44 protein-coding genes (1 of these 44 running past the window's edge) are annotated in these 57,671 nt (G+C 45.3%); 35 read left to right on the top strand and 9 right to left on the bottom strand.

Annotation, left to right across the window (positions count from 1 at the left end):
• The 3 genes from fadI to L5L97_RS07445 form a co-directional block, all read left to right on the top strand.
• Window positions 1-601, top strand: the 3' end of a protein-coding gene (gene fadI / locus L5L97_RS07455) for an acetyl-CoA C-acyltransferase FadI (protein ID WP_263181561.1). The gene continues 710 nt to the left of window position 1, outside the view; only the last 601 of its 1,311 coding nucleotides appear in the window; its start codon lies beyond the left edge, outside the window; its stop codon occupies window positions 599-601.
• Window positions 602-606: 5 nt separating this feature from the next.
• Window positions 607-2,733 (top strand): fatty acid oxidation complex subunit alpha FadJ, encoded by a 2,127-nt coding sequence (gene fadJ, locus L5L97_RS07450; RefSeq protein WP_263181560.1) that lies wholly within the window; start codon window positions 607-609, stop codon window positions 2,731-2,733.
• 379 nt (window positions 2,734-3,112) lie between these two features.
• Entirely contained in the window at window positions 3,113-3,313 is a 201-nt protein-coding gene (locus L5L97_RS07445) for a hypothetical protein (protein ID WP_263181559.1), read from the top strand.
• A gap of 328 nt (window positions 3,314-3,641) precedes the next feature.
• Here the strand turns inward: L5L97_RS07445 and L5L97_RS07440 are convergent, their stop codons facing one another.
• The 3 genes from L5L97_RS07440 to L5L97_RS07430 form a co-directional block, all read right to left on the bottom strand.
• Window positions 3,642-4,049, bottom strand: coding sequence for a hypothetical protein (locus L5L97_RS07440; protein WP_263181558.1), 408 nt, complete (start codon window positions 4,047-4,049; stop codon window positions 3,642-3,644).
• Window positions 4,050-4,165: 116 nt separating this feature from the next.
• On the bottom strand, window positions 4,166-8,392 hold the full coding sequence (locus L5L97_RS07435; RefSeq protein WP_263181557.1) for an EAL domain-containing protein: 4,227 nt from the start codon (window positions 8,390-8,392) through the stop codon (window positions 4,166-4,168).
• 284 nt (window positions 8,393-8,676) lie between these two features.
• Window positions 8,677-11,466, bottom strand: coding sequence for an insulinase family protein (locus L5L97_RS07430; RefSeq protein WP_263181556.1), 2,790 nt, complete (start codon window positions 11,464-11,466; stop codon window positions 8,677-8,679).
• A gap of 169 nt (window positions 11,467-11,635) precedes the next feature.
• Here L5L97_RS07430 and sixA point away from each other — a divergent pair, with 169 nt between their 5' ends.
• Window positions 11,636-12,106 (top strand): phosphohistidine phosphatase SixA, encoded by a 471-nt coding sequence (gene sixA / locus L5L97_RS07425; protein ID WP_028761045.1) that lies wholly within the window; start codon window positions 11,636-11,638, stop codon window positions 12,104-12,106.
• A 99-nt stretch (window positions 12,107-12,205) separates the two neighbouring features.
• On the opposite strand, the gene smrB is transcribed toward sixA, so the two are convergent.
• Window positions 12,206-12,736 (bottom strand): endonuclease SmrB, encoded by a 531-nt coding sequence (smrB, locus tag L5L97_RS07420; protein ID WP_105252090.1) that lies wholly within the window; start codon window positions 12,734-12,736, stop codon window positions 12,206-12,208.
• An 80-nt stretch (window positions 12,737-12,816) separates the two neighbouring features.
• Between smrB and prmB the strand changes: the two genes are divergently transcribed.
• From prmB to L5L97_RS07390, 6 genes are all read left to right on the top strand, one after another.
• On the top strand, window positions 12,817-13,761 hold the full coding sequence (gene prmB / locus L5L97_RS07415; RefSeq protein ID WP_263163412.1) for a 50S ribosomal protein L3 N(5)-glutamine methyltransferase: 945 nt from the start codon (window positions 12,817-12,819) through the stop codon (window positions 13,759-13,761).
• 124 nt (window positions 13,762-13,885) lie between these two features.
• Window positions 13,886-14,980 carry a chorismate synthase gene (aroC, locus tag L5L97_RS07410; protein WP_263181555.1) on the top strand — a complete coding sequence of 365 codons (1,095 nt, stop codon included), beginning with the start codon at window positions 13,886-13,888 and terminating at the stop codon, window positions 14,978-14,980.
• Between the two features lie 78 nt (window positions 14,981-15,058).
• Window positions 15,059-16,234 (top strand): MFS transporter, encoded by a 1,176-nt coding sequence (locus tag L5L97_RS07405; protein WP_263181554.1) that lies wholly within the window; start codon window positions 15,059-15,061, stop codon window positions 16,232-16,234.
• 60 nt (window positions 16,235-16,294) lie between these two features.
• Window positions 16,295-17,473 (top strand): ATP-NAD kinase family protein, encoded by a 1,179-nt coding sequence (locus L5L97_RS07400; protein WP_263181553.1) that lies wholly within the window; start codon window positions 16,295-16,297, stop codon window positions 17,471-17,473.
• A 4-nt stretch (window positions 17,474-17,477) separates the two neighbouring features.
• Window positions 17,478-17,762 (top strand): YfcL family protein, encoded by a 285-nt coding sequence (locus tag L5L97_RS07395; RefSeq protein WP_263181552.1) that lies wholly within the window; start codon window positions 17,478-17,480, stop codon window positions 17,760-17,762.
• The gene (locus tag L5L97_RS07390; protein WP_263181551.1) at window positions 17,752-18,525 is read left to right on the top strand and encodes an RNA methyltransferase; all 774 of its coding nucleotides are present in this window, start codon (window positions 17,752-17,754) and stop codon (window positions 18,523-18,525) included. The genes L5L97_RS07395 and L5L97_RS07390 overlap by 11 nt, the downstream gene beginning before the upstream one ends.
• Before the next feature lie 77 nt (window positions 18,526-18,602).
• Here the strand turns inward: L5L97_RS07390 and mnmC are convergent, their stop codons facing one another.
• Window positions 18,603-20,645 (bottom strand): FAD-dependent 5-carboxymethylaminomethyl-2-thiouridine(34) oxidoreductase MnmC, encoded by a 2,043-nt coding sequence (gene mnmC / locus L5L97_RS07385; protein ID WP_263181550.1) that lies wholly within the window; start codon window positions 20,643-20,645, stop codon window positions 18,603-18,605.
• A gap of 138 nt (window positions 20,646-20,783) precedes the next feature.
• Between mnmC and fabB the strand changes: the two genes are divergently transcribed.
• The 9 genes from fabB (at window position 20,784) to purF (ending at window position 33,066) form a co-directional block, all read left to right on the top strand.
• Window positions 20,784-21,995, top strand: a complete 1,212-nt coding sequence (gene fabB, locus L5L97_RS07380) for a beta-ketoacyl-ACP synthase I (protein ID WP_168824238.1) — start codon at window positions 20,784-20,786, stop codon at window positions 21,993-21,995.
• Window positions 21,996-22,155: 160 nt separating this feature from the next.
• Complete coding sequence (locus L5L97_RS07375; RefSeq protein WP_263181549.1) at window positions 22,156-23,286, top strand: 4-phosphoerythronate dehydrogenase; 1,131 nt, start codon at window positions 22,156-22,158, stop codon at window positions 23,284-23,286.
• A 2-nt stretch (window positions 23,287-23,288) separates the two neighbouring features.
• On the top strand, window positions 23,289-24,305 hold the full coding sequence (locus tag L5L97_RS07370) for an aspartate-semialdehyde dehydrogenase (protein WP_131523510.1): 1,017 nt from the start codon (window positions 23,289-23,291) through the stop codon (window positions 24,303-24,305).
• A 177-nt stretch (window positions 24,306-24,482) separates the two neighbouring features.
• Entirely contained in the window at window positions 24,483-27,920 is a 3,438-nt protein-coding gene (locus L5L97_RS07365) for a FimV/HubP family polar landmark protein (protein WP_263181548.1), read from the top strand.
• Between the two features lie 102 nt (window positions 27,921-28,022).
• Window positions 28,023-28,808: a tRNA pseudouridine(38-40) synthase TruA gene (truA, locus tag L5L97_RS07360; protein ID WP_263181547.1), complete on the top strand. Its 786-nt coding sequence runs from the start codon at window positions 28,023-28,025 to the stop codon at window positions 28,806-28,808.
• Window positions 28,809-28,852: 44 nt separating this feature from the next.
• A complete protein-coding gene (gene folC / locus L5L97_RS07355) occupies window positions 28,853-30,124 on the top strand; it encodes a bifunctional tetrahydrofolate synthase/dihydrofolate synthase (RefSeq protein WP_263181545.1) in 1,272 nt (423 codons plus the stop codon).
• A complete protein-coding gene (locus L5L97_RS07350) occupies window positions 30,117-30,890 on the top strand; it encodes an SPOR domain-containing protein (protein WP_028761031.1) in 774 nt (257 codons plus the stop codon). Before folC ends, L5L97_RS07350 begins: the two co-directional genes overlap by 8 nt.
• A gap of 115 nt (window positions 30,891-31,005) precedes the next feature.
• Window positions 31,006-31,494, top strand: a complete 489-nt coding sequence (locus tag L5L97_RS07345) for a CvpA family protein (RefSeq protein WP_028761030.1) — start codon at window positions 31,006-31,008, stop codon at window positions 31,492-31,494.
• Between the two features lie 57 nt (window positions 31,495-31,551).
• Window positions 31,552-33,066 carry an amidophosphoribosyltransferase gene (gene purF, locus L5L97_RS07340; RefSeq protein WP_028761029.1) on the top strand — a complete coding sequence of 505 codons (1,515 nt, stop codon included), beginning with the start codon at window positions 31,552-31,554 and terminating at the stop codon, window positions 33,064-33,066.
• 126 nt (window positions 33,067-33,192) lie between these two features.
• Here the strand turns inward: purF and L5L97_RS07335 are convergent, their stop codons facing one another.
• Together L5L97_RS07335 and L5L97_RS07330 are read right to left on the bottom strand one after the other, a co-directional pair.
• Window positions 33,193-34,671: an alanine/glycine:cation symporter family protein gene (locus tag L5L97_RS07335; protein ID WP_105252099.1), complete on the bottom strand. Its 1,479-nt coding sequence runs from the start codon at window positions 34,669-34,671 to the stop codon at window positions 33,193-33,195.
• Between the two features lie 267 nt (window positions 34,672-34,938).
• Entirely contained in the window at window positions 34,939-35,226 is a 288-nt protein-coding gene (locus tag L5L97_RS07330; protein WP_263181544.1) for a hypothetical protein, read from the bottom strand.
• A 166-nt stretch (window positions 35,227-35,392) separates the two neighbouring features.
• On the opposite strand from L5L97_RS07330, the gene L5L97_RS07325 reads away from it, so the two are divergent.
• A complete protein-coding gene (locus tag L5L97_RS07325; protein WP_263181542.1) occupies window positions 35,393-37,462 on the top strand; it encodes a DNA topoisomerase III in 2,070 nt (689 codons plus the stop codon).
• A gap of 304 nt (window positions 37,463-37,766) precedes the next feature.
• A complete protein-coding gene (locus L5L97_RS07320) occupies window positions 37,767-38,936 on the top strand; it encodes a porin (protein ID WP_263181541.1) in 1,170 nt (389 codons plus the stop codon).
• 115 nt (window positions 38,937-39,051) lie between these two features.
• Here the strand turns inward: L5L97_RS07320 and L5L97_RS07315 are convergent, their stop codons facing one another.
• A complete protein-coding gene (locus tag L5L97_RS07315; RefSeq protein WP_263181539.1) occupies window positions 39,052-40,578 on the bottom strand; it encodes a sigma-54 interaction domain-containing protein in 1,527 nt (508 codons plus the stop codon).
• A gap of 165 nt (window positions 40,579-40,743) precedes the next feature.
• On the opposite strand from L5L97_RS07315, the gene L5L97_RS07310 reads away from it, so the two are divergent.
• From L5L97_RS07310 to L5L97_RS07300, 3 genes are read left to right on the top strand one after another with little or no spacing between them, the layout of a single operon-like run.
• Window positions 40,744-42,297, top strand: a complete 1,554-nt coding sequence (locus L5L97_RS07310) for a flavocytochrome c (protein ID WP_263181538.1) — start codon at window positions 40,744-40,746, stop codon at window positions 42,295-42,297.
• 41 nt (window positions 42,298-42,338) lie between these two features.
• A complete protein-coding gene (gene hutH, locus L5L97_RS07305; RefSeq protein ID WP_263175612.1) occupies window positions 42,339-43,976 on the top strand; it encodes a histidine ammonia-lyase in 1,638 nt (545 codons plus the stop codon).
• A gap of 42 nt (window positions 43,977-44,018) precedes the next feature.
• Entirely contained in the window at window positions 44,019-44,402 is a 384-nt protein-coding gene (locus L5L97_RS07300; protein ID WP_173244080.1) for a cytochrome c3 family protein, read from the top strand.
• A gap of 207 nt (window positions 44,403-44,609) precedes the next feature.
• On the opposite strand, the gene L5L97_RS07295 is transcribed toward L5L97_RS07300, so the two are convergent.
• Window positions 44,610-45,899 (bottom strand): alpha/beta fold hydrolase, encoded by a 1,290-nt coding sequence (locus tag L5L97_RS07295; protein WP_219253828.1) that lies wholly within the window; start codon window positions 45,897-45,899, stop codon window positions 44,610-44,612.
• 255 nt (window positions 45,900-46,154) lie between these two features.
• Here L5L97_RS07295 and L5L97_RS07290 point away from each other — a divergent pair, with 255 nt between their 5' ends.
• From L5L97_RS07290 to L5L97_RS07240, 11 genes are all read left to right on the top strand, one after another.
• Window positions 46,155-46,799: an MBL fold metallo-hydrolase gene (locus L5L97_RS07290; protein WP_263146279.1), complete on the top strand. Its 645-nt coding sequence runs from the start codon at window positions 46,155-46,157 to the stop codon at window positions 46,797-46,799.
• A gap of 145 nt (window positions 46,800-46,944) precedes the next feature.
• Window positions 46,945-48,684: a methyl-accepting chemotaxis protein gene (locus L5L97_RS07285; RefSeq protein ID WP_263181536.1), complete on the top strand. Its 1,740-nt coding sequence runs from the start codon at window positions 46,945-46,947 to the stop codon at window positions 48,682-48,684.
• A 325-nt stretch (window positions 48,685-49,009) separates the two neighbouring features.
• Complete coding sequence (locus tag L5L97_RS07280) at window positions 49,010-50,026, top strand: XdhC family protein (protein ID WP_263181535.1); 1,017 nt, start codon at window positions 49,010-49,012, stop codon at window positions 50,024-50,026.
• Window positions 50,026-50,793, top strand: a complete 768-nt coding sequence (locus tag L5L97_RS07275; protein WP_263187165.1) for a nucleotidyltransferase family protein — start codon at window positions 50,026-50,028, stop codon at window positions 50,791-50,793. The genes L5L97_RS07280 and L5L97_RS07275 overlap by 1 nt, the downstream gene beginning before the upstream one ends.
• A gap of 3 nt (window positions 50,794-50,796) precedes the next feature.
• Entirely contained in the window at window positions 50,797-51,300 is a 504-nt protein-coding gene (locus L5L97_RS07270; protein ID WP_198572793.1) for a (2Fe-2S)-binding protein, read from the top strand.
• Window position 51,301: 1 nt separating this feature from the next.
• Window positions 51,302-53,548: a xanthine dehydrogenase family protein molybdopterin-binding subunit gene (locus L5L97_RS07265; RefSeq protein ID WP_263181533.1), complete on the top strand. Its 2,247-nt coding sequence runs from the start codon at window positions 51,302-51,304 to the stop codon at window positions 53,546-53,548.
• A gap of 259 nt (window positions 53,549-53,807) precedes the next feature.
• The gene (locus tag L5L97_RS07260; protein ID WP_028761013.1) at window positions 53,808-54,299 is read left to right on the top strand and encodes a DUF1097 domain-containing protein; all 492 of its coding nucleotides are present in this window, start codon (window positions 53,808-53,810) and stop codon (window positions 54,297-54,299) included.
• Window positions 54,300-54,403: 104 nt separating this feature from the next.
• Window positions 54,404-55,855, top strand: coding sequence for a methyl-accepting chemotaxis protein (locus L5L97_RS07255; RefSeq protein WP_263139063.1), 1,452 nt, complete (start codon window positions 54,404-54,406; stop codon window positions 55,853-55,855).
• 226 nt (window positions 55,856-56,081) lie between these two features.
• The gene (locus L5L97_RS07250) at window positions 56,082-56,300 is read left to right on the top strand and encodes a hypothetical protein (protein ID WP_263181532.1); all 219 of its coding nucleotides are present in this window, start codon (window positions 56,082-56,084) and stop codon (window positions 56,298-56,300) included.
• 41 nt (window positions 56,301-56,341) lie between these two features.
• The gene (locus tag L5L97_RS07245) at window positions 56,342-56,710 is read left to right on the top strand and encodes an SMI1/KNR4 family protein (RefSeq protein WP_028761011.1); all 369 of its coding nucleotides are present in this window, start codon (window positions 56,342-56,344) and stop codon (window positions 56,708-56,710) included.
• Window positions 56,711-56,897: 187 nt separating this feature from the next.
• Window positions 56,898-57,323 carry an SMI1/KNR4 family protein gene (locus L5L97_RS07240; protein ID WP_263181531.1) on the top strand — a complete coding sequence of 142 codons (426 nt, stop codon included), beginning with the start codon at window positions 56,898-56,900 and terminating at the stop codon, window positions 57,321-57,323.
• The last annotated feature ends 348 nt before the right edge of the window (window positions 57,324-57,671 follow it).

Raw genomic sequence — 57,671 nt, 5'->3', positions numbered from 1 at the left:
TATCGATCGCGATAACAATATCCGCGAAAACTCGGTACTGGAGTCATACGCTAAGTTGCGCCCTGCTTTCGACAAACAGCATGGAACTGTGACGGCGGCCAACAGTACGCCACTGACTGACGGTGCCTCAGCGATTATCCTGATGAGTGAAGGTCGAGCTAAAGCCTTAGGTTATCAACCGATTGGCTACATTAAGAGCTATGCCTTTAGCGCCATTGATGTGTGGCAAGATATGCTGATGGGGCCATCCTACGCGACGCCACTGGCGTTAAAACGTGCCGGAATGGAATTAGAAGATCTTACCCTGATTGAAATGCACGAAGCCTTTGCGGCGCAGACATTAGCGAACATGCAGATGTTTGCTTCGAAAAAATTTGCCGAAGAAAAACTCGGCCGCAACCGCGCGATTGGCGAAATCGACATGAGCAAGTTTAACGTGCTCGGTGGCTCGCTCGCTTATGGTCATCCTTTTGCGGCAACGGGAACCCGTTTAATCACCCAAGTGTGTCGTGAGCTTAAGCGCCGTGGTGGTGGAACTGGCTTAACGACGGCCTGTGCGGCCGGTGGTTTGGGTGTGGCTATGATAGTGGAAGTGGAGTAATCGGCATGGAAAAGACCTTTAATTTAACCCGCCGCGACGACGGCATTGCCATTTTGACTATGGATGTTCCTGGCGAAACCATGAACACCCTAAAAGCACAGTTTGGCCCTGAAATCAGTGAGATTCTTGCTGAGATCAAAAGTGATTCGAGCATTCGCGGTTTAGTGCTGATCTCAGGCAAAAAAGATTCTTTTGTTGCGGGTGCAGATATTTCTATGCTCGATGCCTGTAAAACGACGGGCGATGCCAAAGCCTTATCCCTGCAAGGCCATGTGGTTTTTAATGAGTTAGAAGCCTTAAAAATTCCTGTGGTTGCCGCAATCCATGGTGCCTGTTTAGGCGGTGGTTTAGAGTTAGCCTTAGCTTGTCATCAAAGGGTATGTAGCGACGATGGCAAGACTATGCTCGGCGTTCCGGAAGTCCAGCTTGGCTTATTGCCAGGCGGCGGCGGGACTCAACGTTTGCCTCGTTTAGTCGGCATTACCACCGCCTTAGATATGATGCTAACCGGTAAACAAATTCGTCCTAAACAAGCCTTGAAAATGGGCTTAGTGAATGATGTTGTGCCGCAGACGATTCTGTTACAAACCGCAGTTGAGATGGCGCTTGCGGGTAAACGAGTTCCGAAGCCTGTTAAAAAGTCACTCGTTAATCAAGTGCTTGAAGGCACGAGTTTCGGCCGTAACATTATTTTCGATCAAGCGACTAAGCAGGTCGAAAAGAAAACCCAAGGTAATTATCCTGCGCCAGCCAAGATCATTGACTGTGTGCGTCAAGGGATTGCTAAGGGCATGCAAAAAGGGCTCGAAGTCGAAGCCAGTCATTTTGCCGAATTAGTGGTATCGAAAGAATCTGAAGCGCTGCGCAGTATTTTCTTCGCGACCACAGAAATGAAGAAAGAAACTGGCGCAGAAGGCGCGAGTCCGCGTAAAGTGAAAAAAGCGGTGATCTTAGGTGGCGGTTTAATGGGTGGCGGTATCGCATCTGTGACGACGACCAAGGCCAAAATCCCCGTTCGCGTCAAAGACATAAGCGAAAAAGGTTTAAGCAATGCATTAGCTTATGCCTACAAGCTGTTGGATAAAGGGGTTAAGCGCCGTCATATGACGCCTGCTGCCCGTGACAACCTAATGGCACTGATGACCACAACGACTGAATATAAAGGCGTTAAAGATGCCGACATCGTTGTGGAAGCGGTATTTGAAGACCTAGCGCTTAAGCATCAAATGGTGAAAGACATTGAGCGTGAGTGTGGTGAGCACACTATTTTTGCGTCAAACACCTCATCTTTGCCTATTAGCCAAATCGCCGAAGCGGCAACGCGTCCTGAAAATGTGATTGGTCTGCATTATTTCTCGCCAGTGGAAAAAATGCCGCTGGTGGAAGTGATTGCCCATGCTAAAACGTCGCCAGAAACCATTGCGACTACTGTCGCATTTGCCCGTAAGCAAGGTAAAACACCGATAGTGGTGCAGGATGGTGCGGGTTTCTACGTGAACCGTATTCTGGCTCTGTATATGAATGAGGCCGCGCAATTACTACTCGAAGGCCAAAGTGTTGAGCATTTGGATAAAGCTTTAGTGAAATTTGGCTTCCCTGTGGGACCGATTACTTTGCTCGACGAAGTGGGTATTGACGTGGGCGCAAAAATTTCACCGATCCTTGAGAAAGAATTGGGTGAACGTTTTAAAGCGCCAGCCGCATTCGACAAGCTTTTAGGTGACGATCGTAAAGGCCGCAAAAATGGCAAAGGCTTTTATCAATACGGCCAAAAAGACTCTAGCAAGAAAGCGAAAGTCGTCGATGAGAGTGTTTATGGCGTGTTAGGTATTAAGCCTGGCACCAATAAAGATGTAAAAGCGGTTGCTGAGCGTTGTGTCGTACAAATGCTCAATGAAGCGGTGCGTTGTTTAGATGATGGTATTATCGCATCGCCAAGAGATGGCGATATTGGTGCCATTTTCGGTATTGGCTTCCCGCCATTCCTCGGTGGCCCATTCCATTATATTGACACTTTAGGCGCCGCGAACTTAGTGAAGATCCTTGAAGGTTATCAAAGTCAATTCGGTAACAGATTCGAACCTTGTGAGCGCTTAAAAACCATGGCGCAAGAAAACGCGCACTTTTTCTAAGTCTCAGTGAATCTAAGTCATAGTTAATCTAGGTCTTAGTTAATCAGAATTGGACAAAAAAGCGGCAGGTTATTGCCGCTTTTTTTATTGCCACAAGGCATGCTTTTGCCTAAAAAATGTTCACATTGGGGATGTGGATCTTGTATAATCCGAGCCCTTTATCGAGAGTTCGGTGTTACGTGTTCTGTACTGAGAGCGTAGCGATGAATGAGTGTTGCTCGTTTATGCATAGTGCGGAAAACTTTTTATCCTGCCGTTAAAATGACGTATTTAACATGTGCATCAATCACCAAGACTACGCGAGTAGCATTCGCATTTTGATGAGGAATTAATTTCTCTACCTTTATGATTTATTTAGTTGTTTTTAAAGAGGTGGTTTGTGATTTTGCTGGTTATCTTTATCGCATTAATCTCGGCTTGGTACTTCGGCTTAGCTGCATTTACCGCAGGTCTTACTGTTAAGCATTGGGTGCTGCTTGGTTTTGTCCTCGGGCCTCTGGCTTATCCGCTCTTTACGACACACCGCCATTTAGCTTTGAGGAAAATCCGTTGTAGTGAGGAAGGGATATTAAATAGCTAATTTATCAATCTGTTATGTAATTTACATGGCTATATGGCTATATGGCTATATGGCTATATGGCTATTAGTACTTTTTATATTCACTTAAAACTAAAGGGAGCCAATGCTCCCTTTATTGTTTCTAAGCCGCGCTAGCTTAATTAACTATCACTGTACATGAGTTAGACTCATGGCTACAGAACTTAAATTAGTTCCACCAACCTTTTGCAGAAATCACTTCAAGGTGATTCAAGCCTTCAGGCAACTTAACTTTTTTACGCGCTGGCTTGGATAAACCGAGTGCTTTTTTGATTGAATTTAGCATGTTAGCTCCTTAATAAAATTTTTATTAAGCAAAAGTTGTTTCGGTAAAACGAACATTTGGCGCTGCAGCCACTTCTAAAGATTTAAAGCGGACATTTGGTGCTGCAGCTACATCCAAAGATTTAAAGCGGACGTTAGGCGCTGCAGCTAGCTCAAGAGGTTTAAAGCGGACATTAGGCGCTGCAGCTAGCTCAAGAGGTTTAAAGCGGACATTAGGCGCTGCAGCCAGCTCAAGAGGTTTAAAGCGGACATTAGGCGCTGCAGCTAGTTCAACAGATTTAAAGCGGACATTAGGTGCTGCTGCTAGTTCAACAGATTTAAAGCGGACATTAGGTGCTGCTGAAAATGTATCGATGTTGTTTGGTGTCGTAAAAGTGCTTACAGCAACAAATGACGATGTTAATGCAATAACAGTGAATATTCCTTTAATCATTCTAAATTCTCTCTCAGGGTAAGTTAATATAATAATTTTTTGACACTGAACAAATTATTGCAGTTGTTGTGCCAATGTTTAAAATTACACCTGTGACAGTTGTTGAAATGATGTCTTTATGTTTTTCTTTCCTTCTGCTTGGTCATATCTTCTTGCAATAATAAGGTAAAATCAGATTCCTTTATCGCTTTACTGAAGATGTAGCCTTGAATTTCTTCACAGTTGAGTGCCCGTAAAATGTTCAACTGTGCTGCTTGTTCTACGCCTTCACCCACAACAGAAAGCCCCATGTTATGGGCGATGGTGATAATAGAATCGACCATTTTGAGATCGCGATCAGATTTATCTATATCGTCAACAAAGGCTTTGTCAATTTTTAAAGTATGAATAGGAAAGCGTTTTAAGTATGAAAGGGACGAGTACCCTGTGCCGAAATCATCGAGTGCTAAACTGACGCCCATTTTAGCCAATTGCTGCATGACAATAATTGCTGTTTCAGGCTGTTTAATGACGGTGCCCTCCGTTATTTCTAATTCAAGATGACATGCGGGGAGTTTGGTGAGTCTTAAAATTGACTCTATTCGTTGTTGAATATCGGGCAGAGCAAATTGACGTGACGATAAATTGACGGCGACTCTGCCGCTGAATATGCCTTGTTCACGCCATTTTTGCGCTGCGAAACAGGCCTTGCGTAAGACAATTTCACCAATTTCAACAATCAAACCGTTTTCTTCAGCAAGTGGAATAAAGTCATTGGGGGGAATTAAACCATGTATTGGATGATTTAATCTGACTAAAGCCTCCATACCTGCAATTTTACCGCTTTTAAGATCAACCTTAGGTTGATAATAAACTTCAAATAGATCATCTTTTAAGCCTTCACGGATAAGATTTTCTATTTCTAATTGCCTAATTGCATGTTGGTTCAAGGACTCAGAATAAAACTGGTAGCAATTACCTCCCGCAGACTTAGCATGGTACATAGCAATGTCAGCCTTCCTCAGTAATGCTTGCTCACTTTGCTCATCTTCTGGGAATAGCACTATGCCAATACTTAATCCTAGGACTAGCTGTTCATTGCTAACGTCAAATGCAGGTTTTAATCCCTCAATAATACGGTTAGCAATCGCAGCACTGGCGCTTATATCTGAGTCTTTATCTAATACAATGGCGAATTCATCTCCGCCTAGACGATAAATGCTAGTATTTTTAGGAAGTAAGGACTTAATTCGGGTAGCAACGAGCTTTAATAATGCATCCCCAATTTGATGGCCTAAGGAGTCATTAATACGTTTAAAATTATCAAGATCAAGTACCATAAGCGCATGAGCTATTTCTCGATTAACTAGGTTACTTAAGGTCACTTGTAAGTTGGAGCGATTTGGCAGTCCAGTTAAGAGATCGTTATTGGTTAATTTTCTAAGCTCTTCTTCTTGCTGCTTACGTCTTGATATATCAGAAAAAACACCAACATAATGTGACAATTCGCCTAGCTCATCATAGATAGCATCGATAGTGAGCTCCATATGGAAGTGACTGTTATCTCCTCTGGCAGCTTCGACTTCATTTGCCCAGCGACCTTGCTGTTTCAACATGGTTCTGATTTGGGTGGAGAAGATTTCTGGATATAAATCAAATGTGAGTAAGTTGCCAATAAAATCAGTTCTGTTACGTAATGAAATTTTACAACAAGCTTCGTTGACTTCGACAAAACGGTATTCGTTGTCGAGGATAAACATGCCTTCCGAAATATTTTCAATCGCTTTTTCAAAGAGTTTTAGCTGCTCTTCTTTTTGTTTAAATTGACTAATATTTTTAATCGTTCCAGTCATTCGCAGGGCATTATCTTTGTCATCCCGCTCTACAATCTTGGCGCGGTCTAAAATCCATACCCAATTGTCGTCTTTGCCTTTTACCCTATATGCGGCTTCAAAATGATCTGTTTCACCATAAAAATGCTTATTGAGCGCTTCACGGACACGTTCTTGATCCATAGGATGTATATTACTTTCTTCATCCGATTTACCTGAACGATGTCCATCACGGGGAAATTCAAGTGCTCCCCAAATATTTGAGCGAAAAATATTGCCAGTTTCTATGTCCCAGTCCCACATTTCATCACCACTTCCCCAAAGGGAAAGTTTTAATCTTTCTTCGCTGAGCGCTATTTGGCGTTGCACTTCCCTTTTCCGTAACACTGCTTTAATAATAAAAAAAGTTATTAGCAATGTAGTTATGAAGTAAATTGATTTTGCCCAATAGGATAGCCACCACGGAGGGGATATATAGATACTGAGAGATTTTATAGGACCTTTATCTCTTGATATTGGATTTTCGGCATAAACATTGAACATATAATTACCTGGAGAAAGGTTTGTATAAGTTGCCGAGTTTGTTCCTTTGGCTGTAATCCATGAGTCTGATAATCCATTAAGGTTATAAAAGTATTCAATATTTTTTTGGCTTGAATGAGGGGAATTAAATCTTAATGTAAATGGATAGTCAGAGTATTTCAATTTTACAACATCTGATTTAGAAATGCTTTTTTCTAAAAAATCACTTTTTATTTTAACTTCTTTATTGAACACGAGGAGTTCATTTATGTTAGTTTTTATTTTGTGTTTTGTTATTTGGGATTTAATTTCACTTTTGCTAATTAGACTTATCCCCGATATTCCACCAAATAAAAAATTTTGTTGCCAATATATTCCGCTTTGGGTGTTATATTCCTCTTGGCTACCATAGTTTGTGGGGATTCGGTATATTGCACCATTATCACTTAATATCAGTTCGTTGATTGAGGATGCAACGAATTCACCTTCGGAATCTGTCGCGATGGAGTAAAAAGGTTTATTTGTGTTGTAGATTTCATTGGTTTTGTAATCTATTTTATTAATAGAGTATATGGATGTTCTTGTTCCAAATATATAAGATTCAGGTGTTTCTGCAACACAGTAAACGAAGTCTTTGTTGAATAGTGTTATTTCTTCGCCGCTAGGTTTTATTTTTATTAATCCACCTTGGGTAGCAATAAGTATACTATTGTCTACCGTAGATAATATTTGAAATAATGGGTTCTCATTTTTTAGTTGAGTGGTTTGAATTTTTTCATTTGTGTTTAGGTCTATTTTATATATAGTTGAGTTATCGTTTCCAACGACTATTTTTTCATTAGATGGATTCTTATATAACGCAACGATATTATCATTCAGCAGTTTTTCGCTATTAGTATTTCCCAATATGTATAAACCATTTCTCCCTCCGACAATCAAGGAATTTTTATGTTTTGAAACATATTTAGGGCCAGTCATTCCAGTGTCAACTTTTCGAATAAGATTAAAGTTTGAATCGTATATTTCAATTTCATTGGTGTCGTCGGATGTTACTATTTTTGTTTCATCTAAAATGTTTATCGACCAAATGTTTCCTGCGGGGTTTATTAATGATTTTACAATGTTGCTACTATCTCTTATTAGAATAAACCCCATATTTAATGAAGGAATTATTGTATAGTTATTCGTCCTATAGGCTTGAACTTGATTGGTGATTTCTTTCTTTTCTAATACATAACCTTTTGATGTTACCTCTGATGATTCAAGGTTTGTTTGTATTACTTGACCATCAATCACGGCTAAACCTGTATACTCACCAGCAAGAGAGTTCGGTATGTCTTCTGATATTTTTTTATAAATACCATCTGATGTTAAAATATAAACTCCACTTTTGCCTTTTACTATGTCTACAGATTGTAGGGATAAAATAGTAGTTGTTGAATCTTCGTGATAATGAATAATTTTACCATCATGATTTCTTACAATGTAGCCGTTATTAGTCTTAATTGCTTTTTTTATGAAGCTAAAGCTTTCATCTTGATATGTTTTTATTATTTCTAAATTATCTTTTCTAATATCAATGATCTTGTTTTTAGTACCTATAGTATAAATTTCACCATTGTCATTTATAGACCATATGGCTTCATTTATTTGTTCCTGTTTTTTGAAGGATTCAAGTGCTGAGTCGTAAACATTTAAACCATTGTCAGTTCCAACTAACATTGTTTTATTGTCAAATAATAGGCTTTGAATAAATGAACTAGATAGACCAGAGTGATCATGTGCAAAAAAATGCTTAAATTCTTCACCGTCGAATCGATTTAATCCGTTCAAAGTACCAATCCAGATGTAACCATCATTATCTTCAATGACCGATGTAACTGTACTCTGGGATAGGCCTTCTGGGACGCCATAAGACTCAGTTTTTAAAGCGATTGGTAATTGTTGCGCTTCTGCGGTCGATAGGAAAATAGCTAGAAGAAAGAAAATTCTCAAGAGTGCTTTAGGCATAGTGTTTGTTCTTATTATCCGAGGATGCCATGAAACAATTGTGTTACATCACTTTTCCAGAAAGTGAGCGGTTTGTCAAAGTGGAGTCTGCAGAAAATCCTTTTAACAGCATGTAGATGCAGTAAAATTGTTCGGTGCTGAAGTGGTAGAACATGGGCTAGCCATGTTTTACATCAGGATTACGCCCAACACCGAAAGATACGACTATAGTTGGACTGATTTGTAGCGGTTCTGTTTGTTTACCTAACTTTGCTCACAAATGTGTGAGCAAAAGTGTTTTTTGTTTAGAAATTAAACTTTTCTGCCGTTTGCTTAAAAACTTTAAGATCCGTGATCATTTTGTCTGACATCAGCGCGGGTTGGGTTCTGTGTTGTTCACCTGTGCTAAATAACACTAAGCGATCGCTGTGCTTAGTACGCATTTTACGCATCATGAATTTGAGTAAATCAGTGCGGGTGAGCTTAGTGATTTCGTCTACGACGAGTTCTCTTTGGTTAAATTGATAATCTCTATTGCCGACACTGACCCAATAACGTTGACTGCGAGTTTTGAGGTTCGCGTCGTGCTCCATGATTTGATTAATCAGACCTACCTTTGTGCTTTCCCATTCTTCGTTGGTGATTTGCATCACTGCATAATTAAAGTCGGCAATAAACTCATCGATGGCCTCTAATAAATGCAGTGGTCCAGTTGTGGGTGACTGAATATAGAAAATAAGTCCAGGATGACGATTGAGCGGCAGGTAACCTGTGCCTACCATATAGCCCAACTGTTTTTCAGTACGCAGCTCATGGAAAAAGGTGGACGACATAGTGTGATTCAGTAAGCTAAATAGCGCCATTTTTTCGGGTGTTGCCACGGCAGATTGGTAATACACAATAATTGCGCTATCTTGATGATCTATTGCGAGTTCTCTCAGTAACGTGCCTTGGCCTGTTAAATTCACTAATTCTCTGGTGGACTCGGCGCTCGGCGTCGAAACTAAGGATAAAATGTGCTGTAAACGTTTGCCGAGAGCTTGTGCTTCAGAGACTAGCCAATCCCCGTAGACTAACCCTTCAAGATAGATCTTTTCGTAGAAGGCGCGTACATGGTTATGTAAATCTTCTAGGCTAATATCTTCCAACATTTGAGCCATGCGTGCTGGTTCATAACTGCTTTTTTGCAGCGTAACAGTCAGGCTAGTAAATAATTGTGAAATCGGTTTAGCCTGTGTTTGATTCTGCCAACTGCGCAGTAGCTGAGATTTTATGAGGGCAAAGCGCTCTTCGGTAAAATTGCGCTCTCTGGCTTTATGGATTAATAGTGCTAATAACGTTTCTTGATTGCCGGTAAAGCCCGATAAATGCAGTGTAATTCCGCCTTGATGCGGATAAATGTTATAGCTTAATCCAGCAACTTCGGCCTGATAGGTTGGCTCGGTGAGATAATCGAGTAGCATTTCAACATATAAGCGGGTGAGGGCGGCATGCCTTGGCGTTTTACTTGCCTGCTCTGAATCCAGCGATAAATACATGTGACCTTTTGGCACATTAAACTCATCATCTTTCTTATGCCAAATGCGGTATCCAGTTGATTCAGCAACTATCACTGGCACGTCAACATCGCTCTTATCCGGACGGGCAATCGAGTCGGCGACAATAAAAGGATTTGCAGCCGGTAGCTGTAATTCAGGGCGAATACTGTTCACTTGCCAACGAGCTATGGACTGTGGCGCAATTGGGCGGACTTTGTACGGCGTGTGATACCAGTTAGCTTTACGATCCGTTTTAACCGATTGGGCGATAAGCTGCAGGCGCATATTCTGTGGCACCATGAGCTCAAGTAGCTCAATGGTTTCAGGGATATCCAGCCCATCCATCCGATAATCGCCAAAGACCAAGTCTTCGACTTCATAGTGATGCATATTGATACTGAGATGGCTGGCTAAATCGAGTGATTTAACTTGCTCTTGATAACGAAACGCCATTTTGAGCAGGTTTGCACGCTCCAAATAACGCCATTCATCTAAGCCTTGGGTTTTGATAAGTTCAATATACTCAAAACAGCAGCTGATAATTTCATCGAGATTGCCTAGCCCTTTATCGGTTAACTGTAAACCGATACTGTAATCCTTGAAGTTATAACCATTTACACCGCCGCCCGCAGACAAGTTGTTCACTAATCCTTGTTCTTTCAGATACGACAACAGACTGCCATGACTCTCATTGCCTAAAATATGGCTGATATAAGTCAAAGGTTTACGTTTGTAGTAGTGATCAATTCCTGGGAAATTAAAACTGATGCTTAAGCGTTTTTGCTCCTTAAGCGGCACAATATCGATTTGCCTCAACAGTTCTTTTTCTGAAAATAGTGGTACTTGAGGATAGTTTTTCACTAAGTTCAAGTTTCGGATCCCACTAAAATAGTGGCAGGCTAAATCTTGTAATTCATCAAGGGAAAGCGGAGCGACTAAGCACAAGGTCATTAAGTTGGCGCTGTAATGGCTTTGATAGAAATCGAGTAATTCACTACGTACCTGTGCCTGTTCTCCGCCTAAGGTGACTAAGTTACCCACTGAAAATTTCGAAAATGGATGCAGTGGGTTGACTGTCTCTTTGAGTACTTGATAGGTTCGACGGATATCATCTTTTAGTTTTAAACTAAATTCAGATTCAATAGCTTGGCGTTCTCTATCGACTAAATCTAAATCAAATTTTGGGGCGATAAAAAATTGGCTGAATCTGTCTAAGGAGTCGGCAAACACGTCTTCATTGATGGTGAAAAAGAAGTTAGTGTGCTCTGTGCCCGTCCAAGCGTTATTGCTGCCGCCATGCTGGTTGATAAAGGCGTGATACTCGCCTGAGTCTGGGAATTTCTCAGTACCTAGAAAGAGCATATGCTCTAAAAAGTGCGCCATGCCGGGTCTATCTGCGGGATCATCAAAATGACCCACGCCTACAGCCATAGATGCGGCAGCTTGGCTGGCATCTTGATCTTCAACCAATAACACCCTGAGCGCATTATCTAATACAAGATAACGATACTGGCGGTGATCATTTGGACTTTTATATATGGACTGAGAGGCTTGCAAAGAGACACTCCGGTAACGATAGCTTGTTATATATTGATAGTCTTAATGGTTTTTAGCAAATATCTCTTGTGTTTATCGACTAAAGATTAAGTCTTGTGAGGTTTGTTGAAACGGATTTTAGGGCTACAATTGGGATAAAACAAAAACAAGTTTGAGTCGCGAGAGAAGTATGCAGCTATTTTTGATGAGACATGGTGACGCCGGATTTAATGCTCAGTCTGATAGAGACAGAACACTGACCGATGTTGGAAGGCACCATACTGTGTTGATGAGCAACTGGCTAGCTCGCAGTGTGGCTGATTTCGATCTTGTTTTAGTTAGTCCTTACTTACGAGCACAGCAAACGTGGCAGGAACTGAGTCAGCATTTTCCTGAGCCGCGTAAGTGGCTAGTCGCCGATGATCTCGTACCTTCTGGCGATCCCGCCAATGTAGCCGCCTTGGTTGTGGCTTATGCTGAATTATACAAAGCCGATAAAGTACTAGTGATTGCTCACATGCCGTTACTGGGCTACTTAGTCAGTGAGTTAGTGGCTGGCGTTGAGCCGCCATTATTCGCGACGTCAGGCATTACGCTCATTGATAAACATGCCGAGCAAGCCTCAATCGTGTGGCAGCACGCCCCGCATAGTATTAGCTAATCTAGGTTTATATCTCTTTTACAAAACAAACGGCCCACATTAAATGGGCCGTTTGTTTTCCACTAAATAGTAAATGTTAAAGCCTAAGCCGATAGCGAGCTAACGTCTATGCGGCTGCTCACCAATATCAATCAGCACTAATAACGCCGCATCGCCGCCCCATTCTTTAGGCGCCTGATGGAAAGCTTTCACCATAGGATGCTGCACTAACCACATGGGAACTTGTTGTTTCAATATGCCACTGCCATAACCATGCATAATGCAGCAGCACAGGCTTTGCTGTTTAACGCAGGCTTGGATCAGTGCCGCTAACTCAAGTTTGGCTTCCGATTGGCGATAGCCGTGCAAATCCAGCAGCAAATCTGGCTGGTAATCCCCACGTCTGAGGCGCTTGAGCTCTAAACTGTCAACACCTTCTTCTAACCAACGCATCGGCCCTTGTACAGGCAGTAGTGGTTGATAAGTATCTGAGAAATAACTGTTAGCATGCAGTTGCTGCTCTTTCAGTTCTATTTCTTGTTTGGTTTTTAAGGGCATGCGAAAGTGTCGCTTATTTTGCGTGATGGGTTTAATTCCATCAATAAGCGCTGAGAACATCGCCAAGCCTTCTTTGTCGTCGTCTTTATTCATGGCGGGTATTCTATTGAATCCTATGGTTTCTGAATAGAGTTCAGTTACAATGTTTGCGAACAAACTAGCGGGAGCACGTTTTGGATAAGATCTTTGTAGATGAAGCTGTGACAGAATTACGTACTATTGGCGATATGTTACGTTGGGCCGTGAGCCGTTTTAACGATGCCAATGTGTATTATGGTCATGGTACTGATAATGCGTGGGATGAAGCCATCGCCTTAGTTTTCCATGCCTTACACTTACCCGAAGAAATCGGTCAGCAAGTGATTTTAAGTAACTTGACCAGCAGTGAAAAGCATAAAATTGTCGAGTTGATCATTCGTCGGGTGAGAGAGCGCTTACCTGTGCCTTACTTGACCAACAAAGCGCGTTTTGCTGGGCTTGAATTTTACGTCGATGAGCGCGTGTTAGTGCCACGTTCACCGATTGCCGAAATGATCGCTAATCGTTTTAGCCCTTGGTTATATAACAAGCCAGTTACACGTATTTTAGATTTATGTACTGGCAGCGCTTGTATCGCGATTGCCTGTGCCTATGAATTTGAAGACGCCGAAGTCGATGCGCTGGATATCAGCGAAGATGCCTTAGATGTGGCGCAAATCAATATCGAAACCTTAGGTGTGATGGACAGAGTTTTCCCGATGCAATCGGATCTGTTTTCGGCCATCCCAGAAGGGCCTCAGTATGATTTGATTGTTTCAAACCCACCTTATGTGGATGCTGAAGACATTGGCGACATGCCTGATGAATATCACCATGAGCCAGCCATTGGTTTAGCCTCAGGTCGCGACGGCTTAGATTTAACCAAGCGTATACTCGCCAATGCCGCGCAATACCTCACGCCAACGGGTTTACTCGTAGTCGAAGTCGGTAATTCTATGGTGCATTTGATTGAGCAGTTCCCAGAAGTGCCATTCACTTGGATTAACTTTGAAAATGGTGGCGATGGCGTATTTGTATTGACCCGCGATCAACTGGTCGAAAATCAGTCAGTGTTCGGCATTTATCGCGACGCAGAATAACCTAAGATAGCAAATTAGGTTGAGACTTTTCCCGCTGCCAGTTAGGCTTGCAGCGGGAAAATAAATTGTCCAGTGGTCGCTGGACACGGAGCGATGAACAAATAACCTAAGGTGTACAAAGCGGATGTCTGGAAACAGTATTGGTCAAAATTTTGTAGTGACGACGTTTGGTGAGAGTCACGGTGTTGCACTGGGTTGCATTATTGATGGTTGCCCACCAGGGCTTGAATTAACCGAAGCCGATATGCAGCATGATCTTGACCGCCGTCGTCCAGGGACATCCCGATATACCACGGCCCGCCGTGAGCCAGACGAAGTGCGGATTTTATCCGGCGTTTTTGAAGGTAAAACCACGGGTACCTCAATTGGACTCTTGATCGAAAATACCGATCAACGTAGTCAAGATTACTCTAATATCAAAGATTTATTCCGCCCTGGACACGCCGATTATACCTACCAGCAAAAGTACGGTATGCGTGATTACCGTGGTGGTGGCCGCTCGTCTGCCCGTGAAACCGCGATGCGCGTTGCGGCGGGTGCTGTGGCTAAAAAGTATTTGAAGCAAGTTCACGGTATCGAGATCTATGGGTTTATGTCACAGCTGGGTCCTATTTGTGCTGAGACTATTGATGTTGACCAAATTGAGCAAAATGCCTTTTTCTTCCCCGATGCCAGTAAGCTTGAAGCGCTTGATGAATACATGCGTGAGCTGAAAAAATCCGGTGACTCCATTGGCGCGAAAATCTCCGTTATCGCGACAGGTGTACCAGTGGGTTTAGGTGAGCCAGTATTTGATCGATTGGATGCTGATATCGCCCACGCGCTGATGGGCATCAATGCCGTTAAAGGTGTTGAGATTGGTGATGGTTTTGGTGTCGTGACGCAAAAGGGCTCCGAAGGGCGTGACTTAATGTCGCCGCAAGGCTTTGAATCTAATCATGCGGGCGGTGTGCTCGGTGGGATTTCATCGGGTCAGCCGATTATTGCCCATATTGCGTTAAAACCCACATCAAGCATCAGTGTGCCGGGTCAAAGTATGACGGCGCAGGGTGAAATGGCCGAAGTTGTCACTAAAGGTCGTCACGATCCCTGTGTTGGGATCCGCGCGGTACCGATTGCCGAAGCTATGCTTGCCATTGTGTTGATGGATCACTTATTAAGACACAGAGCGCAAAATCAGGATGTGCGTAGTCACACGCCCGTTCTCGGAATGAGATAGGGGTATGAGATAGGCGCATGAAATAGCTGGTATGCGATAACGATATAATGAGTGGCATGAGATAAATGGAATGCGTTAATGTCAACTTCTTCTAGCACAAGCCGGCAATTGCGCTGGCTTTGTGCCTGCTATTTTTTCTTCTTTTCTATTCTCGGCACTATGGTCCCTTATCTTGGGGTCTTCTTCGAAAATCGCGGTTTTAATCCCCAAGAAATTGGCTTTTTACTCGCCATCCTGATGGCGACGCGCATTGTTGCACCTAATGTGTGGGCTAAAGTGGCTGACCGAACGGGGATGCGTGCCGAGCTGATCAAAATGGGCGCAGGGGCCGCCGCGCTGGCCTATTTGAGTTTCTTCTACCATGGCGGTTTTGTGTATATGGCGCTGAGTCTGGCCCTCTATACTTTCTTTTGGAACGCGATCCTCGCCCAGCTTGAAGTGATCACCTTAGAAACCTTAGGCGAGAATGCCAGCCGCTACGGTCAAATTCGCAGTTGGGGCAGTGTCGGTTATATCTGTCTTGTCGTCGGTGCGGGCTTTGCCATTGGCCACTGGGGCACAGAAGTGTTGCCTTATATCGGTTTGTCATTGTTTATCGGCATGTTAGCCAGTGCGTTGCCATTACCGGCAAATCGTATAGTGCGCGATACCAACCAAGTGCGGCCGCCATTACAATGGAATCGGGCAATTATTTGGTTCTTAGCCTCGGCGATGTTGCTGCAAATGAGCGCGGGGCCTTTCTACGGCTTCTTCGTCTTATATTTAAAACAAGCGGGTTACTCAGAATCCTCGGCGGGGATATTTGTCGCCCTTGGCGCCATGGCCGAGATCGTGATGTTTATGTTCGCGCCGCGTTTACTCGGCCGCTATGGTGTTAACACCCTATTGATTGTCAGCATCGGCATGACTTGCTTGCGTTGGTTATTGGTTGCCTTTGGGGTCGATAGTGTATTGTGGCTTGGTTTTAGCCAATTATTACATGCCTTTACCTTTGGCTTAACCCATGCTGCATCGATTCAATTTGTGCATAAACATTTCGATGCGAGTCACAGAAGCCAAGGTCAAGCCCTATACGCCAGTTTAAGTTTTGGGGTTGGCGGCGCGCTCGGTACTTGGATTTGTGGCTATATTTGGGGCGATGGTAGCGGGGCGGTTTGGTCTTGGGTATTTGCCGCAGTATGCGCCTTTGCCGCTATGCTGGCGGTATTCTTTATCCCTAAGGATAAACCGAGTGTTGCAGCCCATGGGGCCTAGTCATATCCATTAAGATAAAAATATAAAAAAATCAAAATATTGCGTTAAGTGAGGTAAAGGGTGATTCGGTTTCGTTTAGGGTTAGTTATCAATCCATTAGCTGGCTTAGGTGGCAGTGTTGGTCTTAAGGGCAGCGATGGCGTTGCCGAAGAAGCACTTGCATTAGGCGCTGAACCCAAAGCCGCCTTGCGTATGATGCAGGCCCTCGAGGTTATCCGTGATTATAGTGATGACATTGAAGTCATTACCGCTTCAGGCATCATGGGTGAAGACACCGCTAAAACACTCGGTTTTACCACGCGAGTGGTGTATCAAACTCCGGATAAAACTCAGGCGCTGGATACGCAGGCCGTTGTGCGTGCGCTGCTGGATGAACCGCTGGATTTACTGCTTTTTGCCGGTGGTGATGGCACGGCCCGCGATGTTTACTCCGTATTTGAACAAGCCACTATCGACGACAAACTCCCCGTACTCGGCGTGCCTGCTGGGGTGAAAATTCATTCCGGCGTTTACGGTATTACGCCCCATGCGTCTGGCATGGTGGTCAAGATGTTGCTCGATGGCGAACTTGTCAGTTTGATGTCCGCCGATGTGATGGATATCGACGAAGTGGCTTTTCGCCAAGGCACAGTGCGCGCTAAACGATTTGGTGAGCTCTTAGTGCCCGCCGAGCCGCGTTATGTACAAGCGGTGAAGATGGGCGGCAAGGAAGTCGATGAACTCGTGCTGGCCGATATCGCCGCCGATGTGATCAATCAAATGGAGGATGAATTGTACATCATGGGCTCTGGCAGTACGGTTGCCTTTGTGATGGAAGAGTTAGCTCTGGATAATACCCTACTCGGTGTTGATCTTATTCAAAATAAAAGTTTAGTCGGCAGTGACTTAACCGCGAATGAATTACTCGAACTGACCCAAGATAAGCCGACTAAGTTGGTGATTACCTTAATTGGTGGCCAAGGCCATATCTTAGGGCGTGGTAATCAACAGTTGTCGCCCGAGCTGATTCGGCGCATCGGAAAAGACAATATTATTATCCTTGCCACAAAAACTAAGCTAAAAGCACTTGATGGACGACCACTAATTGTGGATAGTGGCGACCCTAAATTAGATAGCGAGCTTGGCGGCTATTATAAAGTGACGACGGGCTACCATGATTACGTCATGTATCAGGTGGCCAATCCAGATTTATTGGTCGCAGCAGATGTGTCGGCCAATCCAGTATTAATGGAGAGTTAGACCCATGTTAGAGCATTACGAAGACGCATTAGAACAGTGGATCGCCAGCGTTGTTAGTCATGGTGATGACGATGCTTTGTTTGCCTGTGGCTACTTACAGGGCCATGTGGCCGTAGTGTTGTCCCAATTGGAAGCACAGGGTGAAACGGATCTTGATGCGTTAATGCTAAAAATGACCGACTGTCTAGCACTCGCGCGCCAAGAATTAAATGATGCCGATTATGCCTTGGTTGAACAGGCATGGGCACAGCTGCAGGTAAAGATTATAGGCGAATTGGATGTTGCCTAGCTCCCAGCCGATGACTGACAACGAGCACGTGACTAATGCCGAAGTAACGAGTGTAGAAATGCCGAGTGCTGAATTAGCCAGTGAGCAAGCTCTCGATGCTAGCGCGGTATTTATCGGTTTAGTGAATCCTAAAACACCCGTTAACGTCGGTGGCATTATGCGCGCATCGGGTTGTTATGGCGTCGATGGCGTATTTTACACTGGCAGGCGCTACGAGTTAGCCGCGCGTTCGGGTGCTGTGCAATACCATGTCGATACTAAAGATGCTGGCGAGCGCATTCCGCTCACGGGCGTTACTTCATTGTTAGCCGCGATTCCGGCGGACACTCAGCTTATCTGTGTCGATTTGGTGGTGGGCGCAACACCGTTGCCGGATTTTGTCCATCCCGCGAAAGCCTTTTATGTATTTGGTCCTGAGGATGGCACCATTTGCCAAGAGATTATCGATAAAGCCGATGCCGTAGTGTATGTGCCTACGGTCGGGTGTATGAATCTTGCGGCTTCGGTTAATGTGCTGTTATACGACAGATTGGCTAAATCCCACCGTGAGGCTGCAAGCCTGACATCGAGCCTAGCATCTGGTCTACCTTCGAACTTAAGCGGCGATGCGCTCATCCGTCAGAGTCGTGATAACAACAATCGTACTCGGGTAAAAGTGGCGAGAGAATCGAGAAAGCCCCGACATATTGAGGCTAGTTGTGTAGAGCCTAGCTGTCTTGAACCTAGCAGCAGTGATAACACTATTGTTGTTACTGCCGCTTAAGTGGGTTACAGAAAATAATAAAAAAGGGATTAAGCCTTGGCTTAATCCCTTTTTTATTTGCACAGGCGATGGCAAAGCTAGAGGGATTTTCCCTTGAGTAACTTTCGCAGCCACATACGATTGGGGTTAAGTTTACACAGGGTAGCTTTATCGAGCGGTATTGGCTCGCCGCAAAGCTGCGCTGCGAGACATTCGGCGGCAAGTGGCCCAGAACTGAGTCCCCGTGAGCCTAACCCACCAAGAATATACAGTCCTGGATGCACCGGCGCTGGCGTGGTTTGCCAGTAGTGGCGACTCTCTTTAGTGAGTTGATGCTCTGCATAATCCTCAAGGATTTTCGCCACATCGGGCGCGCAGCCCATCATAGGGAAATGATCCCGCGTCACCATACGCACGCCAACACGGGCATTGTTGCCACTCATGTCGATATCTTCAAGCCAGCTTTGGTTCGGATAACTCTCGTGCATTTTGGCGAGGTTTTCTTGCTGCTCCTGCGGGCAAAAATCTAAATGCTTAGGTTCTTTAACGTAACTCGCGCCAAGGCAGTGGAGTCCTTCGTGACTCGGGGTCAAATAACCGTTGGCGCACAGCACTGTCGCGAGTTGACTCAATTGAAATTGAGCGGGTACATGGCTGACTTGGCCGCGAAAAGGGCTAATTTGTAATTTGTTGCTGGCATCAAATTGCGTGAGCGCTGCGCCATTGGCGAGCACAACTTGCGCAAAGGGGCCAAAGCGATGCTTAGCGGTGATTAAATACCAACCTTCACTTTGATGCTCAATTTCAAGGATCTCAGTCTCCAAATGGAGTTTGACCTCAGAAAGCTGCTGCGCTTTTTGTATTGCGGCTTCGGCATATTCGTAGGGACAAACCCAGCCAGCCAGCGGATAGAAAAAGCCTGATTTGTCAATATTAATGTTCGCAAGAGAATTAGCCTGCTGCGCATCGACTCGATAGGCAATTTCACTTGGCCAGTTCTGGCTTTGAATAATTTTATCGAGTCGTAATTGGCTGCGTTCATCGTGGGCAGTTTGCAATACCCCGCAAAAATCATGGGAAATCGGCGTTTGATTTGGGGCGGGGACAGATGTCAGCGCCTGTACTCGACGGCGGCTAAATAAAAATGCCTGCTGGAAGAAGCGGCTTAATTCATCATTTTCCGGTGTCAGCAGCGGATAAATCGCCCCTTGGCGATTGCCCGAGGCGCCTTGGCCAAGCTTGGCATCTTTACAAAAGAGCTGCGTACTTTTGCCGCGTTCCGCCAAAGACAGTGCCAAATGCGCCGAGGCTAACCCGCCGCCTATGATGGCAATCGAGCTGGGCGCGTCCGAGGGTAAGATTGCAGCCATAGGATTAAAGGCATAGGCTTTAGCATCTTGCTGGCGTAAGACGTGGCGCTCGTGTAACAAAATGGCATCAGGCTGAGGGTTTGTCTGTATTGCAGCGCAGGTAAAATCCCTCTCCTCAAAGCCGCAGGCTTGGAAACGGCTCACTGGTGTTTCGCTTAGTCCGCTTGATTCGTTTAATCCAATCGTTGCAACAGTGGCGCCATCGTCACTGAGTTTTGCCATCTGCCAATGGATCTGCTGATTTAACCCATTTTGTAGATGGGGCAATACCAGCCAGTGCTGAACGGGGTGAAGCGGAGAATGGATGAGTGAACAGAGCTGGGATTGAATATCACCAAAGTGCAGGTCGATTGTGGTACGACCGTCATCAAAAATTAATCTCTGACAACCTATAATAGCTGTCGGCTCTGTATGAAGTAAGCGTTGGGCAAGTGGCTCAAGTTCAGGCACTTTGGTTAAACTGGCGGATTGATCCCAAAGTAATTTAAGTTCGTAAGCATTAATCGGATTGGGTTCGAATACGTTAAGGAGTAATCGTTGGTTAGGGTTCGTCTGAGTGCGCCACCAAGATAAGAGTTCAAGCCCGTTACCTAAACCAATTTGCCCTAATACTAAGAGTTTTTGCTGTGAATGAGCCTCAAATACCCGCTGCTGATAAATGCTCAATTTGCTGAGATAGTGTGCATCAGTGTGAGCTGTTGCGGGATAAAGGTTGATTAATTGCGGGTAATCGCGCTTAATTTGGCAAGGTTTATTGGGCTCTGCAGTCAAAGAAATTTACTCTCGGTCTCATAATTGGCATTATTTTACTCGCCTTTATGGAAAGCTGACCACTTAATTGAGTCAAAACAGATACTATTGGCTCAGCGAAAAGTAGGTACTGACATGTACACAATGGATAGCAATAAAATGAAAAGAGTCGTGATCACCGGAATGGGTGTTGTTTCAAGTATCGGTAATAACAAGCAAGAAGTGACCGAGTCACTGAAAGCGGGCCGCAGTGGTATTACGCATTCAGCTCAGTTTGAAGAGATGCAATTACGTAGCCATGTATGGGGTGACATCAAGTTAAACCCTGCTGAGCATATCGATCGTAAGGCATTGCGTTTTATGGGTGATGCGGCAGCTTATGCCTACATTGCTATGCAAGAAGCGGTTGCCGATGCCAATTTAACTGAAGAGCAGTATTCAGATCCGCGCGTAGGTTTGATTGTGGGTACAGGCGGCGCATCATCGTCTAACCAAGTACAATCTGCCGATACATTGCGTGAAAAAGGCGTTAAACGCGTAGGTCCGTATATTGTGCCTCGCATCATGTCGAGCACGGCCAGCGCTTGTTTAGCCACGCCATTTAAAATTAAAGGCATGAATTATTCTATCAGTTCAGCCTGTGCAACCAGCGCCCACTGTATTGGTCACGCCGTTGAACTTATCCAAATGGGTAAGCAAGACATGGTGTTTGCCGGTGGTGCTGAAGAAGTGGATTGGACACTGACCATGGGCTTCGACGCTATGGGCGCACTGTCAACCAAGTACAATGCCACACCCGAAAAAGCCTCTCGTACCTATGATGCAGACCGTGATGGTTTTGTGATTTCTGGCGGCGGCGGTATTTTAGTGGTTGAAGAGTTAGAGCATGCTCTGGCTCGCGGCGCAAAAATTTACGCTGAAGTGATTGGTTATGGCGCGTCTTCAGACGGTTATGACATGGTGGCGCCATCGGGTGAAGGCGCTGTGCGTTGTATGCAAATGGCGATGATGGATGTCGATACCCCAATCGATTACATCAACACTCACGGCACTTCAACGCCAGTGGGCGACGTGCGTGAATTAGAAGCGCTACGTGAAGTTTTCAAAGACAAGTGCCCACCGATTGCATCGACTAAGTCTATGACAGGTCATGCATTAGGCGCCGCAGGCGTACATGAAGCGATTTACAGCTTAATCATGATGGAAAACAGCTTTATTGCCCCAAGCATCAATATCGAAAATCTGGACGAAGCGGCGAAAGATATGCCTATCGTGCGTGAGTATCGTGATGCTGAGCTGACTACAGTCATGAGTAACAGCTTTGGTTTTGGCGGTACAAACGCCACGTTAGTGATGCGCAAATTCAAATAAGTTTGTTTATCAAACACGATAGAAGGGAAGCTTAGGCTTCCCTTTTTTATGGGCGTTTTTTGTAAACCTGTTGCATCGACAAGGATTTATCCCATTAGTCTTGTTAGAATACCGAGCATCTTGATGCCTTCCATTCCCACTTTTTTTAGATCAGGTGCCCATGAAGATTTTAGTCGATGAAAATATGCCCTATGTTGAACCGCTATTTGGCGATCTCGGGGAAATTATTCCTGTTAATGGCCGCACGTTAACCGCAGCGCAAGTGCGCGATGCCGATGTGTTATTAGTGCGCTCAGTCACCAAAGTGAATGCCGAGTTGCTCTCGGACAATCATCAACTGAAGTTTGTCGGCAGTGCCACTATAGGCACAGATCATGTGGATTTAGCCTACCTTGCCGAGCGTAATATCCCCTTCTCTAATGCGCCAGGTTGCAATGCGACTGCGGTTGGGGAGTTTGCTTTTATCGCTATGCTGGAGTTGGCGCAGCGCTTTAATTCGCCGCTTAAGGGCAAGGTCGTCGGCATAGTGGGCGCGGGTAACACTGGCACTGCAACGGCAAAATGTTTGCAAGCCTATGGTATTAAAGTACTGCTTAACGATCCCATTAAAGCTGCAGAGGGCGATCCGCGTAGTTTTGTGAGCTTAGAAACCATCATGGCGCAGGCCGATATCATCAGTTTGCATGTGCCCATCACGCGAACGGGAGAGCATAAAACCAAACATTTATTCGATGAGGCGCACTTAAAGGCGCTCAAACCCAATACTTGGTTAGTGAATTGCTGCCGCGGTGATGTGATAGATAACAAAGCACTTATCAGAGTTAAACGCCAGCGTGATGATCTTAAACTTGTACTCGATGTGTGGGAAGGCGAGCCAACACCGATGCCTGAACTGGTGCCACTGGCTGAATTTGCCACGCCGCATATTGCAGGTTACAGCTTAGAAGGTAAGGCGCGCGGCACTTTTATGCTCTATCAAAAGCTGTGTCAGTTACTTAATATTGCTGCCGATAAAAGTCTGCTGGATCTCTTGCCAAGCTTTAACATTAAGGCGGTCGAACTTGCGACCGCGCCGAATGAAAAAGCGTTATTACAGCTCGCGCGTTTTGTCTATGATTTGCGCGATGATGACAAGATGTTCAGAAATACATTCTTAAATGAGAATGGCTTCGACACTATGAGAAAAAATCACCAACATAGACGCGAATTTAGTGCATTGGCGCTGGCTTATGACGGTCAATCTGAGGTAGATTGGTTGTCCAATTTAGGTTTTTCAGGAGTCGGTCAGTAGCTATGTCACAGGAATTTAATGTTGTCGTTTTAGGTGCATCGGGCGCAGTGGGTCAAACTATGATAGAGATCCTCGAAGAGCGTAATTTCCCGGTTGCCAATTTGTACCCTTTAGCCAGTAGCCGCAGCGCCGGTGAAACGGTCAGCTTTCATGGCAAACAAATTACCATTCTCGACGTAGAAACCTTCGATTGGACCCAAGCTCAAATTGGTTTCTTCTCTGCAGGTGGTGATGTTTCCGCCAAATGGGCACCGATTGCCGCTGAAGCAGGCTGTGTTGTGATTGATAACACCTCTCACTTTAGATACGACATCGATATTCCTTTGGTTGTACCTGAAGTGAATCCGCATGCTATCGCTGATTTCCGCAATCGCAATATCATTGCTAACCCAAATTGCTCAACCATTCAAATGCTGGTGGCACTTAAGCCTATTTATGATGCCTATGGTATCAGCCGCATTAATGTGGCAACGTACCAGTCAGTATCGGGCACAGGTAAAAAAGCCATTGAAGAATTAGCGCATCAGTGCACTAAATTACTGCAAGGTTTACCTGCTGACGCTGAAGTCTATCCAAAACAAATTGCTTTTAACGTATTGCCACAAATCGATAAATTTATGGATAACGGCTATACCAAAGAAGAAATGAAAATGGTCTGGGAAACCCAGAAGATTTTCGGTGACGATGAGATTTTAGTGAATGCGACCGCCGTACGTGTACCTGTGTTTTATGGTCACTCGGAAGCCATTAATATCGAAACTCGTCAGCCTGTCGATGCCGAAGACGTTAAAGCTTTACTGCGTAATGCCGAAGGAGTGGTATTGTTTGAATCCGATGATGATTATCCAACAGCAGTGACCGATGCCGCAGGAACCGATCCGGTTTATGTGGGTCGCATTCGTAAGGATATTTCTCATTCTCACGGGATTAACTTGTGGGTCGTGTCAGACAATATTCGTAAAGGTGCAGCCTTGAACAGTGTGCAAATTGCCGAGATCTTAGTGAGAGATTATTACTAAGCATTAGATTGCATTTGATGCCCATTGAAAAGCCTGCTGTCAGCAGGCTTTTTTTGTTTTACAATTGTGAACAGTAGCAGGGCGGGGATTTCTGGTTTATAGTAATCTCAATAAATACAATTGCCTAAAGCCTGTTATCAGTGAGATAACTTTATAGCGCTTCAAAGGGAAGGATTGATGAAATTTCGCACTTCGTATCTTGTGGGTCTAATGGCCACTGTTTTAGCTGTTTCTTCTACCGCTTATTTTATTGAACCCGCCGTTGCTGCAGATACACCAAGATTAAAACCCTTAAAAATCATGGGGCCAGACGGACAGATCCGTCAAGTTAACCATCAATATGGTCCAACGACATCGAAAGACACTTTTTGGAGCATAGCGCAAAAAGTCCGTCCTGATGCCAGTGTTAGCGTCTATCAGGTGATGGCCGCCTTATACGATGCTAACCCTCATGCGTTTAACTCTGCCAGTTATAACAGTTTAGAACGCGGTATGATCCTGCTCATTCCGTCTAAAGAAGTCATGCTGTCGATCCCCAATCGTATGGCGATAGCCAGAGCAGAGCAAAGTGATAGACAATCTCGGGCTCCGGCGAAAGCAGCATCTAAACCGCCAGCTAAGGTGACGACAGCAAAAGCGCCAGTCACGGCTCCTGCGGTGATTGTTGAAACGAAAGTGACACCACCTAAAGCGGTTGTTGAAACACCTGTTCCAGAAAAGCCCAAGATGCTGAGTTCAGATGTGACGGCGCGGTTAGAAGCGGCAGAAAGCAAAAATCTGTCATTAACCGATGAATTAGCCCGCACTCAAGATCAACTGTCAGTGCGCACTTCAGATGTTGAAGCGCTAAAAGTTAAAGTTGAAGAATTAAATCAACGGATTGCTGTGCTGGAAGAAACACTTCAAGCCAGTAAACTACAAAACCAAGCCTTGAAAGCCGAAGTTGAAGCTGCGCAAGTGCCAGAGACGACAGCTGTTGAAGCTGAAGTAGAGGCAGAGGCACCGATTGAGCCCGATGACTTGTGGCGCAATATCCTTAATAGTCCTGTGTTATTGATTGCCGCGGCTGTGATCCCTGCCTTGTTCTTACTGCTTGCTGTGTTCTGGTTCCTGCGCCGTAAACGCAATAAAGAACGTCGTGAAATGCAGACACAAGAAGCGGTTATGGCCGCCAGTGCCGCTGGGATTGCAGGTACCGCCATCATGGATATGGATGATGACGATTTAGACGATATGGCGGTACATTTAGATTCTGATCATGCGGACTCCATCGATAGTCTTCTTGATATGGGCAGTGTCGATTTACAACCTGAGCAAGATTTGACTGACTCCCACGATCAGATGGATATCGCGTCAGAGATGTTTGTCGATCCCGGTACGACTGCCGAACCTGAGGTTGAAGACGAAGGGCAATCTCTTGATGATCTGTGGGCCGAAGCCATGGGCGATCAGGAAGAGGATATTGTTGAGGAGAAACCTAAATCTGGCAATATTCTTGAGGAAGCCGATCTTGATGCACTATTAGCGGGCCTAGGTTCTGACGACAGCACTTCTGAAGACAGCACCGAAGCCGAAGAGGATTTAAGTGAATTAGAGCGTAACTTTGCGAACGATTTAGCTCAAGAAGATGACAGTAATGATGTTACTTCTAAGCTGAATGATGTTGAAGTCGCAGACACTAAACCTGCCGATGAAGCCATCGCGGATGACGATGATCTTGATGCATTACTTGCCGAGTTTAGTGTTCCTGCAGAAGATACTGAGATTGCACAAGCGCCTGCACCAGACGTTGTTGCGTCTGATGATGAAGATCTCAGTGCTGCCATCGCGGCAGAACTCGGTGATGAGCTAGATGATGAACTTAGCGGAGAAGACGTTGATAATATCGATGCTTTATTAGCTGATTTCGATAAACCAACGCCAGCCGCTGAACCTGAAGTCGAGCCTGATCTTGGCGCTGAAATTGCCGCAGAGCTAGACGCTGAGCTTAATGAACTGGGCGTAGAAGATACCGATGACATCGATGCCCTGTTAGCCGATTTCGATAAACCAGCAGAACCTGAAGTTGAACCTGATCTCGGCGCTGAAATTGCCGCAGAGCTAGACGCTGAGCTTAATGAACTGGGTGTAGAAGATACTGACGACATTGATGCCTTGTTAGCCGATTTCGATAAACCAGCAGAACCTGAAGTTGAACCCGACCTCGGCGCTGAAATTGCCGCCGAGCTAGACGCAGAGCTTGATGAGCTAGGTCTGGAAGATACCGATGATATTGATGCTCTGTTAGCGGATTTTGATAAACCGATACCTGCGGCTGAACCTGAAGTAGAGCCCGATATTCGAGCTGAAATTGCCGCAGAGTTAGACGATGAGCTTAATGAATTAGGCGTAGAAGAATCCGATGATATTGATTCGCTACTGGCGAGTTTTGATGCTGAGCCTGAACTCAAAGTCGATGCAGAAGATGATGATATCAGTGCAGAAATCGCCGCAGAATTAGAAGCTTCGTTACCTGAAGACATAAAAGCTGAAGCGTCAGGTGATGATGATTTAGATGCACTCTTAGCTGAGTTTGATGTGCCGGAGCAATTGGATGCCGATGAAGATGAATTCGACTTCGATATGGAAACGGCGCAGCTCGATTCAGAAGACAATTCAGTTGACGAAGATAATTTACTTAAAGGCATAGGTGCGGCTCACTCTATCGACGGCACCGATGATACTTTTACATTAGTCGAGGAATTGAGTGACGATAACGACGCTGATGTATTAGCGACGGCCGCAGTCACTTTGGCCGCTGCTGCAGCCGCGGCCAGTGTTAAAGAAAAAGAATCTTCTTTCTTTAATGATTTAAAAGCCAATAAGAGCAAAGATCCCCATGTGCTCGATTGGGACTCAGAGCTAGATTTTGCGCCTAAGGCTAAGCCTGCGGCAACGCAAGCAGATGTAACGGCTAATGATGTTGAGCCTAACAAAGATGCCACAGCGCTCGATTATGCTTCTCAAGAGAAGCCCATTAATGCTACGCGTAACGATATTGATTTTAGTGAAGATTTTAAACTTGATATCAAAGAAGACGCGGATGATTTGGACCTTGAGCAAGGGCTAGATTTAAGTGACGATAATGTGCTCGCCGCTTTTACAGCCAATACAGATTATGACGATGAAGATGTGTTGACGTCGGAAGACAGTTTCTCACTCGTCGATGATCATAATCTTACCGTCGATGAAGCCTTGGCTGCACTTGATGCCCAGGAGTCGCGAAAAGCGCAGAAAAAGTTTGTTCCTGACCATGATTTAACCAGTTTTCAAAATGAAAACGGTTTTATCGACATCGACAAGTTGCTGAATGATGCCGATGAAGAGGGCGCAGATACTGATTTGTATCCGGAAGTTGACGTTGAGATGAGTGATGTCGGTGCCTTAATCGGTGATGCCGCGATGATCGATGTTGATGATGAAGAAAACTCAGTCAACGCTAAGCTGGATTTAGCGCGTGCTTATATCGAAATTGACGACAGCGACAGTGCGAAAGCCCTGCTCAAAGAAGTGCAAATTGACGGTAACGAGCGCCAGCAGGATGAAGCTGGACGTTTGCTCAAAGAGATTAGTTAATCCCGGTTGAGAGTGTTTCAATCTAACGGCGCCTTCAGCGCCGTTTTTTTTATGGGCTGCTGTGATAAAATGCGCCGCTAAATCAATTGTGAGGATAAGTGGATGCGGATTGCATTAGGTATTGAATATGACGGTAATGGTTATTTTGGCTGGCAACGTCAGGCCGAAGTCGATTCAGTACAAGGGCAATTAGAACGGGCGTTATCGATAGTGGCTAATGAGCCTATCGGCGTCTTCTGCGCTGGCCGTACCGATGCGGGCGTGCATGCCACAGGCCAAGTGGTTCATTTTGAAACCAATGCCATTCGTAATGAAGGTGCATGGACCTTAGGGGTGAATGTTAATTTGCCCGACAATATTGCCGTCCGTTGGGTCAAAGAAGTCGACGACAGTTTCCATGCGCGCTTTTCGGCCACCGCCAGACGCTACCGCTATGTGATTTATAACCACACTTTTCGCCCTGGGATTTTACGCCATGGTGTAAGCCATTATCACGGCAATATCGATGCTGACAAAATGCACCAAGCGGCACAGGCACTCTTGGGTGAGCAGGATTTTACTAGCTTTCGCGCTGTTCAGTGTCAGTCGAAAACACCGTTTCGTAATGTGCATTGCGTTAATGTCACGCGCCAAGGTATGTATGTGATTGTTGATATCGCCGCGAATGCTTTCTTGCATCACATGGTGCGCAATATTGTCGGTTCATTGTTAGAAATCGGTCTAGGTAATCAGCCACTGACTTGGATGGGCGATTTGCTCGCGTTAAAAGACAGAAACCAAGCCGCAGCAACGGCTAAACCCCATGGACTCTATTTAGTTGATGTGACTTATCCAGAACAATATCAATTACCTAAGCTCGCCCTTGGGCCATTATTCATGTTGGATTGAAAAGATCTTATTTGAGAGATAATCGAATACGAGGATATACGGACATGCTTACAGTACCAGCGTCAAATGCAGGATTGGAACAGTGGTTGGATTATTTGCTATCTATACATCCAACCGAAATCGATATGGGGTTAACCCGTGTCTCTAAGGTCGCGCAAACCCTTGGTCTTTTGGATTTAGGTCCAACCAAGATAGTGACAGTGGCGGGGACGAACGGCAAAGGTACCACCTGCGCCATGCTCGAAAATATTCTGCGCTTATCGGGTTTGACGGTGGGCGTATACAGTTCGCCACACATGCTGAAGTACAACGAGCGAGTGCGTATCAATGGTAGCGATGTCAGTGATAGCGATTTTGTTACGGCATTTGAGCAAATTGAAGCCGCGCGCGGCGATATTTCTCTGACCTTTTTTGAGTACGCTACGCTTGCAGGCTTGATACTCTTTAAAGCCGCTCAGCTTGACGTGGTTATCTTAGAAGTCGGTTTAGGTGGACGGTTAGATGCTACCAATATTATCGATGCCGACATTAGCGTACTGACGTCGGTCGATTTAGACCATGAAAGTTATCTCGGTAATACCCGTGAGCTTGTGGGCCGTGAAAAGGCGGGCATTTTCCGCAGTGGTAAACCTGCCATTGTCGGTGAACCCAACTTGCCACACACTGTCAATGATGTCGCCAATGAGGTTGGCGCCATCTTGTATCGTGTCGGTAATGAATTCAGTTATCAAGCCCATGGCAATCTGTGGGATTTTCAAGGTCAAGTGCTCAAACTGCACGATTTAGCGTTACCAACTTTGCCATTACCTAATGCGGCGACTGTATTGGCAGTGATTGAACAGGGCTGGCCGGATATCACGCCTTCAATTATTGCTGAGGGTATTAGCACGGCTCGGTTAACGGGTCGATTAGAGCAGGTGAGTGAGAAGCCGTTAGTGTTACTCGATGTTGCCCATAATCCCCATGCGGCGCGTTTTTTGGTACAACAGTTAGCGCCAATCGTTGTGGGTAAGCGCGTGTTCGCCCTTTGCGGCATGTTGAAGGATAAAGATATTGCAGGTGTGTTGCCTGTGATCAATCCACTGATCGACACTTGGTATTTGGTCAGTCTGCACGGTGAGCGTGGCGCGAGTTCGGCCATGCTACGCAAAACATTAGCCACTGAGGCTGCTGCATTTGAGTTTGAGGACATATCTGAGGCTTGGTCTGCATTAAAAGCGCAAATTAACCCAGATGATGTGGTAATTGTGTTTGGCTCCTTTTACACTGTGGCAGGTTTTAAGTCTCAATTTATGCAGGAAGTCAGTTTTGTCTAGCCAGTTTCATAATCGTTTAGTCGGCACTGTAGTGCTGGTTGCGCTTGGGGTAATTTTTTTGCCGGATATTTTGGATGGCAAAAAAGATCGCCAAGAAGAGCAGTTTTCCGAAATTCCTTTGCGCCCGACCGTGATTGAGCAGCAAAAAGCCGACGATGATATGTTTGAAGTCTTGTCGGCCGAGGATGCTGCCGCGCTGAATGGGACTGAGGTCGCCTTAGCCGAAATGCCAGTTAATGCTGACAATGAAAAGTCTGCCGTTGCGCCAGTAATCGAAGTCGCAAAGCAAGATGTTAAGAAAGACGTTAAGCCTGATGTTAAAAAAGCAGAGCCTAAGCCTGAAACGAAACCTGAAGCTAAAAAAGAGCCGCCTAAAGCCACTGTAAAAACTGAGCCGGCTAAAAAAGCGGACGCTAAAGCGACTACTGTGGCTAAGGCTGAAAAGCCTAAAGCAGAAACGCCCAAAGCCAGTGCAGCCAAAGAGGATGCCGTTAAAGTGGTCAGCCGTGACAGCTTGAAAAGTGGCTTTACCTTGCAGCTTGGCAGTTTTAACAACGCAACGAATGTTAAAGCCTTGGTTGCACAGCTGCGTAAGAGTGGTTTTAAAGCGTACACTATTCCTGAAAACCCTAAAGATGGCGTATTAACTAAAGTGTTTGTCGGACCCGATGTGTCTGAGGCAAAGCTGAAGAAAGTACAAGTTGAGGTGGAAAACCTCACACGTCTCAAGGGCTGGATTGTTCCTTTTAATCCCTTAGAATCTTAATGGTGATACAACACTCGAGACTGAAAATGATTTATTTACCTCACTAGGGGTGAGAATCGTTTCAGTCTCTGGTAGAATCGCGCCGTCTTAAAGCCCATGTCGGAAAGCCATCTCAATGGTTTGGATTGATTACGCTATCATATTCGTCATCGGATTATCGACTCTCATCAGTCTGATCCGTGGATTTGCCAAAGAAGCCATGTCCTTAGTGGTATGGTTTGCGGCTTTCTTTGTTGCCAGCCAATTTTACCAAGATCTTGCCGTTCACTTAACACAAATGAACGATGAGATGCTGCGTAATGGCGTTTCTATTGCCATCCTCTTTATTACCACTTTGGTACTCGGTGCCTTAGTTAACTATATTCTCGGACAACTTGTTGTCAAAACCGGATTATCTGGCACTGACAGGCTTTTGGGCTTGTGCTTCGGTGCTATTCGAGGCGCGCTTATTGTTAGCGCCTTGTTGTTTTTCATGGATGCTTTCACAGGCTCTCCCAACTCCCAATGGTGGAAAGATTCTGTGCTAGTACCCGAATTTGGCGTTGTTATTCAATGGTTTTTTGACTATTTGGAAAACACCTCCAGCTTTGTACCCAAACTATAAGAAAGAAAATAAAATAATCCTAAGTGATAGAACATCTTACAATGAGGAAGCTTACCCATGTGTGGTATCGTCGGAATAGTTGGCCAATCATCGGTTAATCAGACCATTTATGATGCACTGACAGTGTTGCAGCACAGAGGTCAGGATGCGGCAGGTATTGTGACCATTGATCGTGGTGCTTTCAGACTACGTAAAGCCAATGGTTTGGTTAAAGACGTTTTTGAAGTCAAACATATGCAACGCCTACAAGGTAATGCTGGTATTGGCCATGTGCGTTATCCAACTGCGGGCAGTTCAAGCGCATCTGAAGCGCAGCCTTTCTATGTTAACTCGCCATTTGGGATCTCATTAGCCCATAACGGTAACTTAACCAACACAGTCGAATTAGCCGAAGGGCTGATCAAAAAACGTCGCCACGTGAACACCACTTCGGATTCTGAAGTCTTGTTAAACCTGTTGGCCGACGAACTGCAAAAAACCACGAGTTTGACTCTGACGTCGGAAGAAGTGTTCGATGCGGTCGCTAACGTACACCAACAAGCTCGTGGTGCCTACGCGGTTGTGGCTATGATTATTGGTCAAGGCTTAGTCGCGTTCCGTGACCCATTTGGTATTCGTCCTTTGGTATTAGGTAAGCACGAAACTGCCACTGGCACTGAATACATGGTGGCTTCTGAAAGTGTGGCACTCGATGCAGTTGGCTTTGAAGTGATGCGTGATGTGGCACCGGGTGAAGCGATTTATGTTTCAATTGACGGTCAGCTGTATACCCGTCAATGTGCAGCCGAGCCTAGCTATGCACCTTGTATCTTCGAATTCGTCTATTTTGCCCGTCCAGATTCGACGATCGACAAAGTGTCTGTATATGCAAGTCGCGTCAACATGGGCGCTAAGCTTGGCGAGAAGATTAAGAAAGAATGGTACGATCATGATATCGACGTGGTTATTCCTATTCCTGAAACCTCTTGCGATATCGCGCTGGAAATTGCCCGTTGCATGGATTTACCGTACCGCCAAGGTTTTGTGAAAAACCGTTATATTGGCCGTACCTTCATCATGCCTGGTCAACAGGAGCGCAAGAAGTCAGTGCGTCGTAAGTTGAATGCGATTAACACTGAGTTCAAAGGCAAAAATGTCCTGTTGGTGGATGACTCTATCGTTCGCGGTACGACCTCAGAGCAAATCATCGAAATGGCCCGTGAAGCAGGTGCCAAGAAAGTGTACTTTGCCTCTGCCGCACCGGAAATTCGTTTCCCGAACGTGTATGGTATTGACATGCCAACGTCAAACGAGCTTATCGCCCACGGTCGTGATGCCGATGAAATCGCCAAATTAATTGGTGCTGATGGCATTATTTTCCAAGACTTACCCGATTTAATTGAAGCGGTAAGAATGGAGAATCCTGCGATTAAACGTTTCGAAACGTCCGTATTTGATGGTCACTACATCACAAACGACGTTGACCAAGCGTATTTAGATCACTTGACGCAACTGCGAAATGACGATGCTAAAGCCGATCGAAATAAAGATATCGGCACTAACTTAGAGCTGCATAACGTCTGTCACCCATAAGGATTGTGGGTAATTTAGTATCGTAAAGTTTGTGTCCTTTTTGTTCCAAACGATACAAAAAAGCCAGTGAGAAATCACTGGCTTTTTAATGGCTTATATTTGCTTAACGGAGCATAGTGGTAACGTCTACGTATTTATACGTTGCGCTGTTTCAGTCATTACATTTTCTTCAGCGTGTTTGCGTTCAACCCAGTAATCCGCATTTTTAATCCCCAGTTTTACCGGGTCAAAAAGTGGCTCTATGCCGAGTGCTTGTTGTGATTCATAATCTTTAAGGCAAGTGAATGCGGTTTTCCTTAATAGAATAATGGCAATAATATTGAGCCATGCCATAAGTCCGACACCAATGTCACCCATTCCCCAAGCCATATCAGCCGTTTTAACTGTGCCGTATACGGTTGAGCCAATGATCACGACTTTGAGAACGACCATGAACCAAGGATGATTTACTTTACGGTTAATATAGGCAATGTTGGTCTCGGCAATGTAGTAATAAGCCACTATGGTCGTAAAGGCGAAGAAGAACAGTGCGATAGCCACAAAGATATTGCCAAATCCTGGCATCATACTTTCCATTGCCGTTTGTACGTAGCCTGGTCCTGCAGCGACTCCGGCAATGCCTGTATAGAGCGCCGCACCGTCTGGGCCCTGAACATTATACAGTCCCGTAATGAGCAGCATGAAACCTGTTGCAGAGCAAACGAATAAGGTGTCGATATACACAGAAAAAGCTTGAACTAACCCTTGTTTGGCTGGATGGCTTACCGCCGCTGCAGATGAGGCATGTGGCGCTGTACCTTGACCCGCTTCGTTGGAGTAAATACCCCGCTTTACCCCCCACATGATGGCTAAGCCTAAAATGGCACCAAAACCCGCATCAAAGCCAAAGGCACTTTTGATAATTAACCATAAAATACCCGGTAGCTGGCCAATATTTAGCGCTATGATGACACAAGCCACTATGATGTAACCCAGTGCCATAAAGGGGACGACGGCACTGGCAAAGTGAGCGATACGTTTTACACCGCCAAAAATGATAAAGCCAAGAAGCATAGCCAGTATGGCTGCAGTCACATTAGGATCTATGTTGAAAGCGGTTTTTAAACTTGAACCAATCGAGTTAGCTTGTACGCCCGGCAGCAGGATCCCGCAAGCAAATATGGTCGCAATTGCAAATACCCATGCATACCATTTCATGCCTAAGCCTTTTTCAATATAAAAAGCAGGTCCACCGCGATACTCACCATTGATTTTTTCTTTATAGACTTGACCTAAGGTAGATTCAACGAAGGCGGAGCTGGCACCGAGAAAGGCAACCATCCACATCCAAAATAAAGCGCCAGGACCACCAAAGGTGATTGCTGTGGCGACCCCTGCAATGTTACCTGTACCGACTCGACCCGCTAATGTCATCGCGAGTGCTTGAAAAGACGACACTCCCGCATCAGTACTCTTGCCATCAAACATCAGGCGGATCATTTCTGGCAGATGGCGCAGCTGTAAAAATCGAGTGCGAAGGGAGAAATAGAGCCCGACACCTAGGCAAAGAAAAATAAGTGCAGGGCTCCAAATTACACTATTGATCGCGTTGACAATCTCATTCATAGACTCCGATTCCTTTATTGTGTTGTTTTAGCAGAGTTTTTAGGTTTACGGTTATTCAACAGATGTTGAGTTAGGACATTCACTTTTGATTAAGACATTTTTTGTAAATATCCAAGATACTCAACATAACTATTTTTTAGGGAGCTTCATAGTTAAAGTGTTAAATATTTGAAACCAATGTGTTTTGAAATTGAGTTTTAGCATGGATAAATAGAGCGGAGGGGCGAGTTAACTCGAAATACGGTAGTGATTTATTATGAATGTCAGTTATCCCATTACCCAAAGTAGCATCCACACGCCGAATAAGCTGCTTAAGCTATGGCGCGTGATTTGATGGCTGAGTAATAGAGATAAACTCACAGCAATAGGAATGACGAGAATGAATCCCCATGCTAACGGCATATCGATGATTTTCATTTGTCCCAGCCAAGTACTAGTGAGCATGCTTATTGCGAGTAACATTAAGCTATGGAACATCAATAACTGATTGAATCTTAATATTAATGCTGGAGTTATTGTCATAGCCTGTCGCGCATTTATTGCAAACTGTCTCATAGTCACTCCTTAGTTATTTAGTGTATCTTATGCCTTGTTGAGAATTATTCGCAATTGAATTTACACTTAAGCTTTTACATTTAAGCTCGGTTTACTACAGAAATTTGCACTCAACTGGCGTTTGGGCTAAATTATACTGTAATTATATCCAGTGCTTGGTGTTTGTATGATTCTCTATATCGCAGAAAAACCTAGCCTAGGGCGGGCCATTGCCGATGTATTGCCTAAACCCCATAAAAAAGGCGATGGATTTATCGAAGCCGCCAATGGCGATTGTGTGTCTTGGTGCGTTGGTCACTTGCTCGAGCAAGCAGAACCTGATGCCTATAATCCCGAATTTAAGTCTTGGAAATTCGAGCATTTGCCAATAGTGCCAGACAAGTGGCAACTAAAACCTAAGGCTGCGACCCGCAGCCAACTCACAGTGCTAAAACGATTAGTCAAACAAGCCAACACGCTGGTTAACGCGGGCGATCCCGACCGCGAAGGGCAGTTACTCGTGGATGAAGTGATTGCCTATCTTCGCGTGACGGGGGACAAGCTACATCAAACCCAGCGTTTACTGATCAGTGACTTAAACCCACAAGCTGTAAAACGGGCTCTAACACAGCTACGCAGTAATCGCGAGTTCATTCCTTTATCCACATCGGCCTTAGCTCGCAGTCGTGCCGATTGGCTCTATGGCATGAATATGACGCGTGCGTACACCATCCAAGGTAAAAAGGTCGGTTATCAAGGCGTGTTATCCGTCGGCCGAGTACAAACGCCATTACTTGGACTAGTGGTGCGCCGTGATGAAGAGATTGCCCACTTTCAATCTAAACCTTTTTATGAAGTACTAGCGCATTTGGCGACCGAGAAGCAAGAAACCTTCAGCGCCAAGTGGCAACCTAGCGAAGCTTGTCAGCCTTATATGGATGAAGAAGGACGAGTGTTAGCGAGAGGGCTAGCGCAAAATGTGGTGAGTCGCATCAGTGATAAACCCGCCTTAGTCACTCAATTAGTGGCTAAGGACAAGAAACAGAATCCACCATTGCCCTACAGCTTATCCGCGTTGCAAATTGATGCGGCGAAACGGTTTGGCATGAGTGCTAAGGATGTGCTCGATACCTGCCAGAGTTTGTATGAACGCCATAAACTCATTACTTACCCACGCTCCGACAGTCGTTATTTACCCGTTGAGCAACATAACCTTGCGCCTTCGGTACTTAAGGCGATAAGTGACGGTGCTGCTGAGTTATTGCAAGGTGCTGATGCACCCGAGCCCCGTCTTAAATCTAAAGCATGGGATGATAAAAAAGTGGACGCCCATCACGCAATCGTCCCCACAGAGAAGACGGCTAACTTATCTAGCTTGAGTCAGCGTGAGAGGCAGTTATATCTTCATGTTGCTCGCCAGTACTTAGCCCAGTTTTATCCGGCTTATTGTTACAGTGAAACCACAGTGCAAGTGACAATCGAGGGTGGCTTATTTAATACTAAGGCGCGTCAGGATAAATCCCTCGGCTGGAAGCAACTCTTTGCCCGCCAAGAGCCAAATGGCAGTAAGGCGAGTGGCAACAAGTCGACGGAAGAAAGCACAGGTAAGGACGATGAGGAGAATGACGAGTTTATCGGCCAATTACCACCTTTGAAATTGGGACAGGCTTTGCATTGTACTCGAGGCGAATTGTTGGAGAAAAATACTCAACCACCAAAGGCCTTTACCGATGCCACTTTACTCGGTGCTATGACGGGTATTAGCCGTTATGTGACCGATCCTGAGATCCGTAAAATTCTTAAAGAAACCGACGGATTAGGTACAGAGGCCACCCGTGCAGGTATTATCGAATTGCTGTTCAAACGCGGTTTTTTACAACGCTTAGGTAAATCTATTGTCTCGACAGACGTGGGGAAAGGATTGATTAACAGCTTGCCCGCGAGTGCGACTACGCCGGATATGACAGCGCTTTGGGAAGCGAGCTTGAACGGCATTTGCCATAAAGAAACCTCTTATCAAGCCTTTATGCAGCCACTGCTCGGCACCTTATCCACGCTTATCCAGAATGCAGGCGCACAACTGCCAACCGCGCTTAATGGTTTACAAGGCCAAGGTTATCGTAAAACGGCAAGTAATAAATCTGGTTATCGTAAGTCGTATTCTAAAAAATCAAGTTCAGCGAAAGGTATAGGTACAACAAAAACGATGGTTCCAACAAATATGCTTCCCAAAAGACCAGTTCCAAAAGTTCGGTAACTCGATCAACTAGTCGTTCAGCTTATAATTGCCGCAAATCTACAACAGCAGTGTAATGACACACTTGTTGCATATATGTCGTTATTGTCTTTTGATGTAATAACGACATTTAATTTATCTAACGGTATTTAACAACCGATAATCACGATATTTCGAGATTGCCTGATCCGTATCTAAAAAACACCTTGATTTTCAGCTTTTCCTCCCGGTGGCATATAACCTGCTTACTATTGATTGGGGAAAATAATATATCAAATAAATCATGTGATTATATATGGTTTCGCTGAATTTAAAGGTAGATGAAATGAAAAAGACATTGCTCGCTTTGATGATCCCAAGCTTATTGTTAATGGGACCTGCTCAAGCCGTTGAGTTGTATAATGACCAAACTAACAGCGTTAACATGATAGGTTGGTTAGGGTTTGCTGCGTTAAATGATGGTCATGAAACTTCTGTTATAGATAATTTTTCTCGTGTTGGTTTTCGTTTCGACCGTCAAGAGAAAAATGGCTGGAGCTCCTTTGCCCATACGGAATGGGGTATCAATATGGTGACCAGTGATGACGGCCTTATATACACGCAAGGCCAAGGTGGCGGTCAGTTATCTGCATCTAAAAATTCAGATTTTTTATTCAATCGATTGGGTTATGTAGGGATGTCCCATGAGAAATGGGGAAAGATCAGTTTTGGTAAGCAATGGGGGGCTTACTATGATGTTGCTTACACAACCGATGTGCTCAATGCTTTTACGGGGTGGTCAGTGGGGGCCTATACCTTCGGTGACGGTGGTTTAACAGGTGCAGGACGTGCCGATGCTGCGCTGCAATATCGTAATACTTTTGGTAATCTACATGTCGCAGTGCAGTATGCCTCTAAACAAAATAGCGATGTTGCCTTGTATGATGGCAGTGGTGCTCCCTTGAATGATGGTTCCGAATTGAGTTTCGAACCTAGCTACGGTGCAAGTGTAACTTACAACTTTACTGATAAATTTAAAGTGCTAGCGGGATTTAATCGTGGTGATTTTACCGGAAACCTTGCAGGCCAAGAGGTTGATAACACTAATCAAATTATTGGTATTGGCGCCCAATACGGTAGTTTCTATCAATATGCTCCAGGTCGTGATGCTGACGGTTTATACGTAGGTTTTAACGCCCATAAGAGTGAGCAAAACGAATTAGTGGGCGGAGATTTATATGATTCAACTGGAGCAGAGTTTATTGTTGCTTATCAGTATGATAATGGTTTCGTTCCAACAGTATTACTGACATATCAAGATCTTGATACCGATGTAGATACTGCGATCCAAGGAAAATGGACACGCCAATTTGCAGTGTTAGGTCTGCATTATCGCTATAGCCGCGACACAATTATGTACGTTGAGGCCAAAATAGATTTCAGCAGTATGGATGATAAAGCCTATGAAGATCTACAAGATAACAACTATGCGGTGGGAATCCGTTATTTCTTCTAGATCCTATGGTTATCATTAATTTTTCAAAGGTCACTTATGTGACCTTTGTTATTTATGCACTTTGTTAACCGATGCTTTCTATTTTTGTTATAGAGCACTCGTTAGCCTTGAAAGATTATACAATCCCCAGTTTCTTCATTTTGCTGCGCAGGGTATTGGCATTGATGTCCAATAACTCAGCCGCACCTCCTGGACCATAGAGTTTTCCACCTGTAATCCTCAGTGCATGACTAATATATTTTCTGGTCATAACATCAAGGGGCACAAGTTTATCGCTCGCATAGTTTGGATCTATGATAACGGTTTTATTTGCTTGGGTCGTAATTTCCTCACCCTGATGTGGAGCAAGGAAGCCAAAATCTAACGGTCCTGAAGGTTGTTGTATTATCGCCCGTTCGAGCACGTTAATGAGTTCTCGGACATTTCCTGGCCAAGCGTATTGATTCAGAATATTCAATTGTTCCGGTGTAACTCTTGGTAATTGAGGCAGGTTGAACTTTGAACTCAGTTGCTCGATAAAATGCTGTACGAGTAAAGGAATGTCTGTACGTCTTTGTCTTAATGAAGGGATTTCAATAGGGAAAATAGCTAAGCGATACCAAAGATCTTCCCGAAACATTTCTCTGTGTACCATAGCTTGTAAATTTCTATGGGTGGCAGCCACTATACGAATATCCAGCTGTACAGCATCATGCCCACCCACACGGGTAATACTGCTATTTTGAAGCACACGGAGTAATCGAACCTGTGCGGATAGTGGTAGCTCACCAATTTCATCGAGGAAGATAGTGCCGCCATTGGCTTGTTCGAAGTAGCCAATTTTACGGGACTCAGCCCCAGTAAATGCCCCTTTTTCATAACCAAAGAGTTCGGAGTCAATCAAAGTATCTGGAATGGCGCCGCAGTTGACCTTGATAAAGGGCTTATCCGAACGTTCAGAAAGTTCGTGAATAGCATTAGCTATCACTTCTTTTCCACACCCCGTTTCACCCAGCATTAGGACGGTCGTATTAATCTTGGCAATAGATTGCACTTGCTGCATGACGTGTTTCAAGCCTGAATTGGCTCCCACTACGCCATTCTGGACATCCAGTGTTCTGCGAAGACTCACATTCTGCTTTGAGAGTGCTTCATTTTCTTTAAGTAAATTACGTCCGCGTAGATTTAGTGCAGTGATTAAGGCTAATGCATGCATATGCGGAGCAATTAAATCAGCATGACGAGGGCGAAAAACGCCTGTCGTTTTGGCATAAAATCCGACTATCCCAAGGTGGGTATTTTCGATAGACATTCTCAAAATGATCAGCGAACGAATACCACTGATCACCTTAGGCGCAACTAAAGCTGTGATTGGGTCGTGCTCAATATCATTAACAATTCTCACGCGTGGGCGTTGAGGATCATCTAAGCACTTAGCCAGTTCTTCAGGGATAGATATTTGCCTATCTAAGGTACATGATTGGTTAGCATTGACATGAGCAATAAATTGTATGTCATTAAATTGTTTGCGAAAAATATTAATAAATAGCCCATCAATAGGCAGTTCATCCCGAATAAACTCGAAGTAACTTTGCAGGGACTTTTCGAGTTGTAGGCTACTGCATAATCTCAGTGTCGATTCGTGATAAAAGTGTTTTTCCATTGATATTTCATGTTAATCATTAAGTATCGTGATTGTAGATCTTTATATTTCGTGATTCCGTGCCTCCAATCAAAGTTCCCCACTTAATTACCTCTTTTTAGGTGCTTGGCACAGCGCATGCACTTCCATGCTGACAAGTTCCAGCCATTATTGAAGGAAGTAAGCATGAGTAAAACTCAAGATATTGATACGGGCCGTCGGCAGTTGCTAAAAGGTGGGGCTGTGATGGCTGCGGGCTTTGGGGCTGCAATAGCCTTACCTGCAACAGCAAGTTGCGATGCTGTTCCTGAAGCATTCGACGAGATTGTAGATGTGCTGGTCGTCGGCAGCGGCTTTGCTGGTATGTCTGCAGCATTACAAGCAAGGGAAGTCGGTGTCAGTGTGATGGTTGTGGACAAGATGCCTGTCTTTGGCGGTAACTCAACAATCAATGGCGGTGCCATGGCTGTGGCGGGCTCTGAGTTGCAAAAACAGGCCGGAATTAATGATTCTGTCGATGAAATGGTCGCCGATATGATGCGAGCAGGTCGGGGCATGAACGATGTTGAGATGTTAAAACTGGTGTGTAATGGCACGGCTGAATCCTGTCAGTGGTTGATTGAACATGGGGTTAAGTGGAAACCTTTTGTGCAGCATTTTGGTGGACACTCAATACAACGAGTCTTGCAAACCGTTGAAAGTTCAGGGGCAGGTATTATCAGACCGCTGATTAACGCCGCGAGAGATAAAGGCGTGGTGATGAGAAATCAGACCAAGCTCGAAAGCTTTGTGAAAGATCTCGATGGTCGCGTGATTGGGGTCGAAGTTCGTGAAGGTTTTTATTTCCCTAATGAGCGAACCGGTAAAATACGTCGTATAGGCGCGCACCGTGGTGTTGTCATGGCAACGGGGGGCTTTGGTCGCGATATTGAATATCGCATGATGCAACTACCTGAGTTAAATAACGACTTAGATTCCACCAATCATGCTGGTGCAACTTCAGAAGCCCTAAAGCAAATGATGCTCTTAGGTGCTAACCCTATTCATTTAGACCAAATTCAACTCGGCCCATGGGCATCTCCCGATGAAAAAGGCTTTGGTACTGCATCCCAGTTCAACACGATTGCGACCTATCCCCACGGTATTGTGGTGGATGTGCGCACTGGTGAACGTTTTTTCAATGAACTTGCAGATCGTAAAGCGAGAGCTGACGCTATCATGACTCGCCGTGATGAACATGGTCAGCCTGTTTATCCTATTGGTTTCACTAATGCAGAAGGGGCTAGTAAGGCGCAAACCTTAGATTGGGGACTGAAATATAAGGTGATTAGTAAAGCAGAAACCTTAGACGAACTTGCTGCTATTTATGGTATGCCAGCCAAAGCACTAAAAGCTCAAGTCGCCCGTTGGAACGAAGCGGTAAAAAATGGTGTTGATAAAGAATTCGCACGTCCTCTGCAAGAAGCCATTGTGCTAGATAAAGGGCCTTGGTATGCCGTTCGTATGTGGCCAAAAGTTCACTATTGCATGGGCGGCGTTAAAGTGAATACCCGATCAGAAGTACTGCATTTAGTCACCAACCAAGCCATTCCAGGGCTGTATGCCGCAGGTGAAGCAACCGGAGGAATTCACGGTGCTAGCCGTTTAGGCGCTTGTGCTGTCGCAGAGGGCGTTGTTACTGGTCGCAACGCGGGCCGAAATTGTGCCGCGGCAAAGGCGGCGGTGCTTAAGCAAGCATAATTAGATTTTTATTAAAAATTACAATGTATTGGAGAATGGTAATGAATAAATCAGTGTTGATGGCATCGCTTACTTTAAGCCTACTCTCTGGGAGTGCTTTAGCGATGGAGCACGTTGTCCTCGATGGTAAACATTTAACGCAAGAACAAGCATGGGCAATCGCCGATGGCGCTAAAGTCAAGATTGCATCTCAAGCGAAAACCCAACTCGTTAAAGCTAATAGTTTGTTGATGGAAGCTGCTCGTTTAGGTAAGCCTGTTTATGGTCTTACTGTGGGCGTTGGTTTGAACAAAGATCACAAGTTATTTGATGCCAATGGCAAGTTAAGTGATGAAGTGCTTGAGGCATCACGTAACTTTAACTATAGCACTTTTCGAGCTCATAGTGCAGGAGTCGGTGACGCTGCACCGATTCGGTTAACTCGATTAGCCTTGGCGGTACGCTTAAATACTATGCTCGCGGGACAAACAGGGGTGCAACCTGTTGTGGCTGAACTCTATGAGGCATACCTTAACAAAGGGTTAACGCCAGTCATCCCCGCCCACGGTACTGTAGGTGAAGCGGATATTTTGCTCTCATCCCATGTCGGGTTAGCTATGGTGGGTGAGTGGGAAGTATTCTACAAAGGACAACGTGTTAGCAGTAAAGATGCTATGGCGGATGCCGGAATTACACCACTTGTGCCTATGGGTAAAGATGCGCTATCAATTCTGTCTAACAATTCGTTTTCAGTTGCTTATGCGATGCAAGGTTACCGTGAGGCCAAGCAATTACTCTCTATCTCGCCAACGCTATTTGGTTTAAGCCTTGAGGGATTAAATGGTAACGTGGCGCCATTTTTACCACAAACCAATGATATTCGTCCTTTCCCTTATATTAAAGCCAGCACAAGTGACATTCTAAAACAGTTAGATGGCAGTTATTTATGGCAGCTTAATGATGAACGTCCTTTGCAGGACCCTCTCAGTTACCGAACGACAGCATACACGTTAGCCAGTGCTGAACAAGCGTTAGCAGAATTGAATGATGTGGTAAATATTCAAATAAATCATTCGGATGATAACCCTGCAGTTATTGTTGGCGCATCGAATGAGTATGCGAAGTTTCCACAGGTTGCTAAGTATATTGTCGAAGGGCAAGGTGGTGTGTTCCCAACCACGAACTTTGAACCTTTGCCTGTTGCACTGGCAGTACAAAACTTGAGCGTGGCGTTGACGCATGTATCCCATAACAGTGTCATGCGCACTATCCACTTATCCGATGATCACTTTACTAAACTGCCACGCTTTTTAAGTGCTCCAGGTAATAATGGCCATGCTTTTGGCGCGATTCAAAAAGCTTTTGTAGATATGCAGGTTCGTAATAAACAGTTGGCGACCCCAGTGTCATTTGATGGGATTTCAATTGCGGGGGGAATTGAAGATACTTTCACTAACCTGAAGCTTGCTGCGGACAATTTGATCCAGATTGTCGACAACACACGTGTGATCTACGGTTTAGAGTTGCTGCATTCAAGTCAAGCAATTGATTTACGTAAGTTGGCCACTCCAGATCTTCATTTAGGTAAAGCGACCGAAGCCATGTACAAGGCTTACCGAGAAAAAGTGCCATTTGTTGCTCAAGATCGCCCATTCACGCCTGATATCCAAACTTCAACTGAATTTATCGCAAATTATTAATATGTTATGCGGGGCAGTATGCCCCGCTATAGGAAGAGTCTGATGTTAAAACCCTTATATACACTTTTACTTGGTTGCATGTTCATGCTGCCAATAACAACAAATGCGATGAATATTAAGGATTATCATAAGGATGTGATGACAAGTGAGAATGGTCAGGTCGACTGTACTGCCTGTCATGGTGATGTAAAGCGTAAGACCATACCTGATGCCGCAGTGTGCGCTAACTGCCATGGTTCTCCTCAGGATGTGGCTAAACTGACTAAGCGACCTGAAGACGCGGGGCATTCGGTTGAGCCCAATCCCCATGACAGTTTACATTACGGTTCTGATTTACCATGTACTTACTGTCATCAAGAACATAAAGAAAGCAAAGTTTATTGTAATCAATGTCATGAATTTACTTATCCTAAAATGAAGCGATAGTTTTAAGATTTTGTCACTTTGCTTTGTCGTCTATTTTATTGGGCAATGCACTCGCCGAAGGTGAGTGCATTTTTTGCAAAAAAAAGAGTAAACCAAAACGGTTTACTCATACGGAAATGGGTCGTTAAAGCTTGCCAAAATCACTCAACTGATGAGGAGCAGGCATATAATCTCAGCATTAACTTAATTAGCCCTTAAAGCTCATATTTATCTTAGGGTGTCGCCTCGGTTTAAGCTGATGAGCTTATCCAGTATGCGTTCTCCATCCATGCGGATGCCGTTGTGCTCATATTCTGATGTTAACCAATACTTTAGCCTGCCAACTTGTTTTGTGGTTTCTAAACTGTATTGCATCTCTACAAACATATCTTCACTGTAAATGGCTGCTGCAACAGGGACTCGGTTTTGTGCCAGTTGCTCTAAATTGTAAAGTGCTGGCCAATCTGATTTATGGGCAAGGATTTCTGCCGCGGCTTTAAGCGGCACTAAGTGACTAAATTGGTCAAACATCCATGGGTATATCATCTCACCTGTGAATAAAAACGGTTTACCTTGTTGATAGTTAAAGGCGGGGAATTGCTGTCTAACCCTGTGTGCGGACCATTGTGAAGCCGAGTGTTGACAGTAGATGGCTTCATGCAACAGGGCAAAAATCGGGTTAGTGTTGTAATCGAGCATTTGACCGAAATGATTTAAAAATAACGGGTTAACGACTGTCCCTGAAGCCGTGTTGATCAAGGCTTGCTCAAGCAAATAATAAACCGATTCAGGCCCCTGCTCCATTCCAATATTAATCCCCAGTAGTTGTAACATTTCAACCGTGAGGCGTTCACCCGTTGCCAAATACACTTCATTTTCAAGCAAATGTTTTGCTAAGCGAGTGACGAGATGTTGAGCATCGTGGAAGCGTTGGAAAAATTGTTTATTCTTCGCCAGTACGCGTTGATAAGTCGCAAGATAGACGTCGTCGCTGCTACGGGTTAATGATGGTATGCCACCCGTGATATAGGCTTCGCTGACGCCTTGAGGGGCGGCGCTTAAATAATGTAACACGCAAAATCCCCCGAAACTTTGGCCGAGAATCGCCCACTTATCGGCGGGACAAAGCTGGGCACGAATCGTTTCGGCATCACGAATGATATTGTCAGCCCTGAAATGGCTTAGGTAATCCGCTTGAGCTGCGGGATCTAAATGTTGCAGGCTTTGGTAATTAATCGGTGTTGATAAGCCTGTACCACGTTGATCGAGTAATAACACTCGATATTCTTTTAATGCGCGGCGGATCCAGCCGCTGTTGCTGGCGGGACGCATGGCCGCAAATCCAGGGCCGCCTTGAAAAAATACGATATAAGGTAGTTTTTTATCTTTGTTTTCTGGGCTACAGAGTTCTCTGGCAAACACTTGGATTTGCTCTGCAATTGGATTTTGATAGTTGAGGGGCAAGGTAAAAGTGTGTTTCTTCGCCAGCACTCCGGCGAGAATAATATCGGGTTTCATCAAACAACCTTAATGGCAGAGGATCATGTTATTGTGATTGGCAGATTGTATACCCAAATAAGCTGAAGATGCAGCAACCTAGGCTACCTGAAACGCGTATCTTCAGCTAACTTGGGTATAGAAAAAATAGTTTATGTCGTAAGCTAGGATTATTTGATTAGCTTTTGGTGAAGATCAATTTTTTGGATACAAATTTGAGCCATGATGAGTTTCTTAGCGTAATCTATCGCTTATGGATAACACGAGATTGAAGCTATGAAGTATCAGATTATTCCAGTGACACCTTTTCAGCAAAATTGCAGCTTGATCTGGTGTGAAAAAACCAAGGGTGCTGCGGTTGTGGATCCTGGCGGTAATATTGACAGGATCCAAAACGAAGTGGCGAAACTTGGACTCGTCCTTGAAAAAATCCTCCTTACCCATGGGCATATCGATCATGTCGGTGGTGCAAAAGCCCTAGCGAAAGCCGCTAATGTGCCGATTATTGGCCCGCATATTGCTGATAAATTCTGGATTGATAACTTACCTAAGCAAAGCCAAAATTTTGGTTTTCCCCATTGCGATGCCTTTGAACCGGATCAATATCTACAGGATGGCGATATTGTTAAAGTGGGCGAGCAAAGTTTATCTGTGCTGCATTGCCCTGGGCATACGCCGGGACACATTGCACTTTTCTCTGCCCAATCTAAGTTGGCGTGGGTGGGGGATATTTTGTTTCGAAGTTCTATCGGTCGCACCGATTTCCCCCAATCAAATCATCAGGATTTAATTCACTCGATCACCGAAAAACTGTGGCCCTTAGGTGCCGAGGTTGAATTCATTCCTGGGCATGGTCCTATGTCGACCTTTGGCGAAGAGCGCGAGCATAACCCCTTTGTCGCGGACCAACTTTTACTGTAATTGAGACGCCATTCAGCATTGCTTGATTTGTGAGCGATAATCACTCGCAAATCAAATGATTATTTCAGCTAATAAACCAACCTTTTTTATGTTTTCTGTTTTTCCTTCTAGACTTAAAGCAGTTCTTCCGTCTACTGGGGTAAGTATGAAAACAAAAACAATGATGAGCGTGGTCTTTTCGACCATAGTCGCGAGTGCCGTGATTTCTGCGGTATTGAGCTTCAATGTTAAGTCTAAAATCGATCTCTTTAATGATGCGGCTAGCGTCCGATATCAGTCCTATCAAGTTGCCGATGAGTTAAGACAAAGTTCCGATGACCTAACGCGTCTCGCTCGAACTTACGCTGTTACGGGTGATGAAAAATACGAAAAAATGTATATGGATATTTTGGCTATCCGTAATGGTGAGAAGTCTAGACCTGAAAAATATCATCAGATTTACTGGGATTTGGTGCTGAGCTATGGCGATAAGCCAAAACCCGACGGTGCTAGCATTGCGATAAACACACAAATGAAGTCCCTCGGTTTTTCTGATGAAGAATTCCGTTACCTTGAACAAGCTCAGCAAAACTCAGATGCGTTAGTCGCCCTCGAAGTGAAAGCCATGAATGCCGTCAAAGGTATTTTTATGGACCCCAACACCCAAACTTACACGATCAAAGGTGAGCCTAACTTAACTATGGCGAGGGAGTTATTACATAGCGACCAATACCACAGAGAAAAAGCTAAGATCATGCAGCCGATTGATGAGTTTTTTACAGCATTGGATAAACGTACCGATGGTGATGTGAATAACCGACTCGATTCCCTGCATGCAGCATTAAACTGGTCCCAACTGGTGTTATTTATCGTGATTTTAGCCGCCGTTGGCGGATTTATTATCGTTAAGAGCCGGATTGTGACTCCCTTAGTGCAGACCTGTAGTGAGTTGCTCGACATTCAGCGCTCTAAGAATCTTGCGCGGCGGATCTCTGTCACCACTCAGGGAGAGATTGGCGAAATCGTTAATCAAATCAACTTGTTTATCTCTTCCCTTGCCAGTTCCTTATCGACAACGGATGGCATTGCAAAAGAGGTGGCTGATTTAGCGAAGCAAACTAAAGCATCAATTCAAATTTCGCGTGAAAGCTCAAATCGGGTGGCGAGGGAACTGGATGCCAGCGCCAGTGCGATGGAAGAAATGACCACGACGTTAGTGCATGTGAGTGAGAGTACGTCGAACGCTGAAAGTCGCGCCGCTGAAAATGAAGCGCATGTCACTGTGGGTAAACAGACGGTATCGGAAGCGTTGAAAGCCATGTCGGTATTGGAAACTGAGTTTACCAATACTCAAGACTCTATGTCGCATTTAGTGAACGAAAGCACCCAAGTCAGTAATGTGTTGAGTGTGATTAAGGCGATTGCAGAGCAGACGAATTTGCTGGCACTGAATGCCGCGATTGAAGCCGCAAGGGCCGGTGAGCAAGGGCGAGGTTTCGCTGTGGTGGCCGATGAGGTTAGATCATTAGCCCAGCGAACCCAAGATTCCACTAAGGAAATCGATGATATTGTCGCAAGCCTTCAGAGTCGTACAAATCAAGTGGGCACATCTGTGACTCAAGCCGCGACGCTTATGCAAAAAGCGGGAGTAGAGCTGCAACGTATCGTGGCAGTATTTGAGGATATTCGTCACAGTACGGAAGCGATTCATGGGATCAATACTCAGGTTGCCGCTTCAACCGAAGAACAATCCTTAGTTTCTAAAGAAATCGCTTCGAGTATGATGGTGATCCGCGATAATTCCCGTGAAGTATCACAGATTATCGAGCAGATAGAATCGACCTCAATTAGCCTAGACAATCAATCCCAAATACTACGTACTAAGGCGGGGGAATATCAGTTTTAGATGAGATGTGGTTGATTTACGAACGAACGCCACTCAAGACACGGATGTCAATCCTTCCTCTTCGAATCCTCCCCTGAACATATTTTATGCTTCAACACTTTTTGACATCTATTACTCCTTTCAATACGTACACGCCTTTGCTAACTTGGTTGCCCATGTGTTTAATGCCGAGCGTTTGGCGAAGCGGTTTTATTTGCTGATAAAACTTGCGTCAAGCTTTGATGACAAATAGACGTCGATAGCTGCGTTATTAACGGCTGATCGTTTCAATAGCGATAAGCGCATTAAATTTTTAAATCTCCCTAACCCAATGGAGTCCTTGCGGATGGATCACCAAATCGAAGATTTACTAGAGCATTGGCTACCGCTGGCGGATGACGCTTGGGTGCTTGCGGTGATCACCCAAATTCAAGGTTCGGCCTATCGCAAACCCGGTGCCATGATGTTGTTCCATGAGTTTGGTCAAGGCGTGGGTATGTTAAGTGGCGGCTGTTTAGAAGCCGATTTACGCCGTCATGCTCAAAATGCCATGCAGACTAAGCAAGTCATGTGTGTCACCTATGATGCAAGCGATGAGTCCGATGCCAGCTATCGACTCGGTTGTGGTGGCATAGTAGATATCATGTTGATCCCTCTGCTAAAAGAGAATCATGATCTTGGCTTAGTTGAGCTAGTGCAGGCATTTCGCCACGGTCGGTCGGGTTTTTACCAATTGCCTTTAGTCAAAGCGGGGACGGATGCGCGCCAGTATCACGCTGCGTTTTATTCTGAGGAGTTGACGCCGTTCCCCGCCAGCGATTTTGTTCGCACGGGCGTCTTCACCCAAGACGCGGGAGAATCACTGATTATTCCCTTGAGACCAAGATTCCATCTTGGGATCTTTGGCGGTGGTATCGATGCTAAGCCCGTTGCCGCCATGGCCCACACTTTAGGTTGGCAAGTGACTGTTTTCGATGGTCGTACCGCCTATGCCAGAGCGGCGGATTTCCCCCATGCCCATATAGTGAAACTGACCGCGGGGGAATTAACCGCGAATCATATCGCTCAATTGGATTGCGCCGTGGTGATGAACCATAACTTGGGCTTAGATGCTACAGCATTAAAGGTCATTCAAGCGCATCCGCTAGCCTATATCGCCTTGCTTGGTCCTGCCCATCGACGGGATAAAGTGCTTGGAATGGCAGGGCTCAGTACTGAATCTTTTTCTGGGGTATTTTCTGCTCCCGCGGGGCTTGCCCTTGGCGGCGAGTTACCGAGTGCCGTTGCGTTAAGTATTTTGGCCCAGTGCCACGGGGTGCTCCATGGTGCGACCTTAAAACATCTCGATGAGATAATGCGTTGATGACATTGCCGCCAGTGCAAAAGCCTTCTGTACTAATGTCTACAGCGCCAAAGTCGACAGCGCTAACGTTGACAGAGAAAACGCCACTTTCATCCAAGCGCCTGCTGATTGTGGTACTTGCGGCGGGTGAGAGTAAGCGCTTTGATGGGGTAAAGTTAGCGCAACTTCTACCATCACATAGCGCTACGGAAATTCGCGAACAAACCATCATTAACACTCATGTTGAGCGTTTACAGCAGCTTAGTTGCCAAGATTTAGGTTTGGATCGCAAAGACACTCATTCGCTCCAGCATACGCCTTTGTTAATCATACTCGGTGCTCATCAGTACATATTGCAGCCATTATTAGTCGAGCTTCATTCCCGCCAACCCTTTGATATTTTAGTTAATCCACAGTGGCAAACAGGCTTGGCATCCTCAGTGAGTTTGGCGGCAAGCTATGCCAAAGAGCAGGGCTTTGATGCCATGCTGCTGACATTGGCAGACCAAGTGGCCTTGAGTGCAGACGATTATCGACAACTGATTTGGACATGGCATGAAACCGGTAAAGACGTTGCCGCCCATTACTTGGATGATTTAGGCGTACCTGCTATTTTTAATGCCTCTACATTACCGCAGTTCACTCACTTGAGTGGTGATCGCGGGGCGAAATCGATTCTAAAACAACAAGCACAGCGGGGAGCGTTAGTCGCTATAACACTACCCCGCGCCGCAATTGATATTGATACCCAAGCCGATCTTGCGTCGTGGTTGGCACTTAAGGAGTGAGTTATGGCAGAAGTATTATCAACCACTGCAGTTATCAAGGAAGCCAGTACCGCCGCTTCCACCCAAACACTTTTCATCAACGGTAAATCATTTACCTTAGATGCCGATCCTAAAATGCCAATCCTGTGGGCGTTACGGGATATTTTAGGGCTCACGGGCACTAAATATGGTTGTGGTGCAGGGCTATGCGGTGCTTGCACTGTGCATTTAGACGGCCAACCTGTGCGCGCCTGTTTAACCAGTTTGGGGCAGGCACAAGGAAAACGTCTGACAACAATTGAAGGGCTGGATAATCAAAAGCTTAAAAATGCATGGGCCGAACATAACGTGCCCCAGTGCGGCTATTGTCAGGCGGGACAACTGATGTCGGCTGCGGCGTTAGTGGCGCAGCATCCGAAACCTTCTGCAGAACAAATCAACTCTGCCATGTCGGGGAATATCTGCCGCTGCGGCACCTATCCTAGGATCAAAGCCGCACTGCAAAACTATGCCAAACAGGAGGGCTAATATGAGTACTTTTACTGCCGTAGAAAATATCAGCCGCCGCGATGTGTTAAAACTGTTTGGCGCAGTAGGGGGCGGACTTGCATTAGGGGCGAGTGGATTAACTTGGAGCCCCATGGCGTTGGCGCAGGATAAAGAAGCGCGGCTGAATCTGTTTATTGCCATTGGTGAAGACGACAAAGTGTACCTCACTTGCCATCGCTCCGAGATGGGACAGGGGATCAGAACCGGCATTCTGCAAGTCTTAGCCGAAGAGTTAGACGCGGATTGGGATAAAATTGTCCCTATTCAAGGTTTAGCTGATAAACGTTATGCCAGCCAAAACACTGACGGTAGCCGCAGTATTCGCGAAAATTACGACCGCATGCGCCAGATGGGGGCGATGGCAAGAACCATGCTTGAGCAGGCCGCCGCCGCACGTTGGAAAGTTCCCGTGAGCGAGGTGCATACCGCCGACCATAAAGTGTTGCATGCTAAAACAGGCCGCTCGGCCAAGTTCGGCGAGTTAGCGTTAGCCGCATCAGAGCAACCCGTACCTGCCGTTGAGTCGTTAACCTTTAAAGAGGTTAAAGATTTCAAGCAGATTGGTGCATCACGTCAAATCGTTGATATGGATGCCATGTTAAGCGGCAGCGCGATTTATGGTTACGATATCAAACTCGATGGCATGCTTTACGCCAGCATAATACGCCCGCCCGTGCTCGGGAGCGATGTGGCAAGCTTGGATGATACCGCAGCGCGCAAAGTGGCCGGTGTCGTGGATGTGTATCGTTTGCCCGCCGCTAAGGGCGCTCCCGCGTTTCAGGCTTTGGGCGGCGTTGCTGTTATCGCCACAAACACGTGGAGTGCCCTCGAAGGCCGCAAGGCATTAAAGATTACTTGGACTCAGGCCGACAACAGCCAGCATGATTCAAGCCTTTATTTGAAAGAGTTGGTCGAGCGAGTACAGCAAAACGGTAATGTTGTGCGCCAAGTTGGCGATGAGGTCAAAAACTGGCCCGAAGCGAATACGTTAAAGGCTGTTTATACCGTGCCTTATTTAATCCATTCCTCTATTGAGCCGCCCGTTGCAACTGCCCATGTGACTGAAAAGGGTTGTGAAATCTGGGCATCGACCCAAACGCCGCAAAGTACCCAGCAAAATGTGGCCGCTGCGCTGGGTATGGAAGAAGATGCGATTAAAGTGAATGTCACCCTATTGGGTGGTGGTTTTGGGCGTAAATCTAAACCTGATTTTAGCGTTGAAGCCGCGCTGTTATCGAAGCAATTCAAGCGTCCAATTAAAGTGAGTTGGAGCCGCGAGGATGAGATCCAAAACGGTTATTACCATGCCATCAGTGCTCAGTCCTATCAGGCACTGTTTGATGCCAGCAACAAACCGACCGCGCTTTTAGCCCGTACGGGATTCCCATCGATCAGTTCAACCTTTGCTGAAGGGGTGGAATATCCCTCTGGCGGTGAGTTGGATTTAGGCTTTGTGGATGTGCCCTTTGCTTTGCCAAATTTAAGATACGAAGCGGTAAAAGCGCAGGCGCACAGCCGTATTGGTTGGATGCGCTCTGTGTGTAACATTCAGCACGGTTTTAGTGTTGGCAGTTTTGTCGATGAAATGGCTCATAGGGCACAAGTCTCTTGCCCAGACATGTGGCGTGGTCTGTTAGGTGAAGTAAGGCGTGAGACCTTTACCGACCAACAGTTCACCTACGGCAACTATGGCGAAGAACTCAATCGTCATCCCGTGGACGTTAGTCGCTATTTTGGGGTCATTGATGCGGTCGAAAAAGCCCAAACTAAGGCACCCAAGGCGGGCAAAAATCAGGGCTGGGGTTTTGCCGTGCACCGCAGTTTTGTCAGTTATGTCGCCGTGGCTATGCTGGTGGAAGTTAGTGAGGATAAACAGCTTAAAGTGCTAAATGCCATCGCTGCTATCGATGCGGGCACAATAGTTAACCCCGATAGGGTAAAAGCCCAGACAGAAGGTGCGATTATATTTGGCCTGAGTTTAGCCTTGATGGGGGAAATCACTTACAAAGAGGGTAAAGTGCAGCAATCGAATTTCCACGATTATCCTTTGCTGCGACTTCCCCAAACCCCCGATATGGAGATCATCATTATTGCATCCGATGCGCCGCCCGCAGGCGTGGGTGAGCCGGGTGTGCCGCCCGTTACCCCGAGTTTAACCAATGCGATTTTTGCGGCGACGGGGCAGAGGATCCGCGATCTTCCCGTGAATAAACTATTACGAGTGTAGGGCACTGCAGAAGGGTTAACTGAAAGCTGTTTGAACAAAAAAGCGCCTAATAAGCGCTTTTTTCGTTTTTTTACCACAAAAAATTTGCTTGTTAGCGATTTTACGGGCATTAATGCCGAAAATTAGCAATAGATCAGGTTTTTGTTACCAAAATAGAGGTAATTTAACCAATATGTTTACCCAAGCTACCTCAAAATACACATTTTAGAGCGCCCAAGGGTATAAACTTCCGTGAATAGAATTACTAAAGGGGTCATCCATGGAAAATCGTTGGCAAGTCGCTATTTCTGCCGGCCTATTGGCGGCTATTTGGTGTGGCGTCGCAGATGCTTTTCATCTGGTCACTTGGATCGGCTTTTTAGGTTGTAGCACTTTTTTTGCTCAACCTAAGGCTGGCTTTCAGGGCGTGATGATGGCGTGGTGCACAAACCTGTCCGGTGTATTTTGGGCTTGGCTCATTATCTCGGGTAGCAGCTTTTTTATTTCGCCCGTATTTGGGTATATTTTTACCGGCATAGCCACTTCGGCCATGTGTTTACAGGCAAGTTATCAAAAGCTTAGCTTTATTCCCGGCGCATTTATTGGCTGTTGCACTACCTTTGCTATGGCGGGTGATGTGGCCAATGTCGTGCCGTCGTTGATCATTGGTGGCTTATTAGGTTTTAGCATGAGCCTGTTAACAGGGCAGTTGGTTACTCTGACACAAAAGTGGTCTGCCGCCACACGTAACCAAGTTGCTAGCGCGGATTAGCATAATACCTGCTCAGATCTTATGACTGACATAGTTGTCGTGGCGATCTGAGCTATACTGCTGATTTAGTGCCAAATAGCATTTTGTTCTTAGGAATTATCAAGATGAAACAAATCCAGTTTCGTACCATTGATGCCATATTGATCAAGTTCAGTCTCAACGGAAAGTTTTGGGTAGTGTGTTCTATGGTGGCGCTGATCACGGCCGCCGTGGCGCTTGTCAACTATCAACATGCGCACCGTAACCTTGAGCAGGCCTCTATCGCTCGGGTTCAAGCTAGCGTCGATACCTTAGCGCAAGTTGCAACGGCGCAAAAGCTACAAGCTGACGCCTTATCTCAATTTGCCAGCCAATACGGGTTAACTGTAACTTCAAGGCAAAGTGACGCGCAGCGTCAAGGGGATAAAGTGACGGTCAGCGCCAGTGTGTCAGGTCAAGCCTTACAACTGACGCAGAATGTCCATGAGTGGGAAGCCGATGCGCGTAGCGATGCTAACTTTATGTTCTGGTTAGCGTTAGTGGGTTTGTTGCCTTTATTCCAACTGAGTTACTGGATTTCGACTTCACTCGGTGGTGGATTATGGGACATGTACTTAGCCATCAAACGCTTAGCCGATGGTGATTTGAGCTTTAGATTAAACTTCTTTGGTACTGACGATTTCAGTTTGATTGCTCGGGAAATCGATCGCTGCGCCGACAATATGAGTGAAATGGTGTCAGCCATTGGCAAAAATGCACAGACCTTATCATTGGCATCCGATGAATTTAATCAACAGGCGGCCACCAGTGATAAACTGATTGGGTTCCAACATCAATTCCTCGATTCCGTTGCCGTGGCGATGGCACAAATGACCTCAGCGATTGAAGAAGTCTCTGTTAATGCGAGTAATACTTCGTTGCAAACCAAGGAAAATTCAAGCCAAATGTTGGCCAGTCGTGGGCGTATTAGCCATACAGTGGAAAGCATTGGTTTACTCTCAACTAAGATTGGTGCGGCGTTTTCATCGGTGGAACAATTGTCTAAGGATGCGGCGAGTATCGATGCTGTAGTCACAACCATTAACAGTATTTCCCAGCAAACCAATTTGTTAGCCTTAAATGCGGCCATTGAAGCGGCCCGTGCCGGTGAGCAAGGTCGTGGCTTTGCTGTGGTAGCCGATGAAGTGCGTACCTTAGCGGGTCGAACTCAACAGGCCACGGTAGAAATTCAGGCCATGATTGAAGGCTTACAATCTGGCACGACTCGTTTATCTAGCATTACCATGGAGATAGTCGATCAGGCCGATGAAGGTCGCAGTGCGATTATCGCCGTCGGTGATGATGTTCAAGGTATGGCGCAATCGGTCAATGCGGTATTTGATATGAGCAGCCAAATTGCCGCCTCGGCGGAAGAGCAGAGTGTCGCCGCGCGGGATATTGCCGGACAATTGAATGAAATCCGCCATCAGTCGGAAACTATCAAACAAACAGCCCAGCGCAGTGTGACCTTAGCCAATGATCTGCACCATGCCTCGGTCGAGTTAGATGGCATTTTAAAGCAGTACCGCACGAGTTAATATGTCACCTTTAATGTGAGTCGTCGGCATGGGGTGTTGAGCAATAACGCCCGATACTGAGTCTCATGTTAAGTAGTAACGTATCATCCGACAATGGCGGAAATCTTAGATTTCCGCCATTTTAATTTGGAAGTACCCAAAGAACTATTTAGTTATATTGCCCTATTCCGTTCTATCAGCGTGACATTATCTAAATTGACGGTCATAGATTTCAGGGGAGAAAGTTATGTCTGAAAATGTCCTTTTTTGCGGAGGGTATTTCACTGTGGTTGGCGGTGGAAATCTGTGTTTTGTAAAAATAGAATTTGGGGAAATTGATGGTTTCTATATGGCTGATTGTGTTAACCTTTATCGGAAATATTTAAGAAAAATATCAAGCAATTTTAAATTGTTTGTTGATGATAAACGTTCACTAGAGTATCACTTGTTCGCCTCGGTCAATTAAAATTGGCTTGGGACGCCGCTTAACGTTAGGCAACAATAATTATGAATAACGATCCATTTCGAAACCCGACAGATACCGAAATAGCCAGCGCTGAAAGCAAACTGGGCATCAGTTTTCATGACGACTACCGATCATTTTTGAAGTCTGGCAGCGATGTTGCAAACGCTACCTTTGAGCCTGCGGTAATTTTACCCGGCTCTGGCCATCTTGATATCTTTGACATTGCTGAAACAGCCTGGAATGTCATGGGTCTTCCAAGAGACCTTTTGCCATTCATCGAGGATAATGGCGACTATTTCTGCATAGCAAAGACGGGTGAGATAATTTATTGGTCTCACAACGGCAGCACTAAGGAAGAATGGCCGAATCTTTCTGCATGGCACAAGCAGGTTTGTGTAGACCTTGAGTAACTGTGATAGCCTAAATAGTGGTTCAAATCGTTCGCTCCGCTCTCAGTGATGGGTTAAAGCCTGCCCCTTAGCCAAACGTTAACCCATACAAGCATTTAAAGCGGGATTGCTAACAGTTTGCTCGACTTCGCTTCGCTACACAATTTTAGCAAACGATTATCAGCCCCTTAAATGGGCGTTAAGCATTATGAGCAAATATCGAGATAAATTCGAATATCCGGAAAATCCAGCAAGTGCTGAAGAAATTCAGGCTCTTGAGAAATGGTTAGGAACAGATCTTCCGAGTGAGTATAAGAAGTTCTTGCTTGAAACTAATGGGGCAGAAACTCCGATTGGCGTGCAAGAACCAGATGACTCAGTTGTGCTCTGGAGCGTTAAAGAGATATCCGAATTAACAGAAGCCTATTGCTACGAGCAATACTTGCCTGGGTTGGTTGCTATTGGTTCAGATGGTGGGGGAGAGTCAATTGTCTTCGATACCACACATAATATAAGTTCAGAAGACTGGCCAGTTTATAGGGTACCTTTCGGCGATTTAACGAAAGAGTCTATGGTATTGTTGGCGGAAAATTTCAATGAGTGGGTTTCCAGTGGTTATTCGCTCAAGTTCTAAAATGTTTAACAAGGCCAGTCAATCTGACCTCCGTAAACTGTCTTCTTTTTTGCAAAAAGACGTAAAAAAGCTTCCAACTCACTCCGGCAGTTGCTGGCGGCGTTGGTATGACTCCCCACGTCAAGTAGAGCACACAAATATCGGCCTAATTATTTAAGCCTTATTTTTACGTTACTCAAAAGTATTGAGTTAACGCAGTAGATGAAGCAAGTAACTTCGTCGGTTGTCATGCTGATATCCGTGGATTACTTATCTTTCGACAAGCAGCGCCTACCTTACTTTATCCGCCGTGGCACCTGTCTTCAGTCTATGTACGTGGTTCAATACAGGGTTAGCCGTATTGCCATC

It is taken from the genome of Shewanella sp. SM71 (genome assembly GCF_025653905.1).
Classification (GTDB): Bacteria; Pseudomonadota; Gammaproteobacteria; order Enterobacterales; family Shewanellaceae; genus Shewanella; species Shewanella oncorhynchi.
Note: the sequence above shows the minus strand (reverse complement) of the source record. Positions and strands in the feature narration are given on the sequence as shown.

Coding starts and splice junctions, on each gene's coding strand:
- fadJ (WP_263181560.1), top strand. CDS start 607: ATGGAAAAGACCTTTAATTTAACCCGCCGCGACGACGGCATTGCCATT.
- aroC (WP_263181555.1), top strand. CDS start 13,886: ATGTCTGGAAACAGTATTGGTCAAAATTTTGTAGTGACGACGTTTGGT.
- purF (WP_028761029.1), top strand. CDS start 31,552: ATGTGTGGTATCGTCGGAATAGTTGGCCAATCATCGGTTAATCAGACC.
- hutH (WP_263175612.1), top strand. CDS start 42,339: ATGAATAAATCAGTGTTGATGGCATCGCTTACTTTAAGCCTACTCTCT.
- L5L97_RS07290 (WP_263146279.1), top strand. CDS start 46,155: ATGAAGTATCAGATTATTCCAGTGACACCTTTTCAGCAAAATTGCAGC.
- fabB (WP_168824238.1), top strand. CDS start 20,784: ATGAAAAGAGTCGTGATCACCGGAATGGGTGTTGTTTCAAGTATCGGT.
- L5L97_RS07370 (WP_131523510.1), top strand. CDS start 23,289: ATGTCACAGGAATTTAATGTTGTCGTTTTAGGTGCATCGGGCGCAGTG.
- L5L97_RS07405 (WP_263181554.1), top strand. CDS start 15,059: ATGTCAACTTCTTCTAGCACAAGCCGGCAATTGCGCTGGCTTTGTGCC.
- L5L97_RS07345 (WP_028761030.1), top strand. CDS start 31,006: ATGGTTTGGATTGATTACGCTATCATATTCGTCATCGGATTATCGACT.
- L5L97_RS07245 (WP_028761011.1), top strand. CDS start 56,342: ATGAATAACGATCCATTTCGAAACCCGACAGATACCGAAATAGCCAGC.
- L5L97_RS07330 (WP_263181544.1), bottom strand. CDS start 35,226: ATGAGACAGTTTGCAATAAATGCGCGACAGGCTATGACAATAACTCCA.
- L5L97_RS07295 (WP_219253828.1), bottom strand. CDS start 45,899: ATGAAACCCGATATTATTCTCGCCGGAGTGCTGGCGAAGAAACACACT.
- L5L97_RS07255 (WP_263139063.1), top strand. CDS start 54,404: ATGAAACAAATCCAGTTTCGTACCATTGATGCCATATTGATCAAGTTC.
- L5L97_RS07325 (WP_263181542.1), top strand. CDS start 35,393: ATGATTCTCTATATCGCAGAAAAACCTAGCCTAGGGCGGGCCATTGCC.
- L5L97_RS07395 (WP_263181552.1), top strand. CDS start 17,478: ATGTTAGAGCATTACGAAGACGCATTAGAACAGTGGATCGCCAGCGTT.
- L5L97_RS07270 (WP_198572793.1), top strand. CDS start 50,797: ATGGCAGAAGTATTATCAACCACTGCAGTTATCAAGGAAGCCAGTACC.
- smrB (WP_105252090.1), bottom strand. CDS start 12,736: ATGAATAAAGACGACGACAAAGAAGGCTTGGCGATGTTCTCAGCGCTT.
- L5L97_RS07335 (WP_105252099.1), bottom strand. CDS start 34,671: ATGAATGAGATTGTCAACGCGATCAATAGTGTAATTTGGAGCCCTGCA.
- L5L97_RS07310 (WP_263181538.1), top strand. CDS start 40,744: ATGAGTAAAACTCAAGATATTGATACGGGCCGTCGGCAGTTGCTAAAA.
- L5L97_RS07365 (WP_263181548.1), top strand. CDS start 24,483: ATGAAATTTCGCACTTCGTATCTTGTGGGTCTAATGGCCACTGTTTTA.
- L5L97_RS07285 (WP_263181536.1), top strand. CDS start 46,945: ATGAAAACAAAAACAATGATGAGCGTGGTCTTTTCGACCATAGTCGCG.
- L5L97_RS07435 (WP_263181557.1), bottom strand. CDS start 8,392: ATGCCTAAAGCACTCTTGAGAATTTTCTTTCTTCTAGCTATTTTCCTA.
- L5L97_RS07265 (WP_263181533.1), top strand. CDS start 51,302: ATGAGTACTTTTACTGCCGTAGAAAATATCAGCCGCCGCGATGTGTTA.
- L5L97_RS07300 (WP_173244080.1), top strand. CDS start 44,019: ATGTTAAAACCCTTATATACACTTTTACTTGGTTGCATGTTCATGCTG.
- folC (WP_263181545.1), top strand. CDS start 28,853: ATGCTTACAGTACCAGCGTCAAATGCAGGATTGGAACAGTGGTTGGAT.
- truA (WP_263181547.1), top strand. CDS start 28,023: ATGCGGATTGCATTAGGTATTGAATATGACGGTAATGGTTATTTTGGC.
- L5L97_RS07315 (WP_263181539.1), bottom strand. CDS start 40,578: ATGGAAAAACACTTTTATCACGAATCGACACTGAGATTATGCAGTAGC.
- L5L97_RS07275 (WP_263187165.1), top strand. CDS start 50,026: ATGACATTGCCGCCAGTGCAAAAGCCTTCTGTACTAATGTCTACAGCG.
- L5L97_RS07440 (WP_263181558.1), bottom strand. CDS start 4,049: ATGATTAAAGGAATATTCACTGTTATTGCATTAACATCGTCATTTGTT.
- L5L97_RS07320 (WP_263181541.1), top strand. CDS start 37,767: ATGAAAAAGACATTGCTCGCTTTGATGATCCCAAGCTTATTGTTAATG.
- L5L97_RS07260 (WP_028761013.1), top strand. CDS start 53,808: ATGGAAAATCGTTGGCAAGTCGCTATTTCTGCCGGCCTATTGGCGGCT.
- L5L97_RS07390 (WP_263181551.1), top strand. CDS start 17,752: ATGTTGCCTAGCTCCCAGCCGATGACTGACAACGAGCACGTGACTAAT.
- sixA (WP_028761045.1), top strand. CDS start 11,636: ATGCAGCTATTTTTGATGAGACATGGTGACGCCGGATTTAATGCTCAG.
- L5L97_RS07280 (WP_263181535.1), top strand. CDS start 49,010: ATGGATCACCAAATCGAAGATTTACTAGAGCATTGGCTACCGCTGGCG.
- L5L97_RS07240 (WP_263181531.1), top strand. CDS start 56,898: ATGAGCAAATATCGAGATAAATTCGAATATCCGGAAAATCCAGCAAGT.
- L5L97_RS07250 (WP_263181532.1), top strand. CDS start 56,082: ATGTCTGAAAATGTCCTTTTTTGCGGAGGGTATTTCACTGTGGTTGGC.
- L5L97_RS07375 (WP_263181549.1), top strand. CDS start 22,156: ATGAAGATTTTAGTCGATGAAAATATGCCCTATGTTGAACCGCTATTT.